This window comes from Shinella sp. JR1-6, assembly GCF_004284735.1.
GTDB lineage: Bacteria > Pseudomonadota > Alphaproteobacteria > Rhizobiales > Rhizobiaceae > Shinella.
In genome coordinates this window covers 510,904-553,046 of the sequence record NZ_SHMI01000002.1, presented here as the reverse complement: position 1 = coordinate 553,046, position 42,143 = coordinate 510,904, and the positions used below count along the sequence as shown (strand labels likewise).

Sequence of the window (42,143 nt, the reverse complement as noted above, 5' to 3'; positions counted from 1 at the left end):
GGTTTGGGGGTCGCCCGCACCGCTACAGGAACTGCCTGACAAGCTCGGTGAGCTGCTGGCGGGCAGGAAGCGGCGTAAGCGTATGGTTCGCCGCGGGGATGAGCGCGGTTGCCGTGCCGTTCATCTGCTTCAACCGCCGGCCGTCCGGCCCGAAATGCCGCGCAATCTCGTGAAGGCTGAGGTCGCCCTCGCAACTGACGACGAGCACGCGCGTTCCGCGCCGTGTCAGATCCCGCATCCAGCCTTCGACCGACCTGCCGGTCAGGGTCCTGGATATCAGGAGGGCGGACTTGAACAGCTCCATGGCGGATCGCAGCGCACGCTTTGCGACTTTGAGCGCCATGGTCTTCGCGTCGCCCTTCCCCTCCGCCTGCTCGTCCTGATCGCCATCCACCGATTGCAGGCCGCGGGCATTGTCGCGAATGTTCGACAGCTCCATGTCCAGGGCGTACGAACTGTTCCACGAAAAGCAGAGCGGATTGACCATCACGAGATTGGCGATACGCGGATCGTGCCGCGCGGCATGGAACGCCTGAAAGGCGCCTGCGCAGATGCCGATGGCACAAATGCGCCGGAAACCGTACCGATCGAGCCAATCGACGATGCGCATCACGTCGATGCGGGTGCGTTCGTCGTAGAGCGGGATTCTTTTTTCCGTGGGAGCGCCGCTCTGGCCGAGCCCCGGCAGGTCGATGCGCATCGAGGCGATCCCCTGGCGCGCCAGAGACCGGGCCATGTCGACCGCACCGCGCGCCGCGCCGATATGGGGTATTGCGCCGGCATTGAGAATGAGGACGACCTTCGCATCATTCGGAAGCGTCTCCGGCACGCAGAGGACGCCACAGATATCCGGCGCCGGGCCGAGAAATTGCGGAAGCTCCCGGTATCCATCCCCTTCCAGGACCGCTGGCTCCGAAACAAGCCGAACCTCTTCTCCGTCCGAGAGATTTCCGCGGCTGCCTGCCCATTCCACCACGACGGAAAGCGGCAATTCGGGCACGTCGTGAATGGGCCGGCTCATCATGCGCTCGAAACCATCGAACGGCTTGATCAGCGTCTTGCCTCCGCTTGCGACCACGCGCCCTGCCAGGTCCTCGTGCGCCGGGGCCGTCTGGGGCGACATCAGCAGCAGGTCCAGGCCCGGTCGAACGGCCAGATCCTCGCCCCAGGCAACACCACGCAGATCCGCGATCGTCTCTGCACTCGTCCGGAACCCGGACGCCTCGACACCGTCGAAGTCAGAGGCCGACGCATCCGCGCGCAAAGCCGCATCCACGATCCGCGAAAGGCCGACCAGTTCACGAACATAGCTCTTCCCCGATGCGGGAGGCGCAAGCAGTGCCATGCCGGCGACATCGCTTCTGCCGGCGACCGCGATGGGGGCGAGGAGCGCGCCAAGCCGAAAGCCGACGACCAGAACATCCGTCACCGATGTCTCGGATTTCAACCGGTCTATCGCGGTGTTGATGCTTCCGATCCAGGAGGCCAAGCGCCCGGGCTGTGTGTGATCACCGGCCGCATCGCCGCAACCGGGATAGTCGAACTGCAGGACCGGGAATCCTGCACCCGCCAGCTGTCCCGCGAGCAGCGTCAGAAAGCGCCGGCTGCAAAGGTCCTCAAAACCAAGCGCACCGGCGATCACGACGCCGCGTTTGCCCGCGGCAGGATGAAGCCAACCGATCGTCTGGTCGAAAACAATCGGTCTCACGCCGCAGCTCCAACCACGCGGGCATCCGAAGCAAAAACAGGGCTTGACGGCTCGCAGCCCATTTTTTGCCTGCTCGACAGGGAATGACGGGGGCTCGCATGCCTTATCGACGCGTGTCTATGCTGGTCTTCACCAAGCTTCAATTCTCGTTCCCTTCGCCTTAAGCGTTGGTGCCGGGGCATCCGTCACCGTCGGAAAATGTATCCCCACGATACCCGCTGCCGACTCGTCCCCTTCAATATTGCGTTATATCCAGCCGCTGGTCGATGAACGCCCGTTTGCCTCCTCTTCCCGCCACGATCTGAGAAACGGCCTCCTGCCGGAAAGCCAGGCTTCCCCTGCATTTTTCGGCAAGAAAAGCGGACAACCGCTCGACATCCGAGGCCGATCCATTCTGATCGAGGATATAGCGGATGACGACGTCGCCGGGCGTATCCTGATAGAACTGGTATTCGGCAATCCCCTTGAAGAAGGCGGGATCTTCCGGCGTCAGGTCCAGCGCCACCACCCTGTGACCGTCGAACGAAATCAGGAAGCCCGGCTTGCGGCGGGGCGCAAGGCCGCGGATCCGCAACCGCTCTCCATTGCCCGGCGTTGGCGCTTCGACAAGCGTGCCGAAATCTCCGGTGTCATAGCGGATGAACGGCATGCCGGTGGACAGGAAGCCGGTCCCGACGACACGCCCTTCGCGCCCTGGCTCCGTGACGGGAGTGCCGTTTTCGTCGACAAGTTCCGCAACGCCGTAGAGTGGATTGAACTCGTAAAGCCCATCGCTGCCCCGCACTTCGGCGGCAAACGCGACCTTTTCACTGAGGCCGTAGAAAACGCCAAACGCCACATCGCCAAGGACGCGACGGATCAGGCTGCGCTGGTGATCATAGAGCGGCTCGGAGATCGGCAATATGCCCTTGATCGCAAGCCGGGGCCTCCGCTCGATCTGCTGCATGCGGCGGCACAGGAGTTCGATGGCGGACGGATATCCATAGAGGAAACGGATCTGCCGCCGGTCGATCTCGTCGAGATAGGCTGCTACGTCCTGCGCTGTCATCGGGAAGACTGCCAGCTTCAATTCCCGCAGGGCGGGATCCCACTCGTGAATGCCGGAACCACCGTCGCCCAGGTGAAAGCCGCGCAAGCTCGCCCGCGCATCCCGCTCGGTAAACCCGACGCGCGACCAGGCATCATAAACGAACGCCATCTCCCTCGGGCTTCTGTCCTTGTCGAGGAAGAAGGAAAGAGGAGCAGCGCGATTGGAGCCGCTGGTTTCGACGCTGTCGAGCTGCCACCGCGGTACGGCGAGCGCAGCTTCCCCGGCTGCCCGAAGCTGGTCCTTGTCGAGGATCGGCAACCGCCGCAGGTCCGCCAGCGTAAACGTCGACATATCGAACGCCGGCCCCAGGGCCTCGTCGAGACGGTCGCGATAGAACGCGCTGCCTTGGTGCGCCTTGGCAAGCAATGCGCGCAGCGCGGACAAATGCTGCTCATGTGCAAAATGCGGGTCGCTTGCGGCCCTTGCGATCCGCGCGCGTTCCCTAGCATAGGTTTTGCCGAATTTCATGCTGGTCGGCACGAGGGCGACGAGGGGCTTTGCGGCGTTGCGCACGAAGCGTGGGCTTCGGACGTACAGGCCGCGCAGAACATCCAGGGGTTTCATCGTTTCTCCATCCGACTTGTGGCCGCGGCCCGCCAGATGGCGCATAGCGCATCGGCAAAGGGCGCCATGTCCAGCCGCGCCCGGTGCTGCTCTCTGCCTGCCTCCCCCATCCGCCGACGCAGGTCCGGTTCTGCGACCAGCCGCGCAAGCGCGTCCTTGAGCGCCGCGACGTCGCCGGGGGGAACGAGAAATCCGGTCTCGCCGTCGCTGACGATATCCTCGACGGCACCCACCGGCGTTGCGACGACCGCAAGGCCCGCCGCCATGCCCTCGATGATCGAGATCGGTTGATTTTCGACGAAGGAGGGAAGCGTCAGGATATCCGCCTCGGCAAGCAGCCGCGCAACATCGTCCGGCCCCTGCCAACCTGGAACGGCCACGCGTGCCGAAAGGCCGAGCTGGCCCAGCCGGTGGCGCAACGTCTCCACATCGCCGGAACCGGCAATGGTCGCGCGCCAGCCCGGCATGTCCGCCATCAGGCCGAGGGCTTCGCACAGTTCCGGCGTTCCCTTGTCCTTCTCGATTCTGCCGAGAAAAAGAATATGGACCGTATCGCCGCCCCCGATATGCGGGAGCGTGGGAATTTCCGTGGCGTTCGGCACCACGATCACGCGCTCTTCCGCCTCGCGGACCCTGCTGAGGACGAAGTCCCGCCAGATTTTCCCGAGCACCACGACGCCGCTGGCCTGCCGGAACATCGTGCCGATCCTTCGGCTGAGCGACGCACTCGCCCCAGACCAGAAACTCGCATATCCGCCGCCGTGAAGATGGAGCACGTAGGGGATGCCGAGCATCTCCGCCCAGCGGGAAATGACAAGCTTGCGATAGGTACTGCCGTGGCTGGCGAGGTTGATGTGCACGACATCGACTTTGCCGCGAAAGCGGGCAGCGAGCATTCTCGCGCAGAAATTCAGGGCATGCAATGCAGAGAAGGCGACATGGCCGCTGCCCCGGCTGGCAAGAAAACGCACCCGCACATCGCTCCGGGTGTGCTGCTCGAGTTCGCGCTTCAGCGAAGCCATCACCCTGTCGATGCCGCCCTGCCCCGTAGTCCCAGCCGGTGTCGCCACCAGGACATGGACGACGCGGCCATCATGGGCGCGCTGAAGCATGTCTTTCTCCCCATTTCATACGTCCGGACGAAGTCATGGTTGCTGTTAACATTTCGCCACTAGGATTTCGTTAAAGCGCACGCAGAGCGCGACTCCACAATCGGCCTGCTCAATGAAGCTCGGCCGTCATTGGTCCTCTATCGGATACGCCAAAGAGCTTCAGGCGGTGAGAACTGTCAGGATGGAAGAAGGTGCGGGGGATCGACCATGCGCGTCAAAACCAGCTTCGATCGGTGCGTGCAGCGAAGATCCGGCGTCGGCCATATCGCATCCAAAATGCCGGGAGGGGCTGTCGCCCTCACAGGCCGAATGGTTCGACGGCCTCATCCGATGCGAAGAGGACCGGATACTTACAAAGCAGGGAGCGGGGTCAGCCCCAAGTTCTCCCCTGTTTTGCGACAGGAAAATCGGAAATCACCCGACGAGGCCGAAAACCACTGCGCCGACGAACAGGAAGGCACCGGCCACGGCGATGTTGTTGACAAGAAACTGCCGCTCGGCACGGCGCGTCCTGCGGTCGCTCACGGCGGTGAGGGCGCCATAGGTGGAACGGCCGCCGAGTTTCGCATTTCTCATTCGCCAACATCCCTTGCTTGCGGAGGCCGGATTCCCGGTCTTCTCCAAGGCGAGCACGAATGCCCGCCCGCTCTCTGGGAGTAATTTATATATTATCCCTATAAGATTGGTAGGGTATTTTTTCTCAATTTCGCCACACTGATAAATTCGCCGTTCATAATTCCCCACGGGGCCGGCCAATCGGCGGTCCTTTCGCGCATTTCGGCTCATGTCGCCGCCGACGGATCCCATCGAGCGGCACGTTGCCGGGCGAGTGAAGCACGGGCAGAGCGGGTTGCGACCCGGTCCGTTCTGGGCCATAACTCCCCTCCCACCTGTCCGGAGGCCAACCGTCATTGCGAGCGTTGCGGGCCGTGCGTGAACGCCACGCCACGGTCGTTTTCCCCCGCGCTCCCGACGGCACCGACACGGTAAACAACAATGCGGACCGATAAAAAAGGAGAACGCATCATGGGTGCAACGGGACATCTCGGCACGGCTTGGAGCAAGCGCGAGTATCATCGCCAATGGCTTTGGCGCGAAGCGAACCGTCTCTTCGATTTCTTCCAGAACAGGGCTTTCAACCCGCTCGGCGGGTTTCATGAACTTGATGCCGAGGGCCGCCCGCTCAACCCCGGCAATCCCGTGCGCGGCATTCACTCCACGGCCCGCATGGTACATTGCTTTTCCATCGGCAGCCTGCTCGGCCGCCCCGGCTCCGATGCCATTGTCGACCACGGCATGAAATACCTTTGGGAAAAGCACCGCGACCACGAGCGCGGCGGTTACCACTGGTCGCTCGACAATGCCGGCCTGCTCGATGCCAGCAAGCAGGGGTATGGCCACGCCTTCGTGCTGCTCGCCGCCTCCAGCGCCAAGGTTGCCGGACACCCGGACGCCGACCGCATGATCGCCGACGTGACCGACGTTCTGGAAAAGCGCTTCTGGGAAGACAAGCACGGCGCGATCACCGAAGAGTACGAGGCGGACTGGACCACGATCCCCGGCTATCGTGGCCAGAATTCCAACATGCACCTGACGGAAGCCCTGATGGCCGCCTTCGAGGCGACCGGCGAGACGGGCTATCTGGACAAGGCAGAGCGCATCGCCGATCTGATCATCCGCCGCCGTGCGGGCGAAAATGGCTTCCGCGTGGCCGAGCACTTCGACGAGAACTGGGTGCTGGACAAGGACTATCGTGGCAACGAGATGTTCCGCCCCTCCGGCACCACGCCCGGTCACTGGCTGGAATGGGCGCGCCTCATCCTGCAACTCTACGTGCTCGGCGGCAAGAAACACGCCTGGATGCCCGAAGCGGCCCAAGCGCTCTTCGCCCAGTCGATCGCACTCGGCTGGGACAAGGAAAAGGGCGGCTTTTTCTACACGCTCGACTGGAACGACGAACCGGCCAAGCGCAACAAGCTCTGGTGGCCGATGGCCGAAGGCGCCGGCGCGGCGGCGTTCCTTGCAGAGCATATGCCGAGCGATTTCCACGAGACCTGGTATCGCACGATCTGGGACACCATCGCGCGACACTTCCTTGATCAGGAGCGCGGCGGCTGGCATGAAGAACTGACGGAAGATCTCGTGCCGAGCTACACCCTGTTCGCCGGCAAGGGAGACATCTATCATGCGCTCCAGGCCTGCCTGATCCCGCTCTACCCGGCGACAGGCAGCCTGACGAAGGGTATCATCGAGGCAGGTGGCCGCTAGGTCATCCCGGCGACGGCTTGCAGCGGCCTGCACCGGCAGATGCGGGGCAGGCCGCGACAGTCTTTCGCCCTTCGAAGAGCCGCGAAAACAAATCTAGGGCCTGCCGGCTGCAAGGGCCGGCAGACAGGAGCGGAATGATCGACATACCGGACCAGATCTCCACCGCATGGATCGCCATTGCCCTGGTGGCGTTTCTCGCAAAGCACCTGCTGGGCGATTTCATCTTCCAGACGAAATGGATGGTGATGGGCAAGGAGCGTTGCAAGGACTGGGTGCTTCCGCTCGCCATACATGCCGGCGTACATGGCACCATCACCGCCCTGCTCTTTCTCGCCGTTTCACCGGCGCTCGCCTGGCTCGGCCTTGTCGATGCCCTCGTCCATGGCACGATCGACCGCCTGAAGAGCCACGCCGCCCGGCGCGCGAAGCTCACGCCGCAGCAGACCGGTTTCTGGTGGCTTTTCGGCATGGACCAGACACTGCACCACCTGACGCATATCGTCCTGGCGATCCTTCTCGCCGCCGCAGCGTCCACCAGCTAGGCTTTCAGAAACCGCACGATCAGCTCGCCCTGCCGTATCCCACGCGCGAGCGGGCGAAACGATGCATTGTGCCGATTTGGGCAGGCGCAGAAAAAAGCGCCAGTAAAAGCAATTTGTGAGAGCAACTCAAACCAATACGAAACGAATGGCTGCTACAGGTGGCTGCGATAACGGCGGCGTGCGTACGCAGGAAATAGTTAGGATGTTGCCGTAGGGTATGTTGCAACGCCGGAAACGGCGCCGGTTTTTCTAGACTACGAATTGGGGACTGTTGAATGAAAGTCGCGATTTTCGGCCTCGGCTATGTGGGTTTCACTGCCATGTGCTGCATTGCAAAAGAAGGCCATGAGGTCATCGGCTTCGATATCAGCGAAAAGAAGGTCAACCAGATCAACCGCGGCGTCTCGCCGATCACGGAACCGGGCGTCGACGAACTTTTGACGGAGGGCTTGAAGGCCGGCCGTATCTCCGCGCACACGGAGATCAAGCACCATCTCGAGGACTGCGACATCGCCATCGTCTGCGTCGGCACGCCGAGCGCACCCGACGGCGCGCACAACATGACCTATATCGCCGAGGTGACTCGCCAGATCGCGGCCGCAATCGGAAAGAACCGGACCTCACCGCTGACCGTCGTCTATCGATCGACCATACGTCCGGGCACCGTCGAAGGCCTGATCGCGCCGATCCTTGCCTCGGAACTCGGCAGCGCCTTCGAGCGCAGCGTCGAACTCGTCTACAATCCGGAATTCCTGCGTGAATCCTCCGCCGTGCAGGACTATTTCGACCCGCCGAAGATCGTCATCGGCACCGTCGACGGCAAGCCGAGCGCCCGCATGGATCTCCTGAACAAGAACCTGAAGGCGCCGACCTTCTATGTTCACTTGGGCGAATCCGAAATCACCAAATTCGTCGACAATACGTGGCATGCCCTGAAAGTGGCCTATGCCAACGAGGTCGGCCGCATCTGCATGCAGCTGGGGCTTAGCGCCAAGAAGGTACACGAGATTTTCGTCTCCGACACCAAGCTCAACATCTCCCCCTACTACATGCGCCCGGGCGGCGCCTTCGGCGGCTCGTGCCTGCCCAAGGACGTGCGCGCCATGCAGTTCATCGCTGCCGATTGCGGCGCGCATACACACCTGGTCGATTCCCTGCTGCGCTCGAACGAAGCGCACAAATACCGCCTTTTCGAGCATTCGACCCGTGGCCTCAAGCCGGGTGCCGCCATCCTCCTTGTCGGCCTCGCCTTCAAGGCGCACACCGACGACCTGCGTGAGAGCCCGAACATCGATCTCGCCCGCGGTCTTCTGCGCGAAGGCTACAAACTCTCCGTCTTCGATCCGGCGATCGATGCGAACAAGCTCGTCGGCGCCAACCTCGGCTACGCCTATACCCAGATCCCGACACTCGCACAGCTGCTTGTGTCGAAGGAGGTCGCGGAAGGCACGGCCTATGACCGCGTCATCATTGCCAACGACACCTATCGCAAGCTCGACATCGGCAAATATGACGACATCATCAATCTGAACGCGCTTTCGTGAGGCCCGCCGCGATGGACACAACTCTCTCAGCGAGCGAAACGGCCAGCATCTCGGGCAATACCGAGATCGCCGGCGCCCTGAAGGGTCGCAAGATCCTCATCATCGTCGAGAACCTGCCCGTCCCCTTCGACCGGCGTGTCTGGCAGGAGGCGCGCACCCTCCATGCCGCGGGTGCGCAGGTGGCGATCATCTGCCCGACGGGAAAAGGCTATACCGCGCGCTACGAGCAGCTCGACGGCATCCACATCTACCGTCATCCCCTGCCGCTCGATGCCGGTGGAGCGCTCGGTTATCTGCTGGAATATGGCGCGGCGCTCACCTGGGAGACGTTGCTGTCGTGGAAGATCCTGTTCCGTCACGGCTTCGACACGCTGCACGGCTGCAACCCGCCGGACCTCATCTTTCTCATCGCCTGGCAGTTCAAGCTGCTGGGCAAGCGCTACATCTTCGATCATCACGACATCAACCCGGAACTCTATGAAGCCAAGTTCAACAAGCGTGGTTTCTTCTGGCGTCTGATGTGCGCTTTCGAATGGCTGACCTTCAAGACGGCCGATACCGTGATCTCCACGAACGAAAGCTACAAGAAGATTGCGCTGGAGCGCGGCGGAAAGAAGCCCGAGGATATCTTCGTCGTCCGCAGCGGGCCGGATCTCAGCCGCGTGAAGGCCGTCGCCCCCAACCTGGACCTGAAGAATGGCCGCGATTTCCTCATCGGTTATGTGGGCGTCATGGGTGATCAGGAGGGCATCGACCTCCTGCTCGAGGCTGCCCGCCACCTGGTTTTCGAACGCGGCCGACAGGACATCCAGTTCACGCTCGTCGGCGGCGGCCCCAGCCTCGCGGCCCTGCAGGCGCTCTCGGAAAAAATGGGGCTGAAGGACTACGTCACCTTTACTGGGCGGGCGCCCGACCAGACCCTCTTCGAAGTGCTGTCGACCGCGGATGTCTGCGTCAATCCTGATCGGGTAAACCCGATGAACGACAAGTCGACGATGAACAAGATCCTCGAATACATGGCCGTCGGCAAGCCGATCGTCCAGTTCGACGTCACGGAAGGCCGCTTCAGCGCCCGTGAAGCCTCGCTCTATGCCAAGCCCAACGACCCGATCGATTTCGCCGACAAGCTCGCCGAACTTCTGGCCGATCCTGCGCTTCGCGCGGAGATGGGTGCCTTCGGCCGCCACCGTGTCGAAACGCAGATGGCCTGGAGCTACGAGATCCCGAAGCTGATCGCAGCCTACAAGAATGTGCGGCCATAGCGGCCGTACTGCACCGACGACGGGGCTCCCGATAGCCTCGTCGGAGACGGGCCTGCCTCCTGCACTCTCATTCCTCTTTGAACCGGCTTCGGCCACCGGCACCTGCGGGAGCTAGCGATGTCCCTCACCTGGTACATGAATCGGCTGCGCGCCATGGGGCCCGCCGAAATCGCCCATCGCTTTGTCGAGAAGGGCAAGAAGCTGGCCGCACGCGGCCGCATCGAGGGCTGGGAGCGTTATCGCACCCCCGGTCCTTCACCGGTGTTGCCGGGACTGGCGGCCAATCTCGCTGCCGCATCCGAAGACATGAAGGCGGAGATACTGGCTGCAAGCAGCACCATGCTTTCCGGGCACTACAGCGCACTCGGAGCCGACTGGCCGCTGCGCGACCCGCAAAACCCGTTTCCGGCGGAGGCCTGGCGGCTCGACCCCGTCACCGGTGGCCTCTGGCCAGGGAGCGAGGCCTATTGCTTCGACATCCCCTATCGCCACGAACGCACGCTGGGCGACATCAAATATGTCTGGGAATACAACAGGCTGCAGTTTCTGCAGCCGTTGGCTGCCGACGCGGCACTGACCGGCAATCCCGCAGCGATCGCGACCATCGAAGCGGCGCTTGAAAGCTGGTATGCGGCCAATCCACCGTTTCGCGGTCTGTGCTGGAACAGCGGCATCGAGCTCGGGCTTCGCGCCATCAGCCTGCTCGTCGTCACCAGCCTCTGCGGCGACCGGCTCTCGGCCGGAACGATCGAAAAGATCCGGACCATCCTCCACGCGCATCAGGTCTGGATGGCCCGCTATCCGTCACGTTTCTCCTCGGCCAACAATCACCTCGTCGCCGAGGTGGCCGGCGAGTTCCTGATCTCGCTCGCCATGCCGGACCTTCCTCTGTCAGCCCGGCTCGAAGCCAAGGGGCGGAAGGTCCTTGCGCAAGAGGCGAACAAGCAGATCCTCGCCGACGGCGTGGGGGCCGAACAGTCGCCGACCTACGGCGCCTTCACCGCCGAGTTCCTGCTTCTCTGCTGCTTTGCCGCGCGCACGGCGGGCCGTCCCCTCCCGGCCGGGGTCGACGCACGGCTTCACGTCTTTTCGACCTTCATCGCCTGGCTTTCCGATGCCGAGGGCAAGGTTCCCGGCATCTGCGACGATGACGATGGGCGCGTCCTCACTTTGTCCCGGCATGAAGCGGCCTATGCGGCCTCGGTCTCCGCCGCCATTTCCGGTTATCTCGGCACGCCGTCTGCGGGACCGCAGCCGAAGGAAAAGGAACTGCGCGACGCCCTGCTGCGGTCGCCCGCCACCGGTACGCCGCCACCCTCCGGCCTGATGACCTTTGCGGACGGCGGCTACACGATCGTCAGAAAGCGGCAAAACGACCGCGACGTGCATATCGTCATGGATCATGCGCCCCTCGGCTATCTCTCCATCGCGGCCCATGGCCATGCGGATGCACTTTCCGTGATCGCCACCATTGACGGCATCCCCCTGTTCGTCGATGCCGGCACCTATCTCTATCACTCCGGCGGCCCCTGGCGCGACTGGTTCCGCAGCACGCGCGCCCACAACACGCTGACGCTTGGCGATACCGACCAGAGCATCATGTCGGGCGCGTTCAACTGGTCGCACAAGGCCTCAAGCCGGCTCGACAGCGTAGCGGACGGGAAAGACTGGCGCATCGTCGCCTCCCATGACGGATACGAGAAGCGCTTCGGGTGCATCCACCGCAGAACGGTGTCTTCCGATCCTTCCGGCTTTTCGATCCACGACACGCTGGTCGGCAACCCCGATCAGTCGGCGGAGGTCGTTTTCCAGCTGGCACCCGACTGCCGCGCAGAGATCGAGGCCGGCGCGATCCGCATCTTTCATAAGGCGCAGCGGCTCGCAACGCTGTCCTTTTCGCAGGCCGGGCAAGTGGAATGCGCCAGCGGGGGTGCCCCCGGCGATGGCGGCTGGTACTCGCCCCGTTTCGGAATCAAGGTGCCTGCCCCAAGGATCGCCTGGAAAGGAAAGCTCCCGCCGGAAGGCCTTGTGACGAAGGTCGATCTCGTTGTGGACGGCCGCGGGTGATGCACACGGGCAGGGAGCCGCAAGCGGCTGCCAGCCGGCATAGGTGGGCGAAGCGGAAAACCGTGGCAACGTGTACGGACGGCCGTTCCGATTGTCTGCGTTACGGCGAGGCGGTGTCCTGGCTGTCGCTTTTCCCAGCCCGCCCCTGCACCGCCTCGCGCAGCAGAAGATCCGTAAGGGCAAACTTGTCCGCGAACCAGCGATCTGCCGCATGCCAAATGGCCGGCGTCAGGCGGATGTCGTGGCCGCCGCGCGCGGTGGTGGTCAGGAGGCCGGCGTCACGCGCCGCCTCGACGATCCGGCGGACATGGGTGCGCGATACGCCCGTCTGCGTGGCGAGCCTCTGGTAGCCGGAGGTAACGAGGCCGTCGCCGCCGTCGCGCCCGTCCCGCAGCAGAAGCAGCAGGATCATGTAGCCGCAATCATGGGCAAAGAAGGGGGCAAGCGGCAGGTGGCGGCGGATGATGCGGCTGAGGCCCGGCAGATGCGGCAGGGTCGCCCGGCGCATGGCGCGGTGCAGTTCCGGCGAAAGCGGCTCGTTGCGCCCCTCCGTCGGCGAGAGCCCGAGATCCGACAGGCCGGAGACAAGCAGCCCGAGAATGCCGGCATCGCGGGCGAGCAGCGCCGCGCTCGGCACAAGCAGGCGCACGCGTCGGTCCGATGCGTGGGGCTGCTGCGCGAGAAAACCGTATTTGCGCAGACAGGAAACCTGGGCCTCGACCCGGTTGCGGCTCGCCACACCAAGCTCTGTGACCTCACGCTGGAGCCGCCCGAGCGTCAGCCAGGTGGACGATTGCGTCATGTCCTGTCCTGCATGCAGCGAGAGCGCGGCGAGGTAACAAAGAAAGCGCCCCTCTTCCAGGATGAGCCGGTTGAAGAGATGATTGCCCTCATAGAGCGCGAGCTTGCCGGCAACGAGCCGGTCCCGTGCGGCCGCAAAACCGGGCGCATTCAAGAATTCGAACGGCGGCACCTGGAAAACCAGCGCACTGTCGGCAAAGGAAACCTGATCCATACCTATACCCCAATCCGGAGCGATGCGCCCTTTTGTTCTGATTGTCGCGACATCGCGGGCCCGAAATGGACCCTTTATTTTCCATGGGGTTGCAGCCCGGTGAAACTGTCAATTGTATTACTAAGCCCAATCGGCATTATGAGACGGGGGGCCAAAAGAATGAGACACCGTGCCAAGCCGGCGAAACCGGTACGACGGCGAATTTCCGGGAACCTTCGCCCGTCCCTGCCTCTTGATAGGCAAGACCACCCATCATCGAACCGTCGTGAGAGAGAATGAGTCCCGCCGCAAAGCTGCCTTCCAACTCCGTCCTTGCCGAAGCCGGCGCGGATTGCCGCCGGGAAAGCCAGCTCTTTGCCGAAACGCTCGATCCCATCTTCCGCACGACCATGGCGACGCCGGAGCAGCTTGGTGATTTCCGCGCCAGCCTTGCCACCTATTTCATGGGGCCTGCCCTGTTCTTCGCGGCCGAAATGCTCGGCACGACCTATCGTTTCTCGCGCGACCCCAGCCGCATCGCCCGCAGCGGCCTCGACCTCATCTTCGTGCAGGTGACGCTCGACGGCAGCGACCTGCGCACGGTCAATGGCGAAACGATGCTGGTGGAGGCGGGCGACATATCGCTTTTCGACCTGTCGCGCCCCATGCAGTCCGAGACCCAGCACTGCCGCAACCTCACTCTCGTGCTGCCGCGTCACCTGCTTTTCGGCAAGGAGGGACAGAACGAGGCCCTGCATGGCCTCCTCCTGAAGCGCTCGACCAGCACCGCACGGCTGATCGGCAGCCACCTGCGCGCCCTGTTCGCCGACCTCACGGATATCACGCCGACCGAGGCGCCAGCCATCGTCACCGCCACGGCCAATCTCGTCACCACTCTCGTCGGGCCACAGGTTGCCGAGCGAAGCCTGCCCTCCCCAACGGTGCGTGGCGCCGTCATCATGGAAATCCGGCGGTATATCGAGCACCACCTCGCCCTGCCGGATCTCGGGCCGGAACATCTGTGCAAGATGTTCGGCCTGTCGCGCGCATCGCTCTACCGGTTGTTCGAGCCGATCGGCGGCGTTACCGATCATATCCGCACCCGCCGCCTGCGCGCGGCCTTCGACATGCTGGCGGACGAACGCAAGCGCACGGTCGGCGAGATCGCCTATGCCTGCGGCTTTTCTGACATGTCCGCCTTTTCGCGCGCCTTCCGCCACCAGTTCGGCATGAGCCCCAGCGAGGTGCGCGAGATGGGCGATCGCGGGCCGCTCGCCCTCGGTTCCGCCGAAAAGCAGGCTACCGCCTCGGTACATGACTGGCTGCGCATCGTCAGCGCCCTCTGACCGGTTCGTTGAAGATGCGCAGCGGTCCGGCAGCCCAAATACGTGGAACCTTCCGATCTCCGTCATCTTGCCGTTTGACACTTGAAATCACATCAACCAATATGTGATCACATTTCTTGAGGACTTGCTGGAGAACGGGATGGAGAGGGCGAACCTGGAGGCGCGCGCCCGCGCGCTCATCGAGGCAGAAGCAGAGGTTTTTCGCGCGCGGCGGCCCCGGTCGGCGGCGGCGCATGACGAGGCGACCTCGGGCTTCTTCGACGGTGTGCCGCAACACTGGATGCTCGACTGGCCGACGCCCTTTCCCCTCGTCGTCGATGAGGCCAGCGGCGCCGAACTCGTCGATCTCGATGGCAACCGCATCGTCGACGTCTGCCTCGGTGATACCGGCGCCATGTTCGGCCATGGCCCCGCCCCCGTTCTCGAAGCCCTGAAGAACGCCGGCACGCGCGGTCTCACCACCATGCTGCCCTCGTCCGATGCCGCTGCGGTCGGCCGCCTGCTGGTGGAGCGTTTCGGCCTGCCGCGCTGGCAGCTCGGCGCCACAGCCAGCGATGCCAACCGCTTCGCCATCCGCGTCGCCCGCGCCGTCACCGGCCGGGCAAAGCTCCTCGTCTTCGACGGCTGCTACCATGGCGCGGTGGACGACACGCTGGTGGACCTTGTCGACGGCAAGACCATCTCCCGCCGCAACCTGCTCGGGCAGGTGCGCGATCTCGGCGAACTCACTGTTTCCATCCCCTTCAACGACGAGGCGGCGCTGGAACGGGCACTCGCAGGAAACGACATCGCCTGCGTGCTCGCAGAGCCCGTAATGACGAACTGCGGCATGATCCCGCCAGCTCCCGGCTTCCATGCCGCACTGCGGCGCCTGACACGCGACGCCGGCACGCTGCTGCTCATCGACGAGACGCACACCATCTCCACCGGTCTCGGCGGCTACAGCAAGGTACACGGCCTCGAGCCCGACCTCATGGTGATGGGCAAGCCGATCGGCGGCGGAGTGCCGGTCAGCGTCTGGGGCATGACCCAGGCGATTTCCGACAAGCTGCACGTCATCCGCCGCGAGCAGAGCGGCCACGGCCATTCCGGCATCGGCACGACCCTTTCGGGCAGCGCCCTGCAGCTTGCCTGCCTGCGCGCCTGCCTCGAACATGTCATGACCGAAGAGGCCTATCGCATCATGCAGGCGCGCGCCGACCGGATCGAAGCCGGCTTCAAGGCGGCCATCGCCGCCGCCGGTCTCGACTGGACGGTCTCGCGCGTCGGCGCACGACTTGAAGTCGTCTTCTCGCCCGTCGCCCTGCGCAACGCCGCGGAGGCGCGGGCGGCCGCATCCGACACCATCGAGGCAGCCTTGCACCTTTCCATGCTCAACCTCGGTTATCTCCTGACGCCCTTCCACAATATGGTGCTCGTCAGCCCCGCCCTTTCCGAACAGCAGGCCGGCGGCCTCGTGGAAGCATTCGCGACCGTCACCGGCCGCCTTGCCGAACGGAGGGCCGCCGCGTGAGCCGCGACCTTCCCAACCGCCCGCCGGAAGCCGCAGATATCGCGGAGGCCGAGGCCTTTCTCGCCGCCCATCCCGAGATCACCGCCTTCGACCTCGTTCTGATCGACCTCAACGGTATCGCCCGCGGAAAGATTATCCGGCGGCACGAGCTGTTGCCGATCTTCCGCTCCGGCCGGCACCTGCCCGGCTCGATCCTCGGCCTCGACGTGACAGGCGAGGATGTGGAGGAAACCGGGCTTGTCTGGTCGGATGGCGATGCCGACCGCCGCGCCTGGCCCATCGCCGGCTCGCTGGTTCCCCTGCCCTGGACCTCGCCGCCGCGCGGTGAGCTACGTCTTGCGCTTTTCGAGCTCGACGGCACACCGATGGCGGCCGACCCGCGCCATGCGCTGGCGCGGCAAGTGAAGCTTCTTGAGGCCGACGGCTTCCACCCGGTGCTTGCCTATGAGCTGGAATTCTATCTGCTCGATCGCGAACGCACGGCCGATGGGAACTTCCAACCACTCCGCCTGCCGCTTTCCGGCGAACGGCCCGATGGTATCCAGGTCTATGGCGTCACCGAACTAGACCGGCTGGAGCCCTTCATCGATGCCGTCTATCGCGGCGCCGAGGCGCAAGGCCTGCCCGTCGAGACGATGATCTCGGAATACGCCCAGGGCCAGTTCGAGCTGACGCTGCGCCATGGTGCCGCTCTGCGGGCCGCCGACGATCTAACCATGCTGAAGCGTCTGCTACGCGGCCTTGCGGTAAGGCACGGCATGATGGCCTGCTTCATGGCAAAACCCTTCGCCGGGCGTGCCGGCTCCGGCATGCATGTGCATGCGAGCCTCGCCGACGCCGAGGGGAAAAACCGCTTTGCCGATGCGGGCGACGCCCTTTCGCCCCTCCTGAAACACGCAGTCGCCGGCCTGCTCGAAACGATGCATGAATCCATGCTCGTCTTCGCACCGCACTTCAATTCCTGGCGGCGCTTCTCCGCCCAGAGCTATGCGCCGACGACACCGACCTGGGGTACGAACAACCGCAGCGTGGCGGTCCGTATCCCGGCCGGTTCACCCGCCGGGCGCCATCTGGAGCAACGCGCCGCCGGCATCGACTCCAACCCCTATCTCGTCGGCGCGACCGTGCTTGCCGGCATGCGCAAGGGCATGCTCGACCAGGCCGATCCCGGCCCCGAGACCACCGCCTATGCCGACAATGCCGGCGACGAGCTGCCGCCGGACTGGCGCAGCGCCATCGAGACGGCCGCCCGCTCCACCTTTCTGAAAGAAGCCCTCGGCGAGCGGTTGCACCACGTCTTTCTCGCCCTCAAGCGCGCGGAATACCGCCGCTTTGCCGCGGAAGTCACCGCGCTCGAACGCACGCTTTATGGTGAAGTCGTCTGATCATGAAAACCTTCTACACCGCCGACCATCACCTGCATCACAGCGGCATGGAGCTTTCCTTCGGGCGCATCGTCGAGACCTTCGAGATGCCGGAGCGGGCCGAAATCGTCCTTAGACGCGTCAAGGACGTCGGCCTCGGGCCGGTGATCGAACCTGCCGTCTATGATCGGGCGGCCATCGAGCGTATCCATACGCCCGCCTATCTCGACTTCCTGCAAAACGTCTTTGCCGAATGGCGCGCCGCCGGCCGCGACGGCGAGGTCTGGCCCTATAGCTGGCGCCATCGCTCCATGCCGATGCTCGACGCCCCGCCCGCCGGCCTCGATGCCCGCCTCTCCTACTATTCCTTCGATATGGCCGGCTCGATCACCGAGACGACCTGGCAGGCCGCCAAACGCGCCGCCGACACGGCGCTCGCCGGCGCCGATGCGGTGCTGTCCGGCGAGCGCGCCGCCTTCGCGCTCTGCCGCCCGCCGGGCCATCATGCCGGCCGCGACTTCTTCGGCGGCTACTGCTATCTCAACAATGCCGCCATCGCCGCCCAGCGTTTCCTCGACAACGGTCACGCCCGCGTCGCGATCTTCGACATCGACTACCACCACGGCAATGGCACGCAGGAGATCTTCTACGACCGTGACGACGTGCTGCTTGCAAGCCTGCACGGCGACCCGGATTTCGAGTTCCCCTTCCATCTCGGTTATGCCTGCGAACGTGGTGCAGGCAGCGGCGAGGGCCACAACCTCAACTATCCGCTACCCGCGGGCACCGATTGGCCGGAATGGCAGGCCGCCTTCGAGGATGCATATGCAAAGATCGCCGCCTACGCCCCGACCGCTCTCGTCATCTCGCTCGGCGTCGATACGTTCAAGGAAGACCCGATCTCGCAGTTCAAGCTGGAGAGCGAGCATTTCCTCACCATCGGCCGCCGCATCGCAGACTTCGCTCTCCCCACCCTCTTCGTCATGGAAGGCGGCTACGCGGTGGACGCCCTCGGCGTCAACGCCGTGAACGTCCTGCAGGGATTCCAAGGCGCCTGACGCTCGCTTAAAGATCCTGGTGCAGGTTCTTGCGTGACAGGTTCTTAACGTCCCGCTCGCCGCAGAGCGCCATGGTGATGTCGAGCTCCTTGCGGATGATCTCGAGGGCGCGGCGAACGCCCGGCTTGCCGCCAGCGCCGAGGCCGTAGAGGAAGGGGCGGCCGATATAGGTGCCCTTGGCACCGTAGCAGAGGGATTTCAGCACGTCCTGGCCGGAGCGGATACCGCCGTCGATATGGACCTCCATCTTGTCGCCGACGGCATCGACGATGCGCGGCAGCATGCTGATAGAGGACGCGGCGCCGTCAAGCTGGCGGCCGCCGTGGTTGGAGACGATGATGGCATCGGCGCCGCTATCAAGCGACATGCGCGCATCTTCCTCGTCGAGAATGCCCTTGAGGATGAGCTTGCCGCCCCAGCGATCGCGGATCCACTCGATATCCTTCCAGGAGAGCTGCGGATCGAACTGTTCCGAGGTCCAGGAGGAGAGCGAGGAAAGATCCTCCACCCCCTTGGCGTGGCCGACGATATTGCCGAAGGTGCGGCGTTTGGTGCCGAGCATATCGAGGCACCAGAAGGGCCGCGTCGCCATCTGCCAGAGATGTTTCGGCGTGAAGCGCGGCGGGGCGGAAAGGCCGTTGCGCAGGTCCTTGTGGCGCTGGCCCAGGATCTGCAGGTCGAGCGTCAGCACAAGCGCCGAGCAGCCGGCGGCCTTGGCGCGGTCGATGAGGTTGTGGACGAACTCCTTGTCCTGCATCACGTAGAGCTGGAACCAGAAGGGCTTCGACGTCACGGAACGCACGTCTTCGATCGAGCAGATGCTCATCGTCGACAGCGTGAACGGAACGCCGAACTCCTCAGCCGCCTGCGCGGCGAGCATTTCGCCATCGGCATGCTGCATGCCGGTAAAGCCGGTCGGCGCGAGCGCGACAGGCATCGACACCTTCTCGCCGATCATCTCACTTTCCAGCGAGCGGTTCGTCATGTCGACAAGCACGCGCTGGCGCAGCTTGATCTTGTGGAAGTCGTCCTCGTTGGCCCGGTAGGTCCCCTCGGTCCAGGCACCGGAATCCGCATATTCGAAGAACATCTTCGGCACGCGGCGGCGCGCCCGGTCCTTGAGGTCCGCGATCGTCAGGGCCTGGTCTACGCTCATGCTGTCTGTCCTCGCATCATCCGGCTTTTCGGGATCGCACTCTTTTACGAAGGCGCGCGCAGGCCTGCAACGCCTTCCTGCCGGTTTCGGCGGGAAACATGCACCCTCATATGAATGAGGTATTCACGAGTAAAGAATGATGACGCGACGCTGTCAATGTACATTTGACGGCCGACCGCCGCTGCCGCGAGAAAACCGCCCTCCCGGCGAACCGGGAGGGCGAAAGCCTTACTTGGTGGCGTAGAACTTCGCCATGTCGGGCAAGCGCTTCACGCGAATGCTGGACGCCTTGCCCGCGGTGCGGAAGGCCTCGAAACGCTCCTTGCAGACTTCCGTCATCAGCGCGGTCGCCGGCTTCAGGTAGGTGCGCGGGTCGAAATTGTCCGGCTTTTCCTTGAAGTTCTTACGGATCGTGCCGGTCATGGCGAGGCGAAGGTCTGTGTCGATGTTGACCTTGCGCACGCCGAGCGGGATCGCCTTCTGGATTTCGGCGACCGGCACACCCCAGGTCTGCTTCATCTCGCCGCCATAGGTGGTGAAAAGGTCCTGCAGCTCCTGCGGGACCGAGGAAGAGCCGTGCATGACGAGATGCGTGTTCGGCAGCTTCTTGTTGATCTTGGCGATCGTGTCGATCGACAGGATGTCGCCGTCTGGCGCACGGGTGAACTTGTAGGCGCCGTGGCTGGTGCCGATTGCGACAGCAAGCGCGTCGACGCCGGTTTTGGAGACGAAATCGAGCGCCTGGTCCGGGTCGGTCAGCAGCTCCTCGCGGGAAAGCTTGCCCTCGAAGCCATGGCCATCTTCCTTGTCGCCGGCGCCCGTTTCCAGGTTACCGAGACAGCCAAGCTCACCTTCGACCGACACGCCGGCCGCATGCGCGATCTTCACCACTTCCGCGGTGACATCGACATTGTATTCGTAGCTGGCGACAGTCTTGCCGTCGGCGAGCAGCGAGCCATCCATCATGACGGAGGTGAAACCGTTGGTGATGGCCGAGATGCAGGTGGAAGGCTGGTCGCCATGGTCAAGGTGGAGGCAGACCGGAATATGCGGATATTCTTCCGCCGCACCGAGGATGAGATGGCGCAGGAAAGCATCGCCGGCATAGGCGCGCGCACCGCGGCTTGCCTGCAGGATCACCGGAGAATCCGTCGCATCTGCCGCGCGCATGACCGCCTGGATATATTCCAGGTTGTTGACGTTGAATGCGGGCAGTGCGTAGTTATTCTCCGCTGCGTGATCGAGCAATTGCCGCATGGTGATCAATGCCATTCCTGTCCTCCTTCGGATGCAGTTTCATCGGGTTGGCGGCACTATTCACAGATCGCTCCGCCATATGCAACAGCCCTCAAAGACCCCGGTCAAAGCCAAATCGATTAAATGGTGCGGCGGAAATAAATTTCCGGTGGACACGGTAAAAATCCGGCCCGCGCGAGCGGACCGGATGCCAAAAATCCATTCCAGTTCAAATAAATAGGACAAATGCCCGGCCGTCTCTCAACGGCCGGGCGAAAGACCTATTCCGCCTCGTCGGCTTCCGGAGCCTGGAAGCTGCCGCGCTCGCCGGAGATGATCTCGCGCTTGCCGACATGGTTGGCAGGGCCGACGAGGCCTTCCTTCTCCATGCGCTCGACGAGGGACGCGGCGCGGTTGTAGCCGACGGCAAGGCGACGCTGGATATAAGAGGTCGAGCACTTGCGGTCGCGCATGACGACCTTGACGGCCTTCTCGTAGAGGTCGTCGCCGTCTTCGGCCGCAATATCGCCCTTGTCGAACACTGCGCCACCGGCCGCCGGCTTCTCGTCCTCTTCTTCCTCTTCCTCGGCGGTCACGGTCTCCAGATATTCCGGGCGACCCTGAGCCTTCAGGTGCAGCACGACCTTTTCGACTTCCTCGTCGGAGACGAAAGGACCATGCACACGGGAGATGCGCCCGCCGCCGGCCATATGCAGCATGTCGCCCTGGCCAAGCAGCTGTTCGGCGCCTTGCTCGCCGAGGATGGTACGGCTGTCGATCTTCGACGTCACCTGGAAGGAGATGCGCGTCGGGAAGTTGGCCTTGATCGTGCCGGTAATGACATCGACCGAGGGGCGCTGCGTCGCCATGATCAGGTGGATGCCGGCAGCGCGGGCCATCTGGGCGAGCCGCTGGATCGCGCCTTCGATCTCCTTGCCGGCGACCATCATCAGGTCAGCCATCTCGTCGACGATGACGACGATGTAGGGCATAGGATCGAGGGCGAGTTCCTGCTCCTCGTGGATCGCCTCGCCGGTGCCCTTGTCGAAGCCGGTCTGGACGCTGATCGAAATGGTCTCGCCCTTGTCGCGCGCGGCGGCCACACGGTTGTTGTAGCCGTCGATGTTGCGCACGCCGAGACGCGACATCTTCTTGTAGCGGTCCTCCATCTCGCGCACCGCCCATTTCAGCGCCATGACGGCCTTCTTGGGATCGGTGACGACGGGGGTCAGGAGGTGCGGGATACCGTCATAGATCGACAGTTCCAGCATCTTCGGATCGACCATGATCAGGCGGCACTCTTCCGGACGGAAGCGATAGAGCAGCGAGAGGATCATCGTGTTGATGGCGACGGACTTGCCCGAGCCGGTGGTGCCGGCGACGAGCAGGTGCGGCATCTTGGCGAGTTCCGCGATGACGGGCTCGCCGCCGATCGTCTTGCCGAGGCAGATCGGCAGCTTGAAGCCGGTCTTTGCGAAATCCTGGCTCTCGATCATCTCGCGGAAATAGACGGTCTCACGGGTGGCGTTCGGCAGTTCGATGCCGATGACGTTGCGGCCGGGCACGACCGCGACACGGGCCGACAGCGCCGACATGGAGCGGGCGATATCGTCGGCAAGGCCGATGACGCGGGAGGATTTGACGCCGGGCGCCGGCTCGAACTCATAGAGCGTGACGACCGGGCCGGGACGAACGTGGATGATCTCCCCGCGCACGCCAAAATCTTCCAGCACGCTTTCGAGAAGGCCGGCATTCTGCTCCAGCTGTTCTTGGGTGAGCACGTAGCCGACGGTGCCCGGAGGCTCCTGCAGGAGTTCGCGCGGCGGGTATTCGTAGGCATCGCCTGCCGGTGTCGCCATCATGACCTGGAACGGCCGGGAGCGCGAGAGCACCGAGGACGGGGTTTCGCGCACAGGCTCGACAACAGCAACCGGCGTGGCGGCAACAGGAACAGGCTGGACCTCGACGACGGCCGGCACGATCTCGGCCACCGCTTCGATGACCGGAGGGGCAACGACCGCGACGGGCTCGGCCTTCACTTCGGCAACGGGCGCAGCGTCGGCAACCGTTGTCCGGGCAACAGGCGGGCGGCATTCGACGACGCGGAAGAGCGAGGTAATGGAAGGCACTTCCTGACGCATCTCGGAAACCGCAACAGGTTGCGGCACGGCCAAGGCGGCCGGTGCAGGAACGGGCAAAGGCATGCGCACGACGGTGACGGCGGGCCTTGCCGGCCGCTCGACCGCATCTTCGTCCGGTACAAGCGTTTCCCAGAAGGCATGGTCGGACAGGTTGGCAAAGCGGCTGATTGCAGTACGCACGTCGGTCTTCTCGGCAGTTTTTGGAATGGAGGTGGCCGGTCTGGCGATGGAAGCGACCGGCATGGCGGGCGCGACCGCCCTCGCGGCAAGAGGTGCGGGCAGCGGAACGGCCGGCTTGAACACGACAGCGGCATCAGCGGGCGTTCCCGTCGTGCCGGCAGCGACCACGGCCTGAACCAGCGGCGGCACCGGTTCGGCAACGATAGTCGCCGCAGCCGCTTCGGCCTGCTGCGCCTCGGACCGGCGGCGACGGTCTTCCAGCGCCTCGCGAAGGCGCTGCAGCAGCTCCGCCTGGGAAAGCTGCAGCATCTCGGCAGGCTGCGCCGCCGGCTGGGCAACCTGCGCGACCACCGGCTCGACCTGGCGCACCTCTTCCGCAACCGCCTCCTCGATCTTGGAAGCGACCTTGTCGGGGGTGCGGGTGAAGCGGACGTTCGGCGCCATGTAGAAATGGCTTTCCCAGCTTCCGTCGGCATATTGGCCCGGATCGTAGCTCCTCAGCGCCGGCGAGCGGAAGCGCGGGCGATAGTCCTCGTCATTGGCAACCGGCTCATCGGCCGCGTGCCAATCCTCGACTTCCGGAACGACTTCCGGCAAGGCGTTGTTTTCGTGGGAATAATACGGCGCTTGTTCGCCGACTCCCTCTTCGGTTTCAAGGACAGGGTAGAAGTTTGTTCTGGAAATACGCATGAACCTGCAAACTCGACGATCATTGCCGATAGGGATGCGTAGATGGTTAGGAAATGAAGGTTAACATTGTCTTTGGATGGGGCCGAAATCGTGTTCACGATCCCGTTTCAATCCATCCGCCGGCCCTCCGTTCCGAAGAGGTGAAGCCGCTCCTGTGGCAGGTCGACGCGGACCGTCGGGCCTGGATCCAGCATGGTCCGGTCGAGCGTGAAAATTTTCATCGGAACGTCGTGGATGGTCACATGCATGATGATACCGAAACCCGTCGGCTCGATGAGATCGACTTTCGCCTCCAGCGCGCCGCGCGCGTTCAGCACCACATGCTCGGGACGGATACCGAGCGTCGCTGCCGCGCCTGATTCGATGCCGCTTCTTCGAGGAGCAGACAACGTCGCGCCGTTTGCCAGCCGCAGGTCCGCCTGGTCGCCGGACACGAGATAGCGCCCCTCGAAGAAATTCATGCCCGGCGAACCGATGAAGCCCGCAACGAAGAGATTGGCCGGCCGGTCATAAAGATCGAGCGGCGTGCCGACCTGCTGGACGACGCCGGCATGCATGGCGACGATCCGGTCCGCCAGCGTCATGGCCTCGATCTGATCGTGGGTGACGTATATGGATGTTGCATGAAGGTCGCCGTGCAACTTCTTGATTTCGGAGCGCATCTGCTCGCGCAGCCGCGCGTCGAGATTGGACAGCGGCTCGTCGAAGAGAAAGGCTTTCGGTTGGCGCACGATGGCCCGGCCCATGGCAACGCGCTGACGCTGGCCGCCCGAGAGCGCGCGTGGCCGGCGCTCCAGCAGCGGATCGAGGCCAAGCTTCGAGGCGGCATTGCCGACGGCGCTGGCAATCTTTTCCTTCGCGGTGCGGCGGAGTTTCAGGCTGTAACTCATGTTGTCGGCAACGCTCATATGCGGATAGAGCGCATAGGACTGAAACACCATGGCGATGTCACGGTCCTTCGGGGCAAGGTCGTTGACCCGTTTGCCGTCGATGCGGATGTCACCGGACGTCACGTCCTCCAGCCCGGCGATCATGCGCAGCAGCGTGGATTTCCCGCAGCCGGAGGGCCCGACCAGCACGATGAACTCACCGTCGCGGATGGTGAGATCGACACCGTGCAGCACGGAGAAGGCGCCGAAGCTCTTGCGGATGTCCTGGATATCGATGGAGGCCATGAAAAACCCTTTCAGCCTTTGACCGCGCCGGCCGTCAGGCCCTGCACGAGATAGCGCTGGATGAGGAGGAAGAAGAGGCACGCCGGGATGAGCGCGAGAATGCCCGCCGCCATCATCTGCCCGAAATCGACCGAGAACTTCGAAACGAAGGTGAGCAGGCCGACCGGGAAGGTTGCAGCGTCATTGCCCGAGATCAGCATCAGCGCGAAGAGCAGTTCGCTCCAGGCCGCGGTGAAGACGAAGCCGAGCGTCGCGGCGATGCCGGGCAGCGTCAGCGGCAGGATGATCTGTCGGAAGGCGACGAACTGCGTCGCCCCGTCGATCATCGCCGCCTCTTCCAGGTCCTTCGGAATGCCGTCGAAGAAAGACTGCATGAGGAAGGTGGCGAAGGGCACGTTGAAGGCGGTGTAGACGAAGACGAGGCCGGTGAGGCTGTTGGTCAGCCCCAGCGGCGAGAGCATCTTGAAGATCGGCGCGACCAGCATGACGAGCGGGAACATCTGCGTGATCAGCATCAGTGCGACGATCCAGTATTTTGCCCGGAAGCGGAAGCGAGAGAGGGCGTAGCCCGCAAGCGAGGCAAGGATGGTGACCGCGACGGCCGTCGAGCCGGCGACGATCAGGCTGTTCTTGAAGAAGGTCGGGAAGGCGCTGTGGGCGATCACGAAGGTGTAGTGCTCCAGCGTGGCGCGCGAGGGCCACAGGCGCACGCCCTCGCTGTAGAGCAGGTCGTTCGGCGTGACCGAGACCTTCAGCAGCCAGAACAGCGGGAAGAGCGCGACGACGATATAGGCGAGGATCGCGAGCCGGTGCAGGACGGTGAGGATTGGCTTGCTTCGCATGGTCTCAGCCCTTGTTCAGCAGCGTCTGGCGAAGCAGCACGATCAGCATGGAGTAGACGAGCAGCAGGATCAGCAGCACGAGAGCGATGGCCGACGCGTAGCCGAAGTCGAGCCGCTTGAACGCCTGGGTGAAGATGTAGCTGGCGACGATCTGCGTGCGGTCGGCCGGCCCGCCATTGGTCATGACGACGATAAGGTCGGCGAAATTGGAGATCCAGACGGTGCGCAGGAGAATGGTGATGGCGATGGTCGGCGCCAGGAACGGCAGCGTGATCGAGAGGAAACGCTGCACCGGCCCTGCCCCGTCGATGCTGGCGGCCTCGTAGAGATCGCGCGGGATCGCCTGAAGCGCAGCGAGCAGAGTGATCGCGAAAAAGGGAACGCCCCACCAGACATTGGCGGCGATCGGCCCCCACATGGCGAGCTGCGGATCGGAAAGGATGTTGTTCGGCGCGTCCAGCATGCCGAGCGCGTACATCCAGTGCGGCAGCGGGCCGATCACCGGATTGAACAGCCAGGCCCAGTTGAGGCCGGCGAGAAAACTCGGCACGGCCCAGGGCAGAAAGACCAGCGCCTGTGCGAGGCCGCGGCCGGCGAAGGGTTTGTCGAGCAGCAGTGCGAGGATAAGACCGAAGACGAATTGCAGGAAGACAGAGGCGCCCGTCCACCACAGCGTGTTGCGCAGCGCCCGGAAGAAGGCCTGATCCTCCGATAGCGCGCGAAAATGATCGAGCCCGATGAAACCGCCGGAAAGCGGGTTCAGAAGCTGGATATCGCGGAACGCATAGGAAATGCCGAGCACCAGCGGCACCAGCATGACCGATATGATGAGGATCAGCGCTGGTGCGCTGTAGAGATAGGGTTCCGATGCGTCGGCGATCCGCTTCCTGAGCGGCCGCACGGCTTGCGGATGGACGGCAAGGGTCATCGTCTCGCTTCCGTTCAAGGTGGCGGGGCGTTCTGGGAGAATGTCTGCGGGCGAAGCCTCGTGTCTCCGCCCGCAGGGTCCTCAGCCTACTTCTTGGCGAGGAACTTCTGCTGTGCCTTGGTCAGGTAGTCCGCCCACTGGTTGGCGAGATCTTCCGGCGTGATGTCGCCAAGAAGGGCTTCCTGCGAGGTCTTGATGACGAGCGAATCCTTGAAGAAGGCGAACTCCTCAAGATGCGTCGGCATGACGGTCGGCACGGCATCCTTGTCCTCGAGCTCGGCAAACCAGCCCTTGAACTGCTCGCTGGCGTAGAACGGGTCCTTTTCCGCCGAAGTGTGCACCGGCAGCGCACCGGTGCGCTTGTTCCACTCGATATTGCCTTCCGGCCCTTCGAGCGTCTCGATCAGCTTCCAGGACAGGTCCTTGTTGGCGCTGGAGGCGAACATCGACCAGCCTGCAAAACCGATCGTCGGGAAGGTCTTTCCGGCCGGCCCCTTCGGCATGGTCATGATGCCGTAGTCTTCCGCCTTCATGCGTTCGGCGATGGCGATCAGCGCGTCCGGGTCCTGGTCGAGGAAGGCGCAGGTGCCCGAATAGAAGCCCGCGACGATCTCGTTAAAACCCCAGTTGACGCTGTCCTTCGGGGCATAGCCGTTCTTGTAGAGATCGATGACGAAGGTCAGACCCTTGACCCAGCCTTCGCTGTTGAAGGTGGAGGTGCCGTCCTCGTTGAAGAATTTGTTGTCGCCCGCCATGGACGCGCCGAACATCACCCAGCCGTTGAGGCCGCCCGGGCCGCCGCGCAGGCAATAGCCGTATTTGCCGGGCAATGCCGAGACCTTCTTGGAGGCTTCGGCGAATTCGTCCAGCGTCTTCGGCGGCTCGGATACGCCGGCCTCCGCGAGCAGCTTCTTGTTGTAGAACATGGCGCGCAGATAGAAGCCGTAGGGCAGCATGTAGGCCGTGTCGTTGATGTCGCGGCCAAGCTCAAGGGCACGAGCCGTAAGGCCGGGCGTGTGCTCCCACTTCGCAAGATACGGTTCCAGGCTCTCCAGCATGCCGTTGTTGGCATAGAGCGACAGCCAGGTATCGGGCATTTCCATGACGTCAGGCACTTCACCAGCCGAGACCATGGTGGCGAATTTCTGGAAGGCCTCGCCCCAGGGAAGCGAGATGATCTCCACCTTGGTGCCGGGGTTCGCCGTCTCGAACTTCCCGACGATGGATTTCAGCGTCTCCGTGCGCTCAGGGCTGGTGATGACCTCGACAAGCTTCAGCGTCGTATCCGCCAAGGCGCTCGATGCCATCAGGGTGGTGATGAATGCTGCAGTCAAAAGTCTCTTCATGGTCGTTCCCTCTTTTGTGGTTTTGCTTAGAAGTTTGACGTCAGGTTTGGGTTGCGGCCGCTATCGCCGCATCCAGGTCACTCCACAGGACCTCGGTTCCCTCGAGGCCGATATGGAGACGCACGGACCGCGCATCGATGCCGAAGGCATGCGCGGAATTCGGCTGAGCCTTCTGCTGAAGGACAACCTCCCCAGGCACGATCAGGCTCTCGTGCCCGCCCCAGGAGACGCCGAGCTTGAAGAGCTTCAGCTGGTCGGCGAAGGCGCGGATGTCGATGCCTTCACGGAAGGTGAAGGAGAAGAGACCCGACGTGCCGGTCAGTCCCGGCGGCAGGCGGTTGGCGAGCGCTGGATGAAAGACCTTGTCGACGATGTCGAGCGCTTGCAGGCGCTTTGCGATTTCGAGCGCCGAGGCCTCATGCGCCTTCATGCGGATGGGCAGGGTGCGCAGCCCGCGCACCAGCAGCCAGGCATCGAAGGGCGAAAGTTTTCCGCCGAGATAGGGATAGGCTTCCGACCGGATACGGCCGATCAGCTCCTTCGAGCCGGCGACGACACCAGCGACGACATCGCTGTGCCCACCGAGATATTTCGAGGCCGAGTGCAGCACGAGATCGACACCCAGCGTCAGCGGGCGCTGGAAGACCGGGCTCGCCCAGCTGTTGTCGATGACGCTGACAATGCCGCGCTTCTTTGCGAGCGCGGCGAGTGCGCCGACATCGTGCGCTTCCATCACCCAGCTCGTCGGGCTTTCGAGATAGAGCAGCTTCGCGCCGGGCAGAGCTTTCGCCACCGCCTCCTCGTCGCGCCCGTCGACATAGGTCACCTCGATCTTCATGCGCTTCAGATGCGTGCCGAACAGCCGGAAGGCATCCGGATAGCAGTGGCGCACAGCGACGATACGGTCGCCGGGCTCGACGAAGGAGAGCACGGTGGAGGAGATCGCCGCCATGCCGCTGGCAAAGCCGAGGGCATCCTCGCCGCCTTCGAGCTTGGCCAGCATCTCCTCGAAAGCGCGCACCGTCGGGTTGAGGCCGCGCGTATAGATCGGCCGCACGATCTCACCACGATAGGCGGCCACCATCTCGTCATAGCTGCCGAAGGTGAAGAGCGAGGTCTGCACGATGGGCGGCACGACCGCATCGAAGGCGTTCGCTTCGTCATGGGCGACGGTGAGAGCGGCAAAGTCGAACGGATCGGCTCCGTTGATCATCGGGACATGTCCTTGATGTCTTCCTCGACGACGGCGAGGATCTTTAACGTTTCCGCCCGCGCCGCCTCGGGATCCCGTGCAGCGATGGCGTTGAAGAGCGTCCGGTGGAACGGAAAGGAGCGGCGGGCGAAGTCCGGCCGGTTGAACGGCTTTTCCCAGAAGCGCTCGAAGGCGCCGCGCATCTGCTCCAGAAGCTGCTTGAACAGCGGATTGTGCGTGGCATCGTAGATGGCCAGGTGGAAGGCGAGGTCTTCCGGTCCGGACGTACCCTTGGAGAGGTGCACCCGCTCCATCTCGTCGAGCTTCGCCTCGATGATCGCGACATCCCCTTCCGTGCGCCGCCGGGCTGCCACCATGCCGGCCTCGCATTCGATGCCGCGGCGAACTTCCAGCGTCTGAAGCAGCACGTCGCGCAGGTGCACCGCATCGAAGGAGAGCGGCATATGCACCGTCGCCGTCGTTATCGGCTTCAGGAGATAGGTACCGCTGCCCTTGCGGCTTTCGATGACGCCGAGCGCCTGGAAATGACGGATCGCCTCGCGGATCGTCGAGCGCCCCACCACGAGCGCCGCCATCAGCTCGCGCTCGGCCGGCAGTCGGTCACCCGCCGCAAGATTGGCGCGGTCGATATAGGAGGCCAGCGCCTCCGTCACCTGCCGCGCCCGGTCAATGGGCGGCAACGGCGCAATCTGCGGCCTGTCGCTCAATTCGCCTGGCATGACGCCATGTCCCCTGTTTCGTGTCAGCTTCTCAAATTGGTCTGACATCTTAGCATTATGCGCCGAGCTTCGACTGTCAAGCGACAATCATCCGTGAGCAGATCCATCGCCAATAAAAAACGGGCCGATCAAGAGATCGGCCCGCATGGGACTGTCGATAATGTAGCGTGCGACGGGCGGCTATTCGCCCGCGATGGGCTGGCCCTCGGGCTCCCGCTCGACCGGGGCTTCGGCCGGCACATCCGGATTGCCCTCCGCCCGGTCGCGATGCAACGTGGCGCGGGCAAGCAGCATGAGCGTGACGGGCGTCGTCACGGTGATGAAGATACCGATCAGGATCTCATGCACGACAGGACGGGTAGCGAGCACGGTGAAAAAGATCATCGAGGCCATGACGATGCCGCCGGTGCCCCAGCTCGAACCGAGCGTCGGCGCATGGATGCGCTCGTAGAAGGTCGGCAGGCGGACGAAGCCGATCGTGCCGATCAGCGTCAGGCCGGCGCCAACCACCAGGAAGAAAGAAACGGCAAGCGCCGCCCAGGCCGGCAGGTCGCCTGCGAACTCGATGTCCGTCATTCGATCACCTCCCCGCGCATGAGGAACTTGGCAAGCGCAACCGTCGCGACGAAACCGAGCATGCCGATGACGAGCGAAGCCTCGAAATAGATATCCTTGCCGGTACGGATGCCGAAGACCATCAGGAGCAGCATGGAGTTAAGGTAGAGCGTGTCGAGCGCCAGGACACGGTCCTGCGCACGGGGTCCGCGGAACATGCGGAAGGCCGCAAGCGCCATGGCGATGGCGAGGAACACCTGCGCGATGGTGATGGACCAGATGAGAATCGTGTGGCTCATTCGAAGATCTCCATCAGCAGCGCCTCGTAACGGTTCTTGATCAGCGCCTGCCACTCGGCCTCGTCAACGAGGTCGAGGACATGGATCAGCACCGTCTTGCTGAGCGAATTGTACTCGAGCCAGGCCGTGCCCGGCGTGCTCGTGATGACGACAGCCAGCACGGCGAGCGCCGTCGGGTTTTCCAGCGCGACGGGCACTGTGATGAAGCCGGCCTTGTGCTTGCGCCGGCCACCGGTGAGAAGGATGGAGGCAACGGCAAGGTTCGAGCGCAGGATGTCGTAGAGCACGATGCCGACGAGCTTGGGCAGCAGATACCATTTCGGCAGGCGTGGCTTCACCGGGCGCAGGGCCGCCATGCCCCAGGAGGCGAAGACCGACACGATGCAGCCGAGGATGAGATGGCCGAGCGTGAAGCCGTTGAGGGCAAGCCACATGATGACGAGCGAGGCGCTGAGCAGCGGATAGGGCAGCATCTTAGATCCCTCCCCCGCCATCCGGCCCGCTTGGCTCGGCGACCCCGGCGCGGCGCGCGTTGATCACGGCGTCGATGTAGGAGGCCGGCTGCTGAAGGTTGCGGATCGTCTCTTCCATGTAGCCCATCGCCGGCCCGGCCTTGATGGTGAGCGCCAGCGTCAGCGCGATCAGAAGCATGACCGGGGCCATTTCCATGACGAGCACCCGCGGCACGGTGCCCTCCATCGAGGCCCAGAAGGTGCGGATGCCGGCGCGGGTCATCGAGATCAGCGCCGCCAGTCCCGACAGGATGAGCAGGCCGACGATCCACCAGACGGAGGCCGCGATGGGCGCCGCGCCATTGGCGCTCGTGCCGATCATGCCCGACAGCATGGCGAATTTCGCGACGAAGCCGGAGAGTGGCGGCAGGCCTGACAAGAGGATACCGCAGGCGGCAAAGCAGATGCCGAGCACGGCGATCGTGCCGGGCATGGTGACGCCGACCTCGACCTCCTCGTCCTCCTCGTCCGCATCGCCATAGGCCTCCATGGTGACGGCGAGAACCGAGGCGCCCGCATCCTGCCCGCGTTCGACGAGTTCGATCAGCATGAAGAAAGCGGCGATCGTCAGCGTGGAACTGACCATGTAGAACAGCGCGCCCGACGTCACCGTGCCGTTGTTCAAACCGAGTACGGCGAGCAAGGTGCCGGAGGAGACGAGCACGGAATAGCTCGCAAGCCGTCCAAGCGCCTGCGAGGCGAGAACCCCGATCGTGCCGAAGGCGATGGTCGCCATGCCACCGTAGAGCAACACATTGAGGCCGAGCCCCGCCGAATCGCCCTGCCCGAAGACGAGCAGCGAAAGGCGCAGAATGACGTAAATGCCCACCTTGCTCATAATGGCGAAGATGCCGGCGACCGGCGCCGTCGCGGCGCTGTAGGCACCCGGCAGCCAGAAGTTCAGCGGCCACATGCCGGCCTTGATGAGGAAGACGATGCCGAGAATGCCCGCACCCGCCTCCAGCAGCATGCGCCGCTCGCCCTCGATCTCGCCGATGCGCACGGCGAGGTCCGCCATGTTGAGCGTGCCTGCCGAGCCGTAGATGGCGCTGACCCCGATGAGGAAGCAGAGCGCGGCGGCAAGGTTGACAGCGATGTAATGGAGGCCCGCCTTGACACGCATCGAGCCGGAGCCGTGCATCAGGAGACCGTAGGAGGCGGCGAGCATCACCTCGAAGAAGACGAAGAGATTGAAGAGGTCACCCGTCAGGAAGGCCCCGTTGAGGCCCATCAGCAGGAACTGGAACAGCGAGTGGAAATGCGCGCCGGCGGTGTGCCAGCGGGCAAGCGCGAAGACCAGCGTCGGGATCGCGAGGATCGAGGCAAGGACGAGCATCAGCGCCGAGAGCCGGTCGACGACCAGCACGATGCCGAACGGCGCCGGCCAGTTGCCGAGCAGATAGACACCCTCGAAACCGTCCGAGCCATTGCTCGCAAGACGGAACAGGCTGATGGCGACGGCAGCCAGTGCCAGGCACGACATCACGCTGATCATCGCCTTCACGACGCGCTCACGTTCATCGAAGAACAGGAGAAGCGCGCCTGCGACAAGCGGGATGACGATGGGCGCGATGATGAGGTGTTGCTGCCAGCCGCTCATTTCAGCTGCTCCCTGCCGTCGACATGGTCCGTGCCGGTCAGGCCACGGGCCGCGAGCAGCACCACGAGGAAGAGCGCCGTCGTGGCAAAGCCGATGACGATGGCGGTGAGCACCAGGGCATGCGGCACCGGATCGGTCACAGCACCGATGTCAACGCCCTCAACCAGCAGCGGCGCGGCGTTGGATTTCACCCCACCGACCGCGAAGATGAAGAGATTCACCGCATAGGACAGCAGCGAGAGGCCGATGATGACCTGATAGGTGCGTGGACGCAGGATGAGCCAGACGCCCGAGCCCGTCATGATGCCGATACCGATCGAAAGAACGAGTTCCATCAAGCTTCCTCCGCCTTGGGAGCGTCGAGACTGCGAACCCGATGCATGCGTATGGATTGGTGCGCAAGCGCGATGAGGATCAGCACCGTCGCGCCGACGACGAGCGAGAAGACCCCGAGATCGAAGAACAGCGCCGTTGCCGCCGGCACCTTGCCGATGAAGGGTATCTCGACATACTGCGAATGGCTCGTGAGGAACGGATAACCGAGCACCCAGGCGCCCATACCCGTCAATGCGGCCAGCAGCAGGCCGACGCCCATCCAGCGCAGCGGCAGGATACGCAGCCGATCCTCCGACCAGCGCACGCCACCACCGAGATATTGCAGCAGGAAGGCGATCGCCATGGTGATGCCGCCGGCAAAGCCCCCGCCCGGCAGGTCGTGCCCGCGCAAGAGGAGATAGATCGAGAAGGTGATGATGACCGGGAACATCCACTGCATGATGACCGAGGGCACCAGCAGATAGTCGCGCACCGTATCGCCGGCCGAGCGCTCTGGGCGCTCATCGTCATAGGCGTTCTGGATGCGCTGCTGTTCCGGCTTCTCGATGCTGTCGGCCGCCGGGCGGAAACGGCGCAGCAGCGCGAAGACCGTGAGCGCCACGATGGCCAGGACCACGATCTCGCCCATCGTGTCGAAGCCGCGGAAATCGACGAGGATGACGTTGACGACATTGCGCCCGCCGCCTTCCGTGTAGGCCTTTTCGAGGAAGTAGCTGGCAATGGCGTCCGGCACCGGCTGCTTCATGATCGCATAGGAGAAGACGAACATGCCGAAGCCGCAGGAGATCGCGAGCAGGAAGTCGCGGAAGCGGCGGCTGCGAGCGGAGAGCGTGACGGAATTGTCGACCTTCTCCGAACGCTTGGGCAGCCAGCGCAGGCCAAGCAGCAGGAGGACGGTCGTGACGATTTCCACGACGAGCTGCGTGATGGCGAGATCCGGTGCGGAAAGCCAGACGAAGGTGATGCAGGTCGTGATGCCCGCGCCACCGAGCAGGACGAGCGCGGCCAGACGATGGTACTTCGCCTGATAGGCCGCCCCCAATGCGCAGAAGGCGCCGATACTCCAGATGGCGGCGAAGATGGGATCGATGTCGCCGAAGACTAAGGGCGTCGGCGCAAAACCCGCCATATAGAGCGGGACGACGCCCGCCAGCAAACCTGCCGCCGCGATGAGGCGCAGTTGCGGCTGGAGATTGCGGGTGCCGAGGTGGCTTTCGAGCCAGCGCGCCCATTTCCACGACACGGTGACGAGCACGCGCTCGAAGATGCGCTGGCCGCCGAGATGACGGAAGAGCGGCGGGCCGTCGTCGCACCGGGCGAGATAGTCCTTCAGCACCGCATAGAGCGCGGCACCGCCGACGAGCGCGATAATGCTCATGATGAGCGGCGTGTTGATGCCGTGCCAGACGGCAAGGCTGTATTCCGGCGTGCGCGTACCCAGCACCGAGACGACGGCCGAATGCAGGAACGGGCCGATCGAAAGCGATGGGATGATGCCGACGACGAGGCAGGCGAGCACCAGGAACTCGATGGGGAAGCGCATCCAGTGCGGCGGTTCGTGCGGCTTGGGCTTGGGCAGGTCGGTCGGCTCGGGACCGAAGAAGACCATGTGGATGAACCGGATCGAATAGGCGACCGAGAAGGCGCCGGCGAGCGTCGCGACGTAGGGCAGGATGCGGTCGAGCACGGAATCGGCGTGCGTCTCCACCGCCTCGGCGAAGAACATTTCCTTGGAGATGAAGCCGTTGAGCAAGGGTACGCCGGCCATGGCTGCGCTCGCCACCATGGCAAGCGTGCCTGTTATCGGCAGGTATTTGAAGAGCCCGCTCAATCGTCGCATGTCACGCGTGCCGGTCTCGTGGTCGATGATACCGGCGGCCATGAAGAGCGAGGCCTTGAAGGTGGCGTGGTTCATCATGTGGAAGATCGCGGCCACGGCGGCGAGCGGGCTGCCGAGGCTGAGCAGCGTGGTGATGAGCCCGAGATGGCTGATCGTCGAATAGGCGAGCAGGCCCTTCAGGTCCTGCTGGAACATCGCGAAATAGGCGCCGAGGAGCAGCGTGCTGATACCGGCGATACCGACCAGCATGAACCATTCATAGGTGCCCGACAGCGCAGGCCACAGGCGCACGAGCAGGAAGACGCCGGCTTTCACCATGGTGGCGGAATGCAGATAGGCCGAGACCGGTGTCGGCGCCGCCATGGCATTGGGCAGCCAGAAATGGAACGGCACCTGCGCGCTCTTCGTCAGTGCGCCGATGAGGATGAGCACCAGCGCCGTCAGGTAGAGCGGGTGCGCCTTGATCTTGTCGCCCGCCGACAGCACCACGTCGAGATCGTAGCTGCCGACGATATGGCCGAGCACGAGCAGGCCGGCAAGCAGGCAGAAGCCGCCGATGCCGGTGATCGTCAGCGCCATGCGCGCGCCGTCGCGGGCGGCGGCATTGTGATGCCAGTAGCTGATGAGCAGGAAGGAGAAGATGCTCGTCAGCTCCCAGAACACCGAGAGCAGGATGATGTTGCCCGACAGCACGATGCCGAGCATCGAGCCCATGAAGGCGAGCAGGAAGGAGAAGAAGCGCGGAACCGGGTCTTCTTCCGACATGTAGTAGCGCGCATAGAGCACGACGAGACAGCCGATGCCGGTGATGAGCATCGCAAAGAGCCAGGCAAAGCCGTCCATGCGCAGCGTGACGTTGAGCCCAAGCTGCGGCAGCCATTCGAGATCGAGCCGGACCTTGCCGCCATCGCGCACCGCGGGATAAAGCGCGGCCGTCAGCACCAGGGCGACAAAGGCCACCGCGCCGGACATGCGCGCGGCAAGCACCCTTGAATCGGTCCGCAGCAGAATGGTCGCGGCAAGGCTTCCCGCGAAGGGAAGGCAAAGCAGCAGCACCAGAATCATTTCACCTGTCATCGTTTGATCGATCGCTTTCGAACGTCAGAGCTTCTCCCGCCGGAACGCCGGCGATATCGGGAAGACCGCACGCGACCGAAGGGAGATCGGGCGGCCGTCAGGCGAAATTCAACGGAGGGGCACGGGCTCCGCGCATTTCCGTACGCCCTACGCCGGCACCGGGCCTGAGGACCACGACAAGCGCCGCGGCCAGGCTCTCCAGGCGGAAAGCTTCCCGGATCGGCAGGCAGGTAAAATCGGTCCCTGCGCCGTCGAACGACGTCACCTTTCCGGCGACGGCACGTTTTCGGCATTCGATGTCGGGAAGCGCCGAAGGGTAACCCGCAGTCTTCTGCGTGCCATAACGAAGCATCTTCGAGCTGGCACTGACGGCGGAAGGCGCTGTGAGCGTGGATATCAACAACAAAAGACAGGAAAGCGCAGTGCAAAAGAGGCAAAAAGCCCGACGAAAAGGTCGATGCTGGTGCCCTGATGCTGCCAAACGTCCTGCCTCTCGATTCCGTCGCCCGCGTTGAATATTCTCTCATCCGGACAATACGTTGGCGGGATTGGCGCTGTCCACCCGCCAGCATGAAACTTTTCCAAAATTACGCCGATTTGCCGCAACCGGCAGCATGTTTTTCCTTTTCGCGTCGGAAAACGGTCATCCTGCCGCACCCTTGTCCGCTTGATGCCCTGCCGCTTTGGGCGCATTCTTTTCGGGCGAATCGCATGAAGCAGACCTGCTCCCGTGGGGCGACGATGCCCGGAGCGCATGGTGCACCTGGTACCTGGACCCGCCGGACGATGTCGTTCCGGCCATCCAGCGAGTTCCGTGTCCCGATCCTGTCAGCCTTTTTCGGCAACATATCGGCGGTGCGGCGTCAGTTCACTCTCGAACGGGGATTAGCGATGACGGATGCGCGAAGGGAATGGATCAGCAAGCGGGCCTATACGCTCTGGGAAGAAGCGGGGCGGCCGCATGGCCATGATGGCGACCATTGGGAACAGGCGGTACAGGAGCGTGACGAATTCGAACGCGTGGCGCTTGCCCCTGAAGCCAGGCCGGACGGCACACGGAAGCCGCTGATCGAGATATCCAAGAAGGCGCAAGGGAAGAAGTCCGAGGCCGCCAAGCCACGCAAGAAGGCGGAAGCCGCGGCGGAAAAGCCGATTGCTGCCAAGGCCGTCGCAAAAGCAAAATCCGTCAAGGCCGCGGCGAACGGGACGGAAGCCTGATCATCGCGACAAGATCCGGCGGCGGATTGAGGGAATGCCGGCGACGTGCCGGCGCTCTTTCTCCGCTCGCCGCATCGGCCCGTTCTTCCTTCTGACCAGGCAGTGTCCTGCCTTTCGGCCGTTTCATCCTCGTGCGGCATCAATGCCCTTGGAGACGCGGTCGCGACGCTCTATGTGAACGGGCGACGCGGACTGAAGCGAGGATACCCGGTGCGATCGATCTACATGGCGGCAGGTATGCTGATGACGGCGATCGGCATCGTCGGCGTCTTCCTGCCACTTTTGCCGACGACGCCGTTCCTGCTTGTCGCGGTCTGGTGTTTTTCCCGCTCCTCGCCGCGTCTCGAGCAGTGGCTGCTGAATCACCGCACCCTCGGGCCGCCGCTGGCGGACTGGCGGCGCGAGGGAGCGATCTCGGCGCGCGCCAAGACGATTGCCATCTGTCTCATCATCGCAAGCTACGGCTTTTTCTACTACCGCACCGCGCCGTCGCTTCTCCTCGCCGCCATCATGGGCCTCGTGCTGTCGGCAAGCGCCCTTTTCATCCTGACACGCCCCCTGCCAAAAAAGACGTGAGGCTCCGATGGCAACGAAGCAAGCCCCGGTCATCGTCTGGTTCCGCAGGGATCTGCGCATCGACGACAATGCGGCACTTTCCGCCGCGGCGCAAACCGGACGCCCCATCCTGCCGCTCTATATCCTGGAGCCCGCCTCGGTCGGAACCGGTCCACTGGGCGCCGCCCAACGCTGGTGGCTGCGCCATTCCCTCGCCGCACTTGCCGGCAGGCTGGCCGATCTTGGTGCGCCGCTCACCCTGCGCAGCGGACCGGCCGACGTGGTCCTCGATACGTTGATTGCCGAGACCGGCGCCGACACGATCCAATGGAATCGCCGACACGATCCGCCGGGCATGACGATCGACCGCGCGATCAAGGCCGCGTTGAAGGCGCGCGGCCTTACGGCCACGAGTTTCGCCGGCCAGCTTCTGCACGATCCGACCCGCCTCCTGACCGGAGAAAAGAAGCCTTTCCGGGTCTACACACCCTTCTGGAAGGCTCTGGAGAGGTCCGGCGAACCGCATGAACCGATCGAGCCTCCGGCCGGCTTGATCGCTCTTCCCGAAGCCGTCGCATCAGAGCGTCTGGACGATTGGCATCTCACACCGGAAAAACCCGATTGGGCCACACCGTTCCGGGAAATCTGGACACCCGGCGAAGCAGCCGCGCGCGCGCACCTCGAAACTTTCGTGGACGGTGCGATCGATGGCTATGGCGCCGACCGCGACCGCCCTGCGCTCGACGCCACCTCCATGCTCTCGCCCTATCTGGCGCTCGGCGAGATCTCCCCGGCCCGCATCTGGCACGCAACCCGCGGCCTCGACGCACCGACGGGCGATCTCGTCCACTTCCGCAAGGAACTGGCCTGGCGGGAGTTCTGCTACCACCTGCACTTCCACTTCCCCGCACTCCCGGAAAAGAACTGGAACGATAAGTTCGACGCCTTCCCCTGGCAGGAACGCGAAGAGGCCTTCATGCTCTGGACACGCGGCCTCACGGGTTATCCGATCGTCGATGCCGGCATGCGCCAACTCTGGCGGCACGGCTGGATGCACAATCGCGTGCGCATGATCACCGCCTCCTTCCTGATCAAGCACCTGATGATCGACTGGCGACGCGGCGAAAAATGGTTCCGCGACACGCTTGTCGATGCCGACGCGGCGTCGAATGCGGCGAACTGGCAATGGGTGGCCGGCTCTGGCGCCGATGCTTCGCCCTTCTTCCGCATCTTCAACCCCATCCTGCAGGGCGAAAAATTCGATCCCGACGGCACATACGTGCGCCGTTTCGTGCCGGAACTGGAGACCCTGGACGCAGCCTGGATCCACAAGCCCTTTGCCGCGCCCGAGGCCGCGCTGAAAGCGGCCGGCATCGATCTCGGCGAGACCTATCCGAAGCCCATCGTCGATCATGGCCGCGCCCGCGAACGGGCGCTTGCCGCCTACAAATCGCTGAAGACGGGCTGATCCAGCGTTCTTTGTTTTCGTTTGTCTTTTCGGGAAAACCGGATTCCACTTTTCCCTGGCAAACTCTAATCACTTCGCGCCAGGGCGGAGGTGAGCAGCCGTACGAGGGTATCCCCCGCGTCCTCCAAGGCACCGCTGTTGTCGATGATCACCGTATCGGCGGCAACGACGATCTCGGGCACCACGCGGTCGAGCCGCCGGGCGATGGCCTCAGCGCTTTCCCGGCCGCGGGTGGCGAGGCGCGCGGCAAGAATATCCGCACGCGCGGTAATCAGCACGACCTTCAGTCGCCCGTAGACCTCAGCGAAGGCAGGCAGTGCCGAACGGCTGCCATTGGCGATCAGCGTCATGCCGCTCGCAAGCTGGCCAAAGGTTTCCCGCGGAATACCATAGGAAAGGCCGTGCGCATCCCAGGAGACCGCAAAATCTCCGGCCGCGTCCCGGGCCGCAAAACCCACCGCATCGACCGCCTCATGCGCCTCCCCGCCGGCATCCTGCGGGCGTGTGATGACGCGGCGCACAAAGCCGAGACGCGGTTCACCAGCAAAATGCCGCGCGGCATAGGACATGACACTGTCCTTGCCCGCGCCGCTGGGGCCGACAACGACGACCATCGTGCCGGCCGCAACGGGCAGCGGCCGGGCCGAGACGATTTCGGCCTCCATAGTCAAGCGACCCGCCTGCCCTGCCGCCAGACCGAGCGCACGACCGGAACACCGGAGGGCCGGCGCACGCGCACGAGGTCGGCACGCAGGCCCCTTGCGATGGCGCCGCGATCATCGAGGCCGACGGTGCGGGCCGGCGTGGTGGAGACCATGGCGATCGCCCTCGGCAGATCGATACCCTCGACCTCGTCAGCCAGAATGAAAGGCGCATGCATCAGGCTGAAGGGCACGTAGTCGGAGGAGAGCACGTCGAGCACGCCCATCGTGGCAAGGTCCCGGGCAGCGATATTGCCGGAATGCGACTTGCCGCGGACGATGTTCGGCGCGCCCATCAGAACGCTCATACCGGCACCGTGCGAAGCCTTGGCGGCATCGAAGCTGGTCGGGAACTCGGCAAGGCGAATACCATAGCCGACCGCCTCCTCGACATGTTCGAGGGTCGCGTCGTCGTGGCTGGCGACGGAAATGTCACGGGCGGCGCAGGAGGCGGCAATGGCGTCGCGGTGCGGCTTGGCATAGCGGGCGGACAGCTCCTGCTGGCGCTTGCAGAAAGCGTCGAACTCGGCGTCCGTCAGGCCGCGCTTCTTCTTGTAGTAGAGGATGTACTGTTCCATCGTCTGGAACTGGCGCTGGCCGGGCGCGTGGTCCATCAGCGAGACAAGGCGGACGAGCGGATCGTCCTCGAACTCCTCATAGTGGTCGAGCACGTTGTCGGTCGAGACTTCGCAGCGCAGGTGGATGAGGTGCTGGGCGCGCAGGCGATCCTCGTCCTGCGCCTCGGCAATGGCATTCGCCATGGAACGCATCTCGCCCTTTTCGAAGCCGCCGTCCTCGTCCGAACCCATGCGCAGGCAGTCGAAGACGGTGGTGATGCCCGAGGTGACGACCTGGGCGTCATGCGCCTGGATCGCCGCCGTCAGGCCCCAGCGCACGCCGGGGCGCGGCGAATAATGAGCTTCGAGATGGTCGGTGTGCAGCTCGACGAGACCGGGCAGCAGGAAGTCGCCTTCCATGTCCTCCCCGACGGTGGAGGCACCTTCGGAAATTTCCGCGATCAGGCCATCGCGGAGCACCAGCGTGCCATCGAGGATCCGGTCCTCAAGCACGATACGGGCATTGGAAAGAACGGTTTCGCGGGTCATGTCAGGCAGTCTTTCTGTTGGCTCCCGCGGCAAGCGGGAAGAGCGAATGAACGGTGAAATCGGCGCCGCGCGAAGGCTCCCTGAAGAGCGCAAGGCCCTCGATCGCCAGCGGGCGTTCATGGAAATCGGAGAAATGCGTCAGCAGCGCAGCCTCGACGGCGGCGCGGCGCTCCACGGGAACACGCCCCGTCAGCGTCATGTGAAAGCGGAACGTTTCGAAGACATAGGGATAGCCCCATTGTACGAGATTCTGGCGCTCTTCGGCGGTAAGTTCGTCCGGCTTTCGGCGGGCGATGTCGGCGGAGGTGAGCGGCGCACGAAACCGTTCGAAGCGGCGCACCACCTCGCCGGCAAAGGCCTGAAGCGGTTCGCAATGATCGCCAGGCACCAGCGCGAAGAAGGAACCGAGACGACCCACGATGGCCTGCGGAATCTCGAAAGGCTCCACCTCCGCAGCAAAACGGCCGATTTCAGCCAGAAGCTCCGCCTCGCTGCGACCTTCGGCAAGCACGAACGGTGCCTTCAAGGTGGCATGGAAACCATAACGGCGCGGATCGGCGGTCAGGCCGGCCTGCGCAGCCGCGTCGAGCCCGTTCACGACCGGCTGCTCCAGCGCGGCACCCGTAAACGCATTGCGCCCCAGCCAGCGCTGGGCGGCGAGGGTCAGCGGGTCGCTTGCGGACGGGGTGAAATAGAGGGCGTAACGCAATGGCTCATTCCTGTGTCAGTCATTCAACGCCGCCGGACCGGCGGCGTCGGAACTTGAAGGGATTCGTGTGGCAGCATCATGCCGCCACACCGGGTCTTCCACGCTCAAT

The 42,143-nt window shown here is 63.8% G+C and carries 36 protein-coding genes (1 of these 36 running past the window's edge); 12 read left to right on the top strand and 24 right to left on the bottom strand.

What is annotated here, in order from left to right:
• Positions 1-22: 22 nt before the first annotated feature.
• From EXZ48_RS05195 to EXZ48_RS34760, 4 genes are all read right to left on the bottom strand, one after another.
• Entirely contained in the window at positions 23-1,708 is a 1,686-nt protein-coding gene (locus tag EXZ48_RS05195; RefSeq protein ID WP_130514585.1) for an alpha/beta fold hydrolase, read from the bottom strand.
• A 235-nt stretch (positions 1,709-1,943) separates the two neighbouring features.
• Positions 1,944-3,362, bottom strand: a complete 1,419-nt coding sequence (locus tag EXZ48_RS05190; protein WP_130514583.1) for a phenylacetate--CoA ligase family protein — start codon at positions 3,360-3,362, stop codon at positions 1,944-1,946.
• Positions 3,359-4,474: a glycosyltransferase family 4 protein gene (locus EXZ48_RS05185; RefSeq protein WP_130514581.1), complete on the bottom strand. Its 1,116-nt coding sequence runs from the start codon at positions 4,472-4,474 to the stop codon at positions 3,359-3,361. Before EXZ48_RS05185 ends, EXZ48_RS05190 begins: the two co-directional genes overlap by 4 nt.
• A gap of 414 nt (positions 4,475-4,888) precedes the next feature.
• Complete coding sequence (locus EXZ48_RS34760) at positions 4,889-5,050, bottom strand: hypothetical protein (protein WP_023512481.1); 162 nt, start codon at positions 5,048-5,050, stop codon at positions 4,889-4,891.
• 450 nt (positions 5,051-5,500) lie between these two features.
• Between EXZ48_RS34760 and EXZ48_RS05180 the strand changes: the two genes are divergently transcribed.
• The 5 genes from EXZ48_RS05180 (at position 5,501) to EXZ48_RS05160 (ending at position 12,157) form a co-directional block, all read left to right on the top strand.
• Entirely contained in the window at positions 5,501-6,742 is a 1,242-nt protein-coding gene (locus EXZ48_RS05180; protein ID WP_023512482.1) for an AGE family epimerase/isomerase, read from the top strand.
• Between the two features lie 134 nt (positions 6,743-6,876).
• Positions 6,877-7,284: a DUF3307 domain-containing protein gene (locus tag EXZ48_RS05175; protein ID WP_130514579.1), complete on the top strand. Its 408-nt coding sequence runs from the start codon at positions 6,877-6,879 to the stop codon at positions 7,282-7,284.
• 275 nt (positions 7,285-7,559) lie between these two features.
• Positions 7,560-8,828 carry a nucleotide sugar dehydrogenase gene (locus EXZ48_RS05170; RefSeq protein WP_023512484.1) on the top strand — a complete coding sequence of 423 codons (1,269 nt, stop codon included), beginning with the start codon at positions 7,560-7,562 and terminating at the stop codon, positions 8,826-8,828.
• 11 nt (positions 8,829-8,839) lie between these two features.
• The gene (locus EXZ48_RS05165) at positions 8,840-10,090 is read left to right on the top strand and encodes a glycosyltransferase family 4 protein (RefSeq protein ID WP_050744948.1); all 1,251 of its coding nucleotides are present in this window, start codon (positions 8,840-8,842) and stop codon (positions 10,088-10,090) included.
• Between the two features lie 117 nt (positions 10,091-10,207).
• On the top strand, positions 10,208-12,157 hold the full coding sequence (locus EXZ48_RS05160) for an alginate lyase family protein (protein WP_130514577.1): 1,950 nt from the start codon (positions 10,208-10,210) through the stop codon (positions 12,155-12,157).
• Positions 12,158-12,257: 100 nt separating this feature from the next.
• Here EXZ48_RS05160 and EXZ48_RS05155 read toward each other — a convergent pair whose 3' ends face one another.
• Positions 12,258-13,172 carry a hypothetical protein gene (locus EXZ48_RS05155; RefSeq protein WP_130514576.1) on the bottom strand — a complete coding sequence of 305 codons (915 nt, stop codon included), beginning with the start codon at positions 13,170-13,172 and terminating at the stop codon, positions 12,258-12,260.
• Positions 13,173-13,447: 275 nt separating this feature from the next.
• Between EXZ48_RS05155 and EXZ48_RS05150 the strand changes: the two genes are divergently transcribed.
• From EXZ48_RS05150 to EXZ48_RS05135, 4 genes are all read left to right on the top strand, one after another.
• On the top strand, positions 13,448-14,497 hold the full coding sequence (locus tag EXZ48_RS05150) for a helix-turn-helix domain-containing protein (protein ID WP_130514575.1): 1,050 nt from the start codon (positions 13,448-13,450) through the stop codon (positions 14,495-14,497).
• Positions 14,498-14,636: 139 nt separating this feature from the next.
• Complete coding sequence (locus EXZ48_RS05145) at positions 14,637-16,010, top strand: transaminase (protein WP_130514573.1); 1,374 nt, start codon at positions 14,637-14,639, stop codon at positions 16,008-16,010.
• Positions 16,007-17,395, top strand: a complete 1,389-nt coding sequence (locus EXZ48_RS05140) for a glutamine synthetase family protein (protein ID WP_130514572.1) — start codon at positions 16,007-16,009, stop codon at positions 17,393-17,395. Before EXZ48_RS05145 ends, EXZ48_RS05140 begins: the two co-directional genes overlap by 4 nt.
• A 2-nt stretch (positions 17,396-17,397) precedes the next feature.
• A complete protein-coding gene (locus tag EXZ48_RS05135) occupies positions 17,398-18,432 on the top strand; it encodes a histone deacetylase family protein (protein ID WP_130514570.1) in 1,035 nt (344 codons plus the stop codon).
• 7 nt (positions 18,433-18,439) lie between these two features.
• On the opposite strand, the gene EXZ48_RS05130 is transcribed toward EXZ48_RS05135, so the two are convergent.
• The 15 genes from EXZ48_RS05130 to EXZ48_RS05060 form a co-directional block, all read right to left on the bottom strand.
• Positions 18,440-19,588, bottom strand: a complete 1,149-nt coding sequence (locus EXZ48_RS05130; RefSeq protein WP_023514806.1) for an alpha-hydroxy acid oxidase — start codon at positions 19,586-19,588, stop codon at positions 18,440-18,442.
• Positions 19,589-19,816: 228 nt separating this feature from the next.
• On the bottom strand, positions 19,817-20,860 hold the full coding sequence (fba, locus tag EXZ48_RS05125; protein ID WP_023514805.1) for a class II fructose-bisphosphate aldolase: 1,044 nt from the start codon (positions 20,858-20,860) through the stop codon (positions 19,817-19,819).
• A 245-nt stretch (positions 20,861-21,105) separates the two neighbouring features.
• Complete coding sequence (locus tag EXZ48_RS05120; protein WP_130514568.1) at positions 21,106-23,835, bottom strand: DNA translocase FtsK; 2,730 nt, start codon at positions 23,833-23,835, stop codon at positions 21,106-21,108.
• 107 nt (positions 23,836-23,942) lie between these two features.
• Positions 23,943-25,010 carry an ABC transporter ATP-binding protein gene (locus tag EXZ48_RS05115; protein WP_130514566.1) on the bottom strand — a complete coding sequence of 356 codons (1,068 nt, stop codon included), beginning with the start codon at positions 25,008-25,010 and terminating at the stop codon, positions 23,943-23,945.
• Between the two features lie 11 nt (positions 25,011-25,021).
• The gene (locus EXZ48_RS05110; protein WP_050744939.1) at positions 25,022-25,852 is read right to left on the bottom strand and encodes a carbohydrate ABC transporter permease; all 831 of its coding nucleotides are present in this window, start codon (positions 25,850-25,852) and stop codon (positions 25,022-25,024) included.
• A 4-nt stretch (positions 25,853-25,856) separates the two neighbouring features.
• Complete coding sequence (locus tag EXZ48_RS05105; protein ID WP_130514564.1) at positions 25,857-26,780, bottom strand: carbohydrate ABC transporter permease; 924 nt, start codon at positions 26,778-26,780, stop codon at positions 25,857-25,859.
• An 86-nt stretch (positions 26,781-26,866) separates the two neighbouring features.
• Entirely contained in the window at positions 26,867-28,126 is a 1,260-nt protein-coding gene (locus EXZ48_RS05100) for a sugar ABC transporter substrate-binding protein (protein WP_130514562.1), read from the bottom strand.
• Between the two features lie 40 nt (positions 28,127-28,166).
• The gene (locus EXZ48_RS05095) at positions 28,167-29,339 is read right to left on the bottom strand and encodes a PLP-dependent transferase (protein WP_130514560.1); all 1,173 of its coding nucleotides are present in this window, start codon (positions 29,337-29,339) and stop codon (positions 28,167-28,169) included.
• Positions 29,336-30,058, bottom strand: coding sequence for a FadR/GntR family transcriptional regulator (locus tag EXZ48_RS05090; RefSeq protein WP_130514558.1), 723 nt, complete (start codon positions 30,056-30,058; stop codon positions 29,336-29,338). The genes EXZ48_RS05095 and EXZ48_RS05090 overlap by 4 nt, the downstream gene beginning before the upstream one ends.
• Positions 30,059-30,238: 180 nt before the next feature.
• The gene (mnhG, locus tag EXZ48_RS05085; RefSeq protein ID WP_023514447.1) at positions 30,239-30,634 is read right to left on the bottom strand and encodes a monovalent cation/H(+) antiporter subunit G; all 396 of its coding nucleotides are present in this window, start codon (positions 30,632-30,634) and stop codon (positions 30,239-30,241) included.
• Positions 30,631-30,912, bottom strand: a complete 282-nt coding sequence (locus tag EXZ48_RS05080) for a K+/H+ antiporter subunit F (RefSeq protein WP_023514448.1) — start codon at positions 30,910-30,912, stop codon at positions 30,631-30,633. Before EXZ48_RS05080 ends, mnhG begins: the two co-directional genes overlap by 4 nt.
• Complete coding sequence (locus EXZ48_RS05075; RefSeq protein WP_023514449.1) at positions 30,909-31,385, bottom strand: Na+/H+ antiporter subunit E; 477 nt, start codon at positions 31,383-31,385, stop codon at positions 30,909-30,911. Before EXZ48_RS05075 ends, EXZ48_RS05080 begins: the two co-directional genes overlap by 4 nt.
• A 1-nt stretch (position 31,386) precedes the next feature.
• A complete protein-coding gene (locus tag EXZ48_RS05070) occupies positions 31,387-33,024 on the bottom strand; it encodes a monovalent cation/H+ antiporter subunit D (RefSeq protein WP_023514450.1) in 1,638 nt (545 codons plus the stop codon).
• Entirely contained in the window at positions 33,021-33,359 is a 339-nt protein-coding gene (locus EXZ48_RS05065) for a Na+/H+ antiporter subunit C (RefSeq protein ID WP_130514556.1), read from the bottom strand. Before EXZ48_RS05065 ends, EXZ48_RS05070 begins: the two co-directional genes overlap by 4 nt.
• Positions 33,359-36,277 (bottom strand): monovalent cation/H+ antiporter subunit A, encoded by a 2,919-nt coding sequence (locus EXZ48_RS05060; RefSeq protein ID WP_130514554.1) that lies wholly within the window; start codon positions 36,275-36,277, stop codon positions 33,359-33,361. The genes EXZ48_RS05065 and EXZ48_RS05060 overlap by 1 nt, the downstream gene beginning before the upstream one ends.
• Before the next feature lie 570 nt (positions 36,278-36,847).
• Between EXZ48_RS05060 and EXZ48_RS35910 the strand changes: the two genes are divergently transcribed.
• From EXZ48_RS35910 to EXZ48_RS05045, 3 genes are all read left to right on the top strand, one after another.
• Positions 36,848-37,495, top strand: a complete 648-nt coding sequence (locus EXZ48_RS35910; RefSeq protein ID WP_371687639.1) for a DUF2934 domain-containing protein — start codon at positions 36,848-36,850, stop codon at positions 37,493-37,495.
• Positions 37,496-37,705: 210 nt separating this feature from the next.
• Entirely contained in the window at positions 37,706-38,071 is a 366-nt protein-coding gene (locus EXZ48_RS05050; RefSeq protein WP_130514552.1) for a YbaN family protein, read from the top strand.
• A 7-nt stretch (positions 38,072-38,078) separates the two neighbouring features.
• Positions 38,079-39,518, top strand: a complete 1,440-nt coding sequence (locus EXZ48_RS05045; protein ID WP_130514550.1) for a deoxyribodipyrimidine photo-lyase — start codon at positions 38,079-38,081, stop codon at positions 39,516-39,518.
• A gap of 65 nt (positions 39,519-39,583) precedes the next feature.
• Here EXZ48_RS05045 and phnN read toward each other — a convergent pair whose 3' ends face one another.
• From phnN to phnE, 4 genes are all read right to left on the bottom strand, one after another.
• Positions 39,584-40,183, bottom strand: coding sequence for a phosphonate metabolism protein/1,5-bisphosphokinase (PRPP-forming) PhnN (gene phnN / locus EXZ48_RS05040; protein WP_130514624.1), 600 nt, complete (start codon positions 40,181-40,183; stop codon positions 39,584-39,586).
• 2 nt (positions 40,184-40,185) lie between these two features.
• Positions 40,186-41,325: an alpha-D-ribose 1-methylphosphonate 5-triphosphate diphosphatase gene (locus EXZ48_RS05035; protein WP_130514547.1), complete on the bottom strand. Its 1,140-nt coding sequence runs from the start codon at positions 41,323-41,325 to the stop codon at positions 40,186-40,188.
• Between the two features lies 1 nt (position 41,326).
• Positions 41,327-42,034, bottom strand: coding sequence for a DUF1045 domain-containing protein (locus EXZ48_RS05030; protein WP_130514545.1), 708 nt, complete (start codon positions 42,032-42,034; stop codon positions 41,327-41,329).
• A gap of 104 nt (positions 42,035-42,138) precedes the next feature.
• Positions 42,139-42,143, bottom strand: the end of a protein-coding gene (gene phnE, locus EXZ48_RS05025; RefSeq protein ID WP_130514543.1) for a phosphonate ABC transporter, permease protein PhnE. The gene runs 1,498 nt beyond the window's last position; the window shows 5 of its 1,503 coding nt (coding positions 1,499-1,503); the start codon falls outside the window, past its right edge; the stop codon is at positions 42,139-42,141.

Excerpts from the sequence above, each read along its gene's own strand:
- EXZ48_RS05190 (WP_130514583.1), bottom strand. The coding sequence starts at position 3,362 with ATGAAACCCCTGGATGTTCTGCGCGGCCTGTACGTCCGAAGCCCACGC.
- EXZ48_RS05185 (WP_130514581.1), bottom strand. The coding sequence starts at position 4,474 with ATGCTTCAGCGCGCCCATGATGGCCGCGTCGTCCATGTCCTGGTGGCG.
- EXZ48_RS34760 (WP_023512481.1), bottom strand. The coding sequence starts at position 5,050 with ATGAGAAATGCGAAACTCGGCGGCCGTTCCACCTATGGCGCCCTCACC.
- EXZ48_RS05180 (WP_023512482.1), top strand. The coding sequence starts at position 5,501 with ATGGGTGCAACGGGACATCTCGGCACGGCTTGGAGCAAGCGCGAGTAT.
- EXZ48_RS05175 (WP_130514579.1), top strand. The coding sequence starts at position 6,877 with ATGATCGACATACCGGACCAGATCTCCACCGCATGGATCGCCATTGCC.
- EXZ48_RS05170 (WP_023512484.1), top strand. The coding sequence starts at position 7,560 with ATGAAAGTCGCGATTTTCGGCCTCGGCTATGTGGGTTTCACTGCCATG.
- EXZ48_RS05165 (WP_050744948.1), top strand. The coding sequence starts at position 8,840 with ATGGACACAACTCTCTCAGCGAGCGAAACGGCCAGCATCTCGGGCAAT.
- EXZ48_RS05160 (WP_130514577.1), top strand. The coding sequence starts at position 10,208 with ATGTCCCTCACCTGGTACATGAATCGGCTGCGCGCCATGGGGCCCGCC.
- EXZ48_RS05155 (WP_130514576.1), bottom strand. The coding sequence starts at position 13,172 with ATGGATCAGGTTTCCTTTGCCGACAGTGCGCTGGTTTTCCAGGTGCCG.
- EXZ48_RS05150 (WP_130514575.1), top strand. The coding sequence starts at position 13,448 with ATGAGTCCCGCCGCAAAGCTGCCTTCCAACTCCGTCCTTGCCGAAGCC.
- EXZ48_RS05145 (WP_130514573.1), top strand. The coding sequence starts at position 14,637 with ATGGAGAGGGCGAACCTGGAGGCGCGCGCCCGCGCGCTCATCGAGGCA.
- EXZ48_RS05135 (WP_130514570.1), top strand. The coding sequence starts at position 17,398 with ATGAAAACCTTCTACACCGCCGACCATCACCTGCATCACAGCGGCATG.
- EXZ48_RS05130 (WP_023514806.1), bottom strand. The coding sequence starts at position 19,588 with ATGAGCGTAGACCAGGCCCTGACGATCGCGGACCTCAAGGACCGGGCG.
- fba (WP_023514805.1), bottom strand. The coding sequence starts at position 20,860 with ATGGCATTGATCACCATGCGGCAATTGCTCGATCACGCAGCGGAGAAT.
- EXZ48_RS05120 (WP_130514568.1), bottom strand. The coding sequence starts at position 23,835 with ATGCGTATTTCCAGAACAAACTTCTACCCTGTCCTTGAAACCGAAGAG.
- EXZ48_RS05115 (WP_130514566.1), bottom strand. The coding sequence starts at position 25,010 with ATGGCCTCCATCGATATCCAGGACATCCGCAAGAGCTTCGGCGCCTTC.
- EXZ48_RS05110 (WP_050744939.1), bottom strand. The coding sequence starts at position 25,852 with ATGCGAAGCAAGCCAATCCTCACCGTCCTGCACCGGCTCGCGATCCTC.
- EXZ48_RS05105 (WP_130514564.1), bottom strand. The coding sequence starts at position 26,780 with ATGACCCTTGCCGTCCATCCGCAAGCCGTGCGGCCGCTCAGGAAGCGG.
- EXZ48_RS05100 (WP_130514562.1), bottom strand. The coding sequence starts at position 28,126 with ATGAAGAGACTTTTGACTGCAGCATTCATCACCACCCTGATGGCATCG.
- EXZ48_RS05095 (WP_130514560.1), bottom strand. The coding sequence starts at position 29,339 with ATGATCAACGGAGCCGATCCGTTCGACTTTGCCGCTCTCACCGTCGCC.
- EXZ48_RS05090 (WP_130514558.1), bottom strand. The coding sequence starts at position 30,058 with ATGCCAGGCGAATTGAGCGACAGGCCGCAGATTGCGCCGTTGCCGCCC.
- mnhG (WP_023514447.1), bottom strand. The coding sequence starts at position 30,634 with ATGACGGACATCGAGTTCGCAGGCGACCTGCCGGCCTGGGCGGCGCTT.
- EXZ48_RS05080 (WP_023514448.1), bottom strand. The coding sequence starts at position 30,912 with ATGAGCCACACGATTCTCATCTGGTCCATCACCATCGCGCAGGTGTTC.
- EXZ48_RS05075 (WP_023514449.1), bottom strand. The coding sequence starts at position 31,385 with ATGCTGCCCTATCCGCTGCTCAGCGCCTCGCTCGTCATCATGTGGCTT.
- EXZ48_RS05070 (WP_023514450.1), bottom strand. The coding sequence starts at position 33,024 with ATGAGCGGCTGGCAGCAACACCTCATCATCGCGCCCATCGTCATCCCG.
- EXZ48_RS05065 (WP_130514556.1), bottom strand. The coding sequence starts at position 33,359 with ATGGAACTCGTTCTTTCGATCGGTATCGGCATCATGACGGGCTCGGGC.
- EXZ48_RS05060 (WP_130514554.1), bottom strand. The coding sequence starts at position 36,277 with ATGACAGGTGAAATGATTCTGGTGCTGCTGCTTTGCCTTCCCTTCGCG.
- EXZ48_RS35910 (WP_371687639.1), top strand. The coding sequence starts at position 36,848 with ATGAAACTTTTCCAAAATTACGCCGATTTGCCGCAACCGGCAGCATGT.
- EXZ48_RS05045 (WP_130514550.1), top strand. The coding sequence starts at position 38,079 with ATGGCAACGAAGCAAGCCCCGGTCATCGTCTGGTTCCGCAGGGATCTG.
- phnN (WP_130514624.1), bottom strand. The coding sequence starts at position 40,183 with ATGGAGGCCGAAATCGTCTCGGCCCGGCCGCTGCCCGTTGCGGCCGGC.
- EXZ48_RS05035 (WP_130514547.1), bottom strand. The coding sequence starts at position 41,325 with ATGACCCGCGAAACCGTTCTTTCCAATGCCCGTATCGTGCTTGAGGAC.